Raw genomic sequence first — 57671 nt, forward strand, 5'->3', positions numbered from 1 at the left:
CTGACGGTGAAGCGCTTCAGTTGCGGCACCGCGCCCAGCGGCGTGCTGCGGAAGTCGGACGTCGTCATCACCACGCTGTCGCCGGTGCTGACGCCCAGCCACAGCGCCAGTTCCTTGCCCAGCACGATGTTGAAGCTGCCCGGCGTCAGCGAGTCGAGCCGGCCCTGCACCATCTTGTCGGCCAGCACCGAGACCTTGCCCTCCTCGGCCGGCAACACGCCGCGCACCATCGCCGGCTGGTTGCGTGCGCCCGACAGCAGCGCCTCCTTCTCGATATAAGGTGCGGCGCCCGCGACGCGCGGATCGGCCACGGCCTTGTCGACGGCACGCCGCCAGTCGGCCAACGGTTCGCCGTAGGCGCTGACGGTGGCATGCGCCGCCATCTGCAGCATGCGGTCGCGGATCTCGCGCTGGAAGCCGCTCATCACCGCCAGCGTGGTGATCAGCGCGGTCACGCCCAGGGCGATGCCCGCGATCGAGGCCAGGGAAATGAAGGAAATAAAGCCATTGCGGCGTTTGGCGCGAAGGTAGCGCAGGCCGATGGCGACGGGGATGGGTTTGAACATTAGGGCCTGGTAAGTACTGTGGAGTAGGTCGCGCCGGGCCTGATGGCGTGTGGAGCAAGGAAGAGCGAAGGAGTGTATGTCGATACGCGACTGAGCGATGACGCTGCGCCACGCGCCATCAGGCCCGGCCCTTCGGGTTGGCCTTCAGTCGCCGCCATGCGGCGCCGCGCAGCTTGACCTTGCAAGGAGCAAGGCAACTGCGCCGCGCAACACCACCTGGCGGCGACTGAAGACCAACGCGACCTACTCCACAGCACTTACCAGGCCCTCGGCTATGGTGCCATCGAAGTTGCACGGTGCGCAGTCGCTTGGACAGGAATGGCCAGCCGCAGTTCACGGCGACCGCGGGAATCCAGCGTGTCGGGCCACCATGCCAGCCGCTGCCAGCGCCGGTCGGTGTCGCGAAAACGCATGAAAGCCAGTGAACCGCGCCATTGCACCGTCAGTTCGGAGATCGGCTGACCATCCAGGGTCGGGCCAGAAAGCGTGTCCGTCGTACCCGCCACCAGCCACCGCACCGGCCGTGCCAGTTCCCGCCTCGCCTGCCGGACGCCATCGCCCGCCGCGAGCAACGCCAGCGGGATCGACCAGGCCAGGGGCATCTCGCTGGCGATTACGGACAGCCCGGCCAACAGGCCCATCAGCACCAGCGCGAGGGACAGCAGGCGCGAAGGCCGCCACTGCAGCCGACCCGCGAACGATTCACGCGGAGGGTGGCAAGGAGCGGATGCGATCAACAAGTCGGGCGAGTTCGGCATCGGTCGGCACGTCGTAGCCCATGAACCAGTGCCAGAGCTTATCGTCCTCGGTTTCCAGCAGCCTTAGGAAAACGCCGCGCTCGTCCTCGGAAGCCTGCCTCCAGGCACGATCGAGGTAACGGCCGAACAACTGGTCCAGCTCGCGCATGCCACGCCGGCAACGCCAGCGCAGGCGACGCAGTTCGAGTTCGTCGGCGTCGGTCATGCCCGTATCAACTCCATCCCGATGACGGCCCACAAAGCCCACAGCACCAGCGTGCTCGATGCGTGGACAAAAAGGCGGTGCATGACCCGGTTGTAGCTGCAATGGATCACGCTGTGCACGACACGCAGGACCACGAACAGCCAGGCCAGCGCCAGCGCGGCGGCACCGCCCATCCCGGATATCGCGATCACCCCGACCGCCACATAGAACAACACCGGCAACTCGAACAGATTGCGGAAGTTGTCCGAGGCACGGGTATCGGTAAGCCGCGCCGCGGCCTGGGCGGAAGTTGCCACGGCCTGCGGATCGATTCGCCCACGGTGGATCTGGGCGATGCGCACGACATACAAGCGGCACCACACCAGGAAGGTCAGCGCCACCATCGCGAGCGCGGGAAGGAAGATCGCGCGGGTGTCCATGGGGAACCTCTGAACGTTTTCGAAAGCGTCTTCTGCGATGACCCGGGAAGCGCCCCACAAGAAAGGGCGCACTCGCGTGCGCCCTTCCATGGACGTCGCCTGCTTACGTCGGATCAGACCCGGCGGGCGAGCATCAGCTTCTTGATCTCGCCGATCGCCTGCGCCGGGTTCAAACCCTTCGGGCAGGTGCGGGCGCAGTTCATGATGGTGTGGCAGCGGTACAGCTTGAACGGATCTTCCAGGTCGTCCAGGCGCGCACCGGTGTCCTCATCGCGCGAGTCGATGATCCAGCGGTAGGCCTGCAGCAGGATCGCCGGGCCGAGGTAACGGTCGCCGTTCCACCAGTAGCTTGGGCAACTGGTCGAGCAGCACGCGCACAGGATGCACTCGTACAGGCCGTCGAGCTTCTTGCGGTCGGCCGGCGACTGCAGGCGTTCGCGGTCCGACGGCGCCGGACTCTGCGTGCGCAGCCACGGCTTGATCGATGCGTACTGCGCATAGAAATGCGTCATGTCCGGCACCAGATCCTTCACCACCGACATGTGCGGCAGCGGGTAGATCGGCACTTCGCCCTTCTCGCAATCGCCGATCGCCTTGGTGCAGGCCAGCGTATTGGTGCCATCGATGTTCATCGCGCACGAACCGCAGATGCCTTCGCGGCAGGAACGGCGGAAGGTCAGGGTCGGGTCGATCTCGTTCTTGATCTTGATCAGCGCGTCCAGAACCATCGGGCCGCACGCCGCCAGGTCCACCTCGTAGGTGTCCAGGCGCGGGTTCATGCCGTCGTCGGGGTTCCAGCGGTAGACCTTGAAGGTGCGCGGCTGCTTGGCGCCGGGCGTCGGCCAGTGACGGCCCTTCTGGATCTGCGAGTTCTTCGGGAGGGAAAATTCGGCCACGGTCGTATTCGCTCCGGAATCAGTAAACGCGCTTCTTCGGCGGAACCACGCTCACGTCGTCGCTCAACGTGTACATGTGCACCGGGCGGTAGTCGATCTTGGTTTCACCGCTCTCGCTGACCGAGCACAGCGTGTGCTTCTGCCAGTTGGCGTCGTCGCGTTCCGGGTAGTCCTCGCGGGCATGGGCGCCGCGCGACTCGGTGCGGTTCTCGGCAGAGACGATCGTGACGAGTGCCTGGTCGAGCAGATTGGACAGCTCGTAGGTCTCGATCAGGTCCGAGTTCCAGATCAGCGAACGGTCGCTGACGCGCACGTCGGCGAACGAGGCGTGGATCTCGCGCATCTTCCTGACGCCGTCGGACAGCGTCTCGCCGGTGCGGAACACCGCCGCATCGAGCTGCATGGTGCGCTGCATCTTGTCGCGGATGACCGCGGTCGGCGTACCGCCGGTGGCGTTGCGCAGCTTGTCCAGGCGCGCCAGCGCGGCGTCGCAGGCATCGCCGGCCAGCCTGGCCTGCTTGCCGTCGGCCTTGACCGTCTCGGCGGCGCGATTGGCCACGGCGCGGCCGAACACGACCAGGTCCAGCAGCGAGTTGGAGCCCAGGCGGTTGGCGCCGTGGACCGATACGCAGGCGGCCTCGCCGATCGCGTACAGGCCCGGCACGACCTGGTCCGGGTTGCCGTTCTTCAACTGCACCACTTCGCCGTGGTAGTTGGTCGGGATGCCGCCCATGTTGTAGTGCACGGTCGGAAGCACCGGGATCGGCTGCTTCTCGACGTCGACGTTGGCGAAGATGCGCGCCGATTCGGCGATGCCCGGCAGCTTCTCGTGGATGACTTCCGGACCGAGATGGGTCAGGTCGAGCAGGATGTGGTCCTTGTGCTCGCCGACACCGCGGCCTTCGCGGATTTCCATGGTCATCGCGCGGCTGACCATGTCGCGAGGCGCCAAGTCTTTTACGCTCGGCGCGTAGCGTTCCATGAAGCGCTCGCCGTTGCTGTTGCGCAGGATGCCGCCTTCGCCGCGCACGCCTTCGGTGATCAGGCAGCCGGCGCCGTAGATGCCGGTCGGGTGGAACTGCACGAACTCCATGTCCTGCAGCGCCAGGCCGGCGCGCAGCACCATGCCGCCACCGTCGCCGGTGCAGGTATGGGCCGAAGTCGCGGAGAAGTACGCGCGGCCGTAACCGCCGGTCGCCAGCACCGTGCCTTGGGCACGGAACAGGTGCAGCGTGCCCTCGGCCATGTCCAGCGCCAGCACGCCGCGGCAGGTGCCGTCGGCGTCCATGATCAGGTCGAGCGCGAAGTACTCGATGAAGAACTGCGCGTCATGCGCCAGCGACTGCTGGTACAGCGTGTGCAGGATCGCGTGGCCGGTGCGGTCGGCGGCGGCGCAGGTGCGCTGCGCCGGCGGACCTTCGCCGTAGCGCGTGGTCATGCCGCCGAACGGGCGCTGGTAGATCTTGCCTTCCTCGGTGCGCGAGAACGGAACGCCGTAGTGCTCCAGCTCGATGATCGCCGGGATGGCTTCCTTGCACATGTATTCGATCGCGTCCTGGTCGCCCAGCCAGTCCGAGCCCTTGACGGTATCGAAGAAGTGGTAGCGCCAGTCGTCCTCGCCCATGTTGGCCAGCGCGGCGGCCACGCCGCCCTGCGCCGCGACGGTGTGCGAGCGGGTCGGGAAGACCTTGGTGATGCAGGCGGTCTTGAGGCCCTTCTGGGCCAGGCCGAACGTGGCGCGCAAGCCGGCGCCACCGGCGCCGACCACGACCATGTCGAAGGTGTGTTCCTGGATCTTGTAAGCGGCGGCCATGAATCAGGCTCCCAGCGCGATGCGGATGACGGCGAGCACGCTGGCGATGGCCGCGATTACGCTAACGAAAACAATGGCGAGCTGTGATGCGACTGCCAGCCACGGGGTATGGACGTAGTCCTCGACGATCACCTGCATGCCCAGCTTCATGTGCCAGAACGAGGCGATCAGGAACGCGATCAGCAACGCGGCGTTGCCTGGCTTGGCGACACTGTGGCGCACGTACTCGTAGTCGTGGCCGATCAGCGACACCACCAGTGCGACTGCATACAGCGACAGGAAGATCAGGGCGACCGCGGTGGCGCGCTGGACGACGAAGTGATGGGTACCGTCCTTGGCCGAACCGAGGCCGCGCGCGGTCTTGAGCGGATTGCGCAGCCGCGCCCTGTTCGTGCTCATGCGCCACCTCCCTGCGTCATCGCCGCCATCCAAATCAGCGCGGTCAGCACCAGGCTGCCGATCACGGAGATCCAGCTGCTGCGGACGAACGATTCGATGCGGTAACCCAGGCCCGCGTCCTGCACCAGGTGGCGGATGCCGTTGATCAGGTGGAAGGCAAGCGCCCAGCTCCAGCCGAACATGATCAGGAAGCCGAAGGCGGAACGGGTGAAGGCCGTGAAGTGGGCCCAGGATTCCGGACCGGCGGCCAGCGACAGCAGGCCGCAGACGATCAACAGGTTGCCGAGGGAAAGGACCACACCGGTGCCGCGGTGCAGGATCGAGGTCACCATCTGCACCTGCCAGCTATAAACCTGCAGATGCGGTGACAAAGGACGTTCGCGATTCGCCATGGGGTTGGCGGTCTCTCGGCTGGGCGGCAGCTGCCGCGTGGCGGGAAGGCGTGGAGGCGCCTTTAGAAGTCGATGCAGCGGCCGTTCTTTTCCCAGTCCCCGTAGCGGGTCGGTTCGGGGCCTTCGCGCCCGCCGAACTCCTTCGCCTGTGTTTCGTCCGCGACCGGAGTGCGTTCCGGTGCCTCGGGCGCTTCGGGCGCTGCGGAGGGAGTGGTTTGACCTATCATCACGGCGCTGAATGTTAAATCCCGCCACCATGCATGACAACCCGCAGGCCTCATCCGGTCTGGTTTTCGCCCTGCCCGACCATCGTCTGATTGCGCTCACCGGGCGCGATGCGGCCACGTTTGCGCAGGCACAGTTCATGAACGACGTGGCGCAGCTGGAGCCCGGCCAATGGCACTGGAGCGGCTGGCTGACGCCGAAAGGGCGCGTGATCGCGCTGTTCGCTTTGCTGAAGCTGTCCGATGAGGCGATCTGGCTGCTGCTGCCCGATGCCGATCCGGCGGCCCTGGCGTCCGGCCTGAAGCGCTTCGTGTTCCGCAGCAAGGTCGCCATCGAAGTCCGCGCGGACCTGCATGTGAGCGGCGCCTTCACGGACCCGACGCTGGCGCGGGGGCCGGATCTGGCCGGGAGCGATGCGGAATCCGGGATCGAGTTGGACATGGGAGCAGAAGCGGGCCCGCGGGCGGTGCGCATCTGGAACGGCCCCGTCGCGCCCGAGGATCCCGCCGTCGCACGCTGGCAGGCCTTCGACCTGGAACACGGCCTGCCCCGACTCCCGGCGTCCCAGGCCGAACATTGGACGCCGCAGCAACTGTCCCTGGAGCGACTGGGCGCTTTCAGCGTGAAGAAGGGCTGCTACCCCGGCCAGGAGATCGTGGCGCGCACGCACTTCCTTGGCCAGGCCAAGCGCGGGCTGGCATTGCTGGAGGGTGATGAAATGCTGGTCGCTGGCAGCGACGTGAGTTCGGAATCCGCGTCGCTGGGCAAGGTGATTGCCACGGCTGGAGCGGATGGGCGCCATCTGGCGCTGGCGGTAGTGCCGCTGGGCCACGACAGTCAGCGGCTGTCGGTGGATGGCAACGCGGTTCGCGAATTGCCGGTGCGCGGCGGGCTGGCACGATAGCCGTCGGCTCAATGTCGCCGTTGGACGTCCGATTCCGGCGAGCCGTCCAACTCAGGCGTGTACGCCGTGGACGCCACGGCGCTGCTCGCGCCAGTGCTCCTGCCATGCCTGGAACATCAGCACGTTCCACAGGTGCGTGTGCCATTTGCGCTCGCCGCCGAGGAACTGCTCCCACAGGCCGTGCACGGCGCCGGCATCGAAATAGCCTTCCTGGCGCAGGCGACCTTCGTTGAGCAGCGTCGCGGCCCATTCGCCCAGGTCACCGCGCAGCCACTGGCTGACCGGCGCACCGAAGCCGCGTTTGCCGCGGTCGACCATGCTGTCGGGGAGATAGCGACGCAGCACCTGCTTAAGCAGGTATTTGTTGCCGGACGCATGCCGCTTGAACTCCAGCGGCAGCGACCAGGCGAATTCGGCGACCTGCCAGTCCAGCAGCGGCGCGCGCGCTTCCAGGCTGACCGCCATGCTGGTGCGATCGACCTTGCACAGCAGGTCGTCGGGCAGGTACACGCTGAAATCGGCCAGCATCATCGCGTCGGCCGGCGTGCCACGGCCCTGCAGCGGATCGGGCTGGTCGTAGAACGTGGCAGGCAGTGCCGCGCCGAGCACCGCGCGGACCGGATCGCGCCAGCGGGCGATACGCTGGCGATAGACATCGCCGATGCCGCGCGCGTCCATCTCCGCGGCCAGCGCGGCGAATCCGCCCGTCCGCGACGCTTCACCATGCTGCCGCGCGCTGCGTGCCAGTGCGCGCCGCACAGGTGCCGGCACGCGCCGCTGCCAGCGCCAGTTGCGCAGGGCGCGGTCGTAACGCTTGTAGCCGAAGAACAACTCGTCGCCGCCGTCGCCGGACAGCGCGACCGTGACCTGCGTGCGTGCCAGGCGCGCGACCAGCGCGGTGGGCACCTGCGAGGCATCGGCGAAAGGTTCGTCGAACATCGCCGGCAGGGTCGGCACTACCGCCAGCGCATCGGCGCCGCTGACGTAGAGCTCGGTGTGCGCGGTATGCAGGTGCCCGGCGACCTCGCGCGCGAGGTGCGCTTCGTCATGATGTGAACGCTCGAATCCGATCGTGAACGTGCGCACCGGGTGGCGGCTTTGCGCCTGCATCAACGCGGTGACGATCGACGAATCGGTGCCGCCGGACAGGAACACGCCCACCGGGACGTCGGCGACCATCCGCAACGCGACGGAATGTCGCAGCAGCTCGTCGAGACGGTTCTCCGCCTCGAGCACATCGCCCGTGAACGGCTGCGCGATCGCCGCGGCCATGCGTTCGCGCGCGTCCCAGTAACGACGCTGGTCGCGCTCCGGGGCGTGGGCCTGCGCGCCGCGGGCGACGTCCTGGGCATCCACGCGCAGCAACGAGCCCGGCATCAGCTTGAAGGTATCGACGTGGATCGAGTGAGGCGCGGGGATGTAATCCAGGCGCAGAAGGAGCGCCAGCGCATCCGGATCGACCGCGTTGTCGAAAGCCGGGTGTTGCCACAACGCCTTGAGCTCGGACCCGAACACGAAGGTGTCGCCGGCCCAGCCGTAGTACAGCGGTTTCTTGCCGACGCGGTCGCGGGCCAGCCACAGGCAACGTTCCTGCCGGTCCCACAGCGCGATCGCGAACATGCCGTTGCAACGCGCGATCGCCTCCTCGATACCCCACTCCACCACCGCGGCCAGCAGCACCTCGGTGTCGGAATGGCCGCGGAACGCGTGGCCCCGCGCGACCAGTACCTCCCGCAATTCGGCGAAGTTGTAGATCTCGCCGTTGTAGGCGATGACATGGCGGTGGTCGGCGGAGGCCATCGGCTGATGGCCCAGCGGCGACAGGTCGAGGATGCTCAGGCGCCGGTGAGCAAGCGCGATGCCGGCCTGCTCATCGACCCAGACACCGCTGTCGTCGGGACCGCGATGCAGCATCGCATCGCCCATCGCGCGAGCGAGGCCGGACAGGCGATCGGCGCCGGTGTCGGGGGTCGGGCGAAGCAGTCCGGCCAGGCCGCACATGGGCTGTCCTCAGGCCAATCGATCGGCTGCGGCGACGATATCGTCGTCCGACGGAATCACAAGGAACGCCGCACCGGCCAGCGGCGTGTAGGTGTCCACGCCCACCACGCGCTGGAACGGCCGCGCGCCGTAACCGCCCTCGGCGATCGCGGTCAGAACGCCCTCGCCCACACCGGCGCTGTGGCGGCCTTCGTCGACGATCAGGATGCGCCTGGCGCTGCGCGCCTGTTCGCGGATGTAGTCATCGTTGAGCGGCACCAGCCAGCGCAGATCGACCACACGGGTCTTCCACCCGTGCTTGTTCTCGATGGTGCGGGCCGCGCGCAGGCTCATCGGCACGCCGTTGCCGTAGGTGAAGATCACCAGGTCATCGCTGCCTTCGCCATAGACACGGCCCTCGCCCAGCGGCATCGCCTCGTCGGGCTTGGGATAGCTGGTCAGCCAGCCGCCGTCGCCGTGCTCATGCAGGTCCTTGGTCATGTACAGCGCGATGGGTTCGAGGAATACGCTGACGCGCCCATCGACCTTGGCCAGCGCCGTCAGCGTGCGCAGCATGGTGGCCGCGTCGTCGCCGCGCGACGGACAGCCCACCACCAGGCCTGGGATGTCGCGCAGCGCGGTGATCGAGTTGTCGTTGTGGAAGTGCCCACCGAAGCCGCGCTGGTAACCCAGTCCGGCGATGCGCACGACCATCGGATTGGCGAACTGGTTGTTGCTGAAGAACTGCAGCGATGCCGCCTCACCGCGGATCTGGTCGCAGGCGTTGTGGAAGTACGCCAGGTACTGGATCTCGGGGATCGGCAGCAGGCCGACGTTGGCGAAGCCCTGCGCCATGCCCAGGATCATCGTCTCGTCGAGCAGCGTATTGAACACGCGACGCGGGCCGAAGGCCTTCTGCAGGCCCTTGGTGACGGTGTACACGCCGCCCTTCTGCGCTACGTCCTCACCGAACAGCAGCGTCTCGGGGTACTTGGCGAAGATGTCGTGCAGGGCGTGGTTGATCTGAATGGCCAGATGTTTGGGCGGCTGGTTCTCCGGCAGCTTGGCCTCGCTGCCGAACACTTCCAGGCGGCGCTGTGCGTAGTCGGCGCGTTGCGCCTCCTGCTGCACGGCCTCGGGCGAGTACGGCGCCAGCGGCGCGATCACCTCCTCCAGCTTGTCGAGCTTGGGACGACGGTCGGCTTCCTCGGCGGCCGCGAAGCACTTCTGGCGCGTGGCTTCATACAGCGCCAGCACTTCGTCGCGGGTCATCAGGCCCGACTCCATCGCGATCGCAGCCGAGCGCAACAGCGGATCGGTCGCCTCGACCGCGCACAACTCCTCGACCGAGCGCCACTCGATCTCGAAGTCGGTGCCGGCGTGGCCCATGATGCGGGTGGTCTTCAGGTGCAGGAAGGTCGGCCGGCGCGTGCGACGACAGTGTTCGACCGCCTTCTGGACGTCGCCGTAGCCGTTGGCCAGGTCGAGGCCGTCGGCGAAGAAGTAGTCGAGCCCATCCATGTTCTGGAAGCGGTTGGCGATCCAGCCCGACGGCGTCTTGACCGAGATTCCGATGCCGTTGTCCTCACAGACGAACAGCACCGGTGCCGGCAGCTTCTGGTACGAGGTCCAGGCGGCGGCATTGAACGCGGTCTGCGCGGTGGCGTGGTTGGACGAGGCGTCGCCGAAGGAGCAGATGGCGATGCTGTCGTCGGGAATCGGCATTGCGTGGCCGAGTCGCTTGGCGGCTTCGATGGCGACCGCGGTGCCGAGCGCCTTGGGGAGGTGCGAGGCGATCGTCGAGGTCTGCGGCAGCACCCACAACGGCTTGCTGCCCCATACCTTGTGGCGTCCGCCGCTGGCTGGATCGTCCTTGCTGGCGGCGAAACTCAGCGCCGAATCCATGATCGGGTCGAGCTTCTTGCCACCGGTTTCAGGCATCTTGCGGAAGCGCTCGGCCATGAAACCGCCGGAACGGTAGTGCAGGAACGCCGGATCGGTATGGCGCGTCAGCCGCGCGACCATCGCGTTGCCTTCGTGACCGCTGGAGCCGATCGTGTAGAAGACCTTGTTCTGCACGCGCAGCACGCGCGCCATCAGGTCGAGATGGCGGCTGATCAGCTGCGATTCGAACAGTTCGAGGAAACCACGGGCGTCCAGCGCGCTGCCATCGAGGACGGGCTCGCCCGCCGTCGGACGAGCGTCGGCCCGGCCGTTCCAGTGCTTCACGAACTCGGTGAAATTGACGTCGCAGATCTCGGCGCGGTTGAGGCCTTTCATGCGGGCCGGGATCGGATTGGGTATGGCGAACTGCGATTGCAAGGACATCAGTAACTCCACTTCCCCAGCCGGAGAAGCACAAGAAAGGAAAGAATCAGTCAGGCAGGGCGATGCGCGAAGCCGCTTCCACCGGCGGCGGCGGCATCGCGACAAACCCTGGTGTCTTGTGGACGCGCTGCAGCCAGTCGCGGATCGCGGGGTACGGCGCCAGGTCGAATCCGCCTTCGTCGGCGACATCGGTGTAGGCGAACAGGGCGATATCGGCGATGCCATAGGCTTCGCCGCTGAACCACGGGTGTTGCTTCAGGTGCTGCTCCATCACCGCCAGCGCCTGATGGCCGCGCTCCTGCAGTTTGGGCAGATCGGCACGACGCGGCGAACCCAGCGGCGTCCAGCCGCGTATGAAGCGCGCCACGGCGACGAAGGGCTCGTGGCTGTACTGCTCGAAGAACATCCAACTCAATACCTGCGCGCGCTGCCAGGCATCACCGGCCCAGAACGCGGTGCCTTCGGCCAGCCAGCACAGGATCGCGTTGGACTCGGTCATGATCCGGCCGTCATCGGCCTCGATCATCGGCACCTTGCCGTTGGGATTCTTTGCCAGGTACTCGGCGGTGCGCGTCTGGCCGCCGGTGCTGTCGACCTCGACCCAATTGAACTCGCGACCGAGTTGCGTCAGCAGCAGGCGCAGTTTGTGGCAGTTGCCGGAATTGGAATAACCATAGACGGTGATCACTGGCGTTGCTCCTTGCTTGCGGACCATTCTTCGCGCGATTGTCCCCAGACCTCGACCTCGTTGGCATCGTGCGGCGCCGGCAACCGGTCCATGCGCAGATAGCGTGAGCCCAGCTTCGCGGCCACGCCCTTGGAGGCGGCGTTGGCGGGATCGATGGTGTGGATGACCTCGCTCCAGCCGAGCGCGTCGAACGCCCAGTCGATCGTCGCTGTGGCGCCCTCGGTGGCATACCCCCTGCCACCGGCGTCGGACACGATGGACCAGCCGATCTCGGTGCCGGGCCAGCCTTCCGGCTGCCACGGACCCAGGCGACCGATCCAGCGCCCGCTGGATTTCTCGATCACCGAGAACATGCCGAAGCCCAGCACCGCCCACGATCCGACCATGGTCATCAGGCCGCGCCACGCCAGCGAACGCGGCTGCGCGCCACCGATGTAGCGGGTGCGGTCGACGTCGGCCATGAAGGCCGCCCAGGCTTCGAAATCCTGCCCTTGCGGCACCCGCAGCAGCAGGCGCTCGGTTTCCAGTTGGACATCCGGTATCTGCAATGCCTGCTCCTCGCTGCTGCCACTGACGATGCTGCGGCCAATCTTTGGGAACGCCGGCTTACGCCGACGCTCCACCGGCAAGACCAAGGTCCGGAACCTGCGTTCCGCGACCGGGCCTTGGATCAGAACGCGCTGATACCCGTCAGCTCACGGCCGATCACCAACTGGTGCACGGTTTCGGTGCCCTCGTAGGTGATGACCGATTCGAGGTTGAGGGCGTGGCGGATCGCGGCGTGTTCGGTGGTGATGCCGGCGCCGCCGAGCAGGTCGCGGCATTCGCGCGCGATGTCGATGGCCATGCGGCAGTTGTTCCACTTGGCCAGCGATACCTGCGACGGCTCCATCTTGCCGGCATCCTTCAGGCGCCCCAGCTGCACCACCAGCAACTGCGCCAGCGTGATGCGGCGGGCCATCTCGGCGAGCTTGATCTGCGCACTCTGCGTGGCCGCCACCGGGCGGTCGAACAGGATGCGTTCCTTGGTGTAGTTCAGCGCCTCATCAAGGCAGGCAATGGCCGCGCCGATCGGACCCCAGGTGATGCCGTAGCGCGCCTGGGTCAGGCAGCCCAGCGGTCCCTTGAGGCCCTTCACGTTGGGCAGGCGATTGGCTTCCGGCACGCGCACGTTGTCGAAGAACAGCGAACTGGTCACCGATGCGCGCAGGCTCATCTTGTGCTTGATTTCCTGCGCCGCGAAGCCTGGCATGCCCTTCTCGACGACGAAGCCCTGGATGCCCTCGTCGGTCTGCGCCCAGACGATGGCGATGTCGGCCAGGTTGCCGTTGGTGATCCACATCTTGGAGCCATTGAGGATCCAGTCGCCGCCGTCCTTGCGCGCGTTGGTCTTCATGTTGGCCGGGTCGGAACCGCCATGCGGTTCGGTCAGGCCGAAGCAGCCGATCACCTTGCCAGCGGCCATGTCGGGCAGCCAGCGCTGGCGCTGCTCCTCGTTGCCGTAGGCATAGATCGGGTACATGCACAACGAGGATTGCACGCTGACGAAGCTGCGGATGCCGCTATCGCCGCGCTCCAGTTCCTGGCAGATCAGGCCGTAGCTGACCGCGTTGAGGCCGGCGCAACCGTACTTCTCCGGCAGCGACGAACCCAGCAGGCCGAGTTCGGCGATTTCGCCGACCAGCTCCTTCGGAAACCGGCCTTCGTCGAAGGCGTCGCCGATGATCGGGATCACGCGCTCGTTGGTGAACCGCGCCACCGTATCCTGCACGGCGCGCTCCTCTTCGCTTAGCAGGGAGCGGACGTCGTAGAGGTCATACGGGTGCAGGGCCATGGCGTACTCGGCGTAGGGGAAAGTCAGACATTGTAATGATGGTCCCGAGCCGGAGTAAGGCCGGGAAACCGGTTTCACCTCAGAGCCGGGCTCGCCGCCGGACATGCGCTTGCGTACAGCACACAAAAGCGAAGGGCCGGATCGCTCCGGCCCTTCGCGCATTCCCTGAATCGCTGGACGAATCAGCCCTGGGTGGTGCCGCTGGCAGCCGAGGCCGTCTGGGTCACCACCTGGCCGTCGATCACCGGCAGGCGGTTGGCGGCAGGACGCTCGTCGAGGCGGACCGTCTGTTCCTGGCCCTGGTAGCGGTAGGTCACGTCGTAGCCGACCACCTTGTCGTCGTCGCCGAGCAGGATGCGGTTACCCGGCTTGCTGTCGACGCGCATCGTGCCGGTGGTGCCGTCCGGATTGCGGTAGGTCACGTTGTAGGCCACCACGCGCGAGGACTGCGAGGTCGACGTGGTTGTATGGCACTGGCGCTCGGTGCGGCTGGTGACCTGGCCGCCGACGTGGTTCTTGTCGACGCGGTTGCCGATGTAGCCACCGGCCGCGGCACCGGCCACGGTCGCGGCCTTGCGGCCGTTGCCGCTGCCGACCTGGTTGCCGACCAGGCCGCCAATGAGCGCGCCGGCCACGGTGCCGCCGACGTTGCCGTCGCGTTCCGGGGCGCGTTCCTGCACGACGACGTCCTTGCAGACTTCGCGCGGGGTCGAGGTGGTGCTGGTCTCGCGCACCGGTTCGGTGCCGATGACCTGGGCGTACAGCGGTTCCTTCTCGGTGATCGGCTTCACGTTGACCACGTCCGCGTATTCGACGCGACCCGGCTGGATTGCGCCGTCGGCGGCGACGTCGCCACCTTGGCCCGCCAGCTGGGCATTCGGATCCGTGCCGAGGCCTGCCTGCGGGTTGTCGTTGCTGCGGAAGCTGTTGAAAGCCGCCACCGCCACGCCACCCACAAGTAGCGAAGCCAGCGCAACTGCAAGCAAGTTCTTATTCATTTCAGGCCTCTGCGGGGGGCATCCCGCTGTTGTTGGATGGTGCCATTCGAGCATTGACAAGCTGAACGGCTGCCGATTTTTTAACATCCACCCCACGCAACTGTGAACCTCATTAAGCCTCGTGTTAGCGTCTTTGAGACCGCCGTCAAACTCCGACCGCTAACCATGGCCAATCCACTGACCGCTCCCCTGCTCGGCTTCCTGGCCAAGCTCAGCTATCCGCGCCTGTTCCTGTTGACCGGGGCGTTGTTCGTGATCGACCTGATCGTGCCGGATTTCATTCCGTTGGCAGACGAGTTACTGCTGGGCCTGGGCACCTTGCTGCTGGCTAACTGGAAAAAGCGCAAGGACGTCATTCAGCCGCCATCGCGCTGACGCCGATGCTGATCGACAGCCACTGCCATCTGGACGCGGCCGAGTTCGACGCCGACCGCGCACAGGTCATCGAACGCGCGCGCCAGGTTGGCGTCACGCGCCAGGTAGTGCCGGCCGTGGATGCCGCGGAGTGGCCGAAGCTGCGGGAGGTATGCGCGGCCGATGCGGGACTGCACGCCGCCTACGGCCTTCATCCGATGTACCTGGCCGCGCATCGCGACGAGCACCTGTCGCAACTGCGCGAATGGATCGAGCGCGAGCAGCCAGTAGCGGTGGGCGAATGCGGTCTGGACTATTTCGTCGAAGGCCTCGATCGCGACCTTCAACACCACTACTTCGAAAACCAGTTGCAACTGGCGCGCGAGTACGACCTGCCGGTGATCGTGCACGCTCGCCGCGCCGTGGACGATGTGATCGCCGCCGTGCGCAGGATCGGTGGTTTGCGTGGTGTCGTCCACAGTTACTCGGGCAGCGAGGAGCAGGCGCGGCAACTGTGGAAATCCGGATTCCTGCTCGGCCTGGGCGGCCCGGTCACCTACGACCGCGCCAACCGCCTGCGCCGGCTCGCGGCGACGATGCCGATCGAATACCTGCTGCTCGAAACCGATGCACCTGACCAGCCCGATGCGGGCATACGCGGCCAGCGCAACGAGCCTGCGCGACTGGCCGCGGTATGCGAAGTCATCGCCGGACTTCGCGGGATCGCCGCGGACGAACTCGCTGCGGCGACGAGCGCCAATGCGGAGCGGCTGTTTCGATTGGCCGCGTGACGCGTAGGCCGACCTCGGCCCGCTTTCATGGAACGCAAAGCAGATCGGCGGGCTTGAGCGCGGCCTACAGCCTGCCTACGCGCTGTGGTGCGCAACCGACCGGCGCGGTTTGAGCAGCAACTCCAGTGCCTTCCCCACGGCCGCGAAGGCGAACGTGCCGGTGATGTGGGTCGCAGCGCCCAATCCGGCACCGCAATCGAGTTTCAGCGCGGCCTCGCCATTGACCTGCGGACGCACGCCGCACACCGTGCCGTCGGCTTGCGGATAACGCACGTTCTCCAACGAATAGATCGCGGAAATGCCGAAGTAGCGATCGGCGTTCTTCGGGAAGTTGAACTCGCCGCGCAGCTTCTTGCGCACCAGCGCGAGCATCGCGTCGTGCTCGGTGCGCGAGAGATCGCGCACGCGCACCAGCGTCGGGTCGGTACGCCCACCGGCGGAACCCACCACGATCAGCGGCACCTTGCGGCGCCGGCACCAGGCGGCCATCTCGACCTTGGTGCGGAAGCTGTCGCAGGCGTCCACCACCAGGTCGAAGCCGCGATCGAGCATCTCCGACAGGTTGGACGGGGTAACGAAACTCGCCACCGACTCGGCGGTGACCAGTGGATTGATCGCGCGGCACCGTTCGGCCATCGCCTCGACCTTGGACCGGCCGTACTGGCCCGCCAGCGCGGGCAACTGGCGATTGGTGTTGGACACGCACAGGTCGTCGGCATCGATCAGGGTGAGATGGCCGATGCCGGTGCGTGCCAGCGCCTCCACCACCCACGACCCGACGCCACCCATGCCGATCACGGCCACGCGACAGGCGGCGAACCGGGAGACCGAGCCGGCACCATAAAGACGGTCGATGCCGGAAAACCGCTCCTGCCAGGCAGGATCCAGAGTGATTTTGCTCATCTCGGCATTGTACCGGCGCCCCCCTTGAGTCCGCTTGGCTCGGGGCGAGGACCGCATGCTAAGGTGCCGCCAACATCGTGGCCGGACAAGATCAAGGAGAAGATGTCATGAGCGATCCACAGCCCACCGCGGCCCGCAAGAGCAACGCCACCAGGTACCTGTTCCTGTTCCTGCTCGGCCTGGTGATGGGGATCATCGCCACGGTCATGGCGATGCGCGCGCTCGACGCCCGCAAGGACCACTTTCCCGAGAGCGTCATGCAGGTGCAGCAGTGGCACCTGGGCCAACTCAAGGACCGCGTCACCGAGAACCGCTGCGCCGCCACCGACACGCTGCCTCATATCAAAGCGTTGCGCACGATGACCGATAACCTCGAGCCGGCCTTCCCCGACCTGAAGGACGACGCGCGCTTCCGCGATCATGCGAGCAAGATCCGCGGCGTGCTCGATGCCGCGCTCGCCAACCCGCCGCTGAATTGCGAAGGCGTCGGCGACACCACGAAGAAAATCGGCGAGGCTTGCAAGGCCTGCCATCAGGATTTCCGCAGCTGATGATGCGTTGGCTTGTCGCGCGTCCACGCGGCGCGCGACCATCACATGGCGTTGATGTGCCGACATTCGGCGATTGTCCGAATGTTCACGCTGGTTGATCGACTGTTCACGCAATGGCGACTAGGTTGAGATCACGCAGCGACACAGGTCGCCGCGACCAGTCCCTTCCGCAGGAGCTTTCCATGAACGGTCGCATCCCATTTCGCATGATGGCCGCAGCCGCCACGGCGGTAGTAGTGGCGCTTGCCGGTTGCGCCACAAGTTCCCCGGGTTACAGCACCTACCCGCAATCCTCTTACGGCAGCACCACCGCCAACTGCCACGACTGCGGCACCGTGACCCGGATCGAGCAGGTCACCACCGGCAGCAGCGCGCCGAGCGCGACCGGTGCGGTGCTCGGCGGTATCGTAGGTGCCGTGGCCGGCCACGAGATCTCGCGCCATACCGGTGGCAGTGAAGGCAACCAGAACGTCTCGGCCGCGGTCGGCGCCGTGGGCGGTGCGGTGGCCGGCAACGCCATCCAGAAGAACACCTCGGCGTCGTACAACGTCTACGTCCGCATGAACGACGGCCGCACCACGGTGGTCACCCAGACCGACCTCGATGGCGTCCGCGAAGGCTCGTACGTACGGGTCTACAACGGCCGCGCCTGGTCGCAATGATCCAACGGTTTCGTCAAGACAAAGGCCCGCGCAATGCGGGCCTTTGCTTATGCGGCCACGCTTCCCTTACCAGCACTGGTAGCCGCTGGGCGGGGTACCGGTCTGCGAACGCACGCCGACATGCGTCAGCGTCAGCGTGCCGCACTTGGTATCGCTGGTCGCCTGCCCGCGTTGCGGCACGGCCCGCAAGGTGTAGGAACTGGCCGCGATCGCGCTGGCGCTGACCCGGTACCAGTCGTTCTCCGAGGTCATCTGGTCCACCCCATTGCAGCCTGCGGCGTTGTAGGCATTGAACCGGGTGAAGCAGCGCTCCAGGCGACTGGCGACTTCGTTGAGCGCGACCTTGCCCTCGGCGCGGCGGGTCTTGCGGACCTGCTCCTCGTAGCTGGGATAGGCGATGGTGGCGAGGATCGCCACGATCGCCACTACCACCATCAATTCGATCAGGGTGAAGCCGCCGATGACGGCGGGAGGGCGGGATGTGCTCATGGCCAGAACTGCCTCCAAGACGTGCGCCCGCGCGGCAGGACGTCACGCTCGCCTACTTCCTGGATGTTGCCGGTGGCGCCGGACATGATCTTCTTCTGCAAGCCCTGCCCCGGCACGTTGATGATGCTCGGCGTCTGCAAACCGCCGACAGTCGACTTGATGCCCGACACAGGCACCTGGTTTCCACCGTGCGTGACGGTGTCCCCCGGGGTGCTTGGCGTGGTGGTGGTGAACAGGCCGTCGCCGTTGATGTCCAGGATCGGGCTGTCGAACCGGCCGCCGTCGCGCGCCTGCAACTCCATCAGCCAGCCATCGGAGCCGCCGCTGCACGCATCGCCGGGCATCAGGGTGGTGAAGATGATGCGCCCGCCCTGCAGCACCGGATCGGCCACCACGCGCTCGCCACGGAAGCCGGCGGCGCTGTAGTGCAGGTCGATGAACCAGCCCTTGTGGTTGGTCGTCAAAGCGTTGTTCGACGTGACCCGATACGAGCCCTGCCCGGTCAGCGATACCTCGTTGAGGATCGACTGTTGCAGCAATACGCTGCGCCCGGCGACGACGTCACGATTGTTGGCATTGTCATCCTGCACGGCATAGAAGCTCTGCACCGGTCCCGTCGCCCCGGCGGTGATGGCATTGTCGCCGTCCTCGAAGAACTTGCCGGTGCCGAAATAGATCGTCTGCCCCGTCGAATACGGACCGCGACCGACCACCGGCCGGACCGTGATCGGCTGACGATTGGCGGCGGCGCAACCATAGATGTTGGCGACGTTGCCCGAGGCGCATACGGTGATCAACGGGCGTGGATCGTTGGCCTGACCGTGATGGACCCGCCAACTGTTCGTCGAGGTGGCGTCGACATCGAAACGCCACAGGTTGCCCATCAGGTCACCGGCGTAAATCATGTCGATGACGGCGTCGCCATTGGTATCGACCGGATAAGGCGGCGACAGCCCGTTGGCCGGGTTGGTGGCCGGGTTGTAGTCCGGGTCGGTGTCGATCGGCGCGCGCGCGTTGGCGGGGCCGGTCAGCAGCTGGCCGGTCTCGATGTCGACGATGAAGAGCTTGGCCGACTTGTTCAACCCGTAGCCGCTGCCGAAGATCGCAGCCCAGCGTCCGTTGGCCATGCGCTGGATGCTCGGCTGGCCCATGACATGGCCGAGGTCGGCATGAGTGAACTCCCACAGCACCTGCGGCGCAGTGCTCGCGGTCGGATTGGTCACGTCGATGGCGACGATGCTGCGGCCACCCGCGCCCATCGGCACGATCAGCACGGTATGCCAGGCATTGCCGAAGAAGGCATCGCCGGCGACAGGCTGGCCGTCGACGTAGTAGCGATGTGCGTAATCGCTGCGCGGCAACTGCGCCAGCGCCGGCGACTGCCCGAGCCCGGTCGCGAGGAATTCGGACGGAATGAACGCCCACTGCTCGATGCCGTCGGAGGCGCGGATGGCGTGCAGCATGCCGTCGTTCGCGCCGATATAGACCATCGACGTGCGGCTGGCCTTGCCGAATCGGAACGCCTGGTAGTCGTCGCGCCCCGCTGCACCGGACGGCAGGCGGTCGTATCCGTAGTTCTCGGTGCCGACATAACGCGGGCTCGAGTTGACGATGTCGCCCAGCGACGAGGTGCGCTCGCGCAGGCGTACGGCGCCGGGCGAAGGAACGCCTTGCACGGTCCGATCGCCGCGAAGCCAGGCGACGCGACGCTGGCCGGCGCCGTCGCTGCGCGTGGTATTGGCCGGATCGAGGTTGAACGAGGCTTGCTGGGCCGCGGTCAGCTGGTCCCACTCGAACGAGGTGCGCTGTCCGGACGCATTGCGGAAATAGATGTTGCGCACGCCGTGGGCCGGGATCGAGCCTGCGGCGCTCCAGCGCGGACTCGTCGAAACCGCGCCGCCGGTGAGGATCTCGTGTGCGGCCAGCTCGCCCGTCCATTGCGAAGCATCGAAGTGCGCCTGGAACAGCAGCGATCCGCCGCCGGCGCGCGTGGATGAAGACGCAGTACGCGAGCCGGAACCCTCCGAGTTGGCGATGATCGACTCCAGCGCCTGGCGCAGCCGGTTCGTCAGCTCGGTGCTCGAACGTGCGTTGAGCATCTCGCCGCGTCCGTTGACCGAGGCGTGATACAGGTCGTCCACCTGCACCGGGCTGCGCTGGGCGGCCGGATCCACCCACGTCGGCGCCGTGGTGTAGGCATCGGCGACACGCTGGTGGGTCACGCCGAAAACGTTGCCCTGCGCGCCCAGGGTGATGCCGTAATGGTTGACGTGCGGGTTGGCGTTGCAGTCCAGCGACGGATCGCGGTTCGCGGCGCGACAACCGACCGGAACCGGCACCTGGCCGCCGGCCAGGTCACTGCGGATGCGCGTGTAGTACTTCATCGCGATGTCGGCGATGGTGTTGCTGTAGGCGTCCTGGTACGGCGCGCCCTTTCCGCTATCGGCGTTGCCGACGCCGGACGAGGTGTTGGGACTGGAGAATCCGTCGGTGAACTGCAGCACGAAGTTCTTCTGGCAGGCGTGCTGGACGATGCCGGTGGTGGTGCTGTCGAACTGGTCGTCGGCGAACTTCAACCCCTCGCGGTTGGGCGTGCCCCCGTTGTTGCCGCCGATACCGTAGAACCAGTTGTAGACATCGGAGCGCTGGCTGTCGAAGTCGTACATCGTGACGCTGCCGGGACGGTTGTTGATCGGCGTGCCGCCCAGGCGTATGCCGCTGATGTCGTTGAACGCCTCGCCCATGCCGGCGCGCAGCGCCAGGTGGCGTTTGCGGTGGTACTGGAACCAGTTGGCGAAGTTCTGCATCTCCGCCGAGCCGGCGGAGATCTGGGTGCGTGTCAGGCAGTAGCCGTCCGGCGCCAGCGCCACCACGCCGTCGTTGAACGAGGCAGAACCCGGGTTGGCGAAGAACGCGGCATAGGCAGCCGGATCGGGCGTGGCGCAGTTGTAGCTGCGCGCGTTCACCGTATAGGCCGAGGCTTCCGTACGGCGACGGTAGTACGTCGCAACCGTGTAGGTGAAGTCGTAGTTGCGGCCGACCTCTTCGTCGGCATCGGCGCGCTCGTTGTTCGCCATCGCGTTGCCGTTGGGCTTATGCATCCCCGGATGCAGGCGAAACGACTGGGTCACGTTTCCGGTGACGTTGATGGTGATGGTGCCGAGGGGATCGGTCTTCACCGCGCTGGGAGTCGCGGCGGCGAAGGTGGTTCCGCCCTCGCTCGGCCAAGGCCCATAGCTGACCGATGGATCATAGTACTGGCCGTTGTAGTCCGGGCTGCGGGCGAAGGCGAACTCCAGCGTCGGCGGCACCGCGAAGTGGTCGTGGTCGGCGTCGGCATAGACGCGCGGTTCGGCGGGGAAGAGGTAGACGTATTTCTTCCAGGTACTGTCGGCCGTGCCGGCGTCGTTGAAGTTGAGCCCGGCATTGCCGCCACGCCCGGTGGACGCGCCCCAGAACGTGCGCGTGCGGGTGTTCCACCACAACGCACCGTCGTTGGTCGGATACAGACCCTCGCCGTCCATGCTGCCTGAGTTGTCGATCACCAGCATGAGGTTGGGCTTGACCCGCGTGCCGATGGTCAAGGGCTGCTGCGCGATGCCGGCCTGCACGTCCGTGCCGGGCGTCAGCATGGCCGTACCCAACACCAGCGCTGTCGCCGACAGCGCTCCGCAAATATTCGTTTTCATGTCGTCCCCCTGCCCTTCGGTCAGCGCCGATAGGTGGTTTGCAGAATCACGAAGGTGTCGCCGCGCTGGCCGTAGCCGCGTGCGCTGATCCGGTAGACCGTGGAGTCCTGCGGCTGTTCGGTCGGGTTGAGGCCGCCGCCCGGATCCGGCACCGCGGGCAATTCCTCGATCGCGATCTGCGCGTTGGCGCCGTCGATCGAATAACTGATCTTGCCGTTGCCCGCCGCGTCCCATGCCGTCGGCGTGCTCCAGTCCGGTGACGGCTTGGCGGCGTAGTGATACCAGCCGTTGGCGGTGATCACATCGGGCAGTGCGCCATCCACCAGCGACTCGCCGTGACGCAGCGCCGCCTCGGTGGTCTGGAAGGCCTGGTCGAGCTGGCGCGAATTGCCGACCAGCCGCTCCATCAGCGTCGAGCCGCGCATCGCCGCCAGCACCAGCAGCGTCAGCACGATCATGATCAACAGGCTGACCATCAGCACCGAGCCGCGAGCCTGATGCTTGGCAACGGCGGGCTTGGCAAGGGCGGGCGCGATAAGGGTGGGCGTGCGTCGCGCGGTCATGGCAGACGGTTCCGTAGCGAGATGGTCATGGCGAACACGCGACGCTGGCGGCGATCGTCGACGGGATTGACCGTCGTTCCTGCCAGTGCGTAGGTGGCAGCGTCGTCCTGCGCCAAGCTGTTCTCCGCCGCGCGTGCCAGCAGCGCCAGCTGCACGGTGCGAACCTGTTCCCAGTCGGCGACGCCGGCGGCGGTCTGGTAGCTGTTGATGGCAAAGTCGCCGTCGGTGTCGACGCCGTAGAGCAGTTGCATCGATTCGATGCCGCTGACCAGCTCTTCCGAACGCAGCACGCGGGAATTTGCATTGTTGTCGGGCGCCAGCAAGGTCGCCCGGAACAGCGACGGCGCGCCGCCGGATCCGCGTCCGATGAAATAGGCGATGCTAGTCGCACGCGCGACCATCGCCCCTTGGCGGAAGGCGCCGCCGTTGGGACCCTGTTCGGCGATGTTGCTGCTGTTGCCCGGCGTGACCGTGGCGGCGTTGGATCCGACCACGTTGGTCTTGCCGCCCGCCTGAGTCACGGCGGTGGCCTGGAAGACGATGCCCTGCGCGCAGTCGGTTACGAACAGGACATCGCCCTGGGCAATGTCGTTGCCCGTCTGGACGAACATCTGCGAGCCGCTGGTGAACGGATCGACCAGCGGCCAGGTCTGCGCACCGAGGCCTCCGAGCAGCAGCACGTCCGCCCCCGGAACCGCCAGGCCCATGTCGCGCAGGGCCTGCGGGAGGGTGGCGTCCCAGGTGCCGCCCGCCGCCGGATCGCTGGCGGCCAGCGTCAGCGTATTTCCTGGCGCACTGCTGTTGGCCTCGTAGCCCATGATCGCGACGTTGAACCGCCAAGGGAACGTGCCGGCGCCATTGACATGGTTGGTGACCGGGAACTGCGCGCCCGGCATCGTGCGGCTGCCGCAACCGGTCAGGCCGGCCATGCGCACGTCGCGGGCGATGTATTCGAGCGCATAGCGCCCGGTTTCCTCGACGCCGGACTTCTGGTCCTGGGCGACGAACGTCATCTTGGTCGACAGGTAGACCTGCAGGACCGCGCCGAGCAGCAACAGCCCGAGCACCATCGCCACCATCAGTTCGATCAGCGACAGGCCAAGCGCCTGCCTTCGCGACAGCCAGCCGTCGCGCCCAGGCACCGGGCGCCGGGATGTCCACATCATTGGGTGCATAGACGCGTGCTCTCGCTGAAGGCCAGCAGGGCCGGGTCGCCGGCAACGGCGGCGGCGTTCTCGGCGCCCTGATCGCCGCGCGCGTCGTTCCAGCGCACGGTCACCGTGGCCACGCGCGTGGCCGCATTGACGGCGACCGAGCCGGTGCCTTCCGGCAATGCCTGCGCAATGCGTGCGCGCCACTGGCGCAGGTCGGTGCTGGGCAGGTCGTTACCGGAGCCCGGTGTGCCGGCCAGGGTGAGGTTGTACGAACCGGCCAATGCGGCGGCGCAGTTGCCGCGCATGCGTTCGATCATGTCGTGGTTGATCTGCGTCGCCTGACCGCGCATGAAGGCGTTGTGCTGAGTCTTGATCGACAGCAGTTGCAGCGATGCCAGACCAAGCAGCCCCATCGTGGTCACGACCAGCGCGACCAGCACTTCGATCAGGCTGAAGCCTTGTTGTGTGCGTGGGCTTTTCATTGGGTGCACGACTCCGCGGCGCTGCGTAGGCGGCCGATGCGGTTGACGGTGATCCGGCGTTGCTGGTTGCCGCGACAAAGGCTGTTGCGCAGTACGAAGCTGCGCTCGCCCAGCGTGCCGGCCGTGCTCCAGCTCAAGGTGCCGGTAGGTGAGTAGCGGTACCACTGGTCGGCGCCGGTGAGGGCGAATCCCGCATCGGTGGCGGGCGATACCGACACCATGCGTTGCTCGTAGTCGCTGCCCGAAGCGTTTTGCGGAGCGGCGGGAGCGCCGCTCATGGCGGTGTCCTGGAACACGACCCAGCCGGTGGCCCAGTCGGTGCTGGCACTGCAGCTGCGCTGGTCGGCGCTGGCGCAGACCGTGACGGGCTGGCCACGGCGCAGAGCCTCGGCACGCGCAACGTTGAGTGCTGTCACCAGGGCGTTGTTGGCGGCGGCCAGGCGATTGGCGCGCAGCAGGTCGGCGAACGACGGCGTAGCCAAGGCGAGCAGGATCGCGGCCACCGCAAGGGTGACCAGCAGTTCCACCAGCGTGAAACCGCGCGATTGGGCGCGCATCCTTCCCCTCCCCTGTTCCCTGTCCCCGACATCCATCCCGATGCCTCGACGCCGACGCCGTTATCCCCTAACGGCGACGGCCAATACAGCCGACACACGGCATAAAGTAGCGGATGGAACGGTCAAAGAAACCGACCGGCGGCTTTTTTATCACAAATTCAGAAGCCGGTCGCAGATTTGCGCGCCGTCCGTCGGCCTCCATCACCCGGGCCGAAGGCCGGGTCGGCTAGTGTCGGCCGGTCCGTGTCCGCGGACCTTTCCTACGTTGCTAACCGGGGGTTTCGAATGGAATTTCGCCTCATGCACGTCGTATCGGGCGCCGCTGTCCTGGCCGGCGCAGTCGCTGCTGCCACCGCGGCACCTCCCTTGGCCAAGACCAATCCGCTGCGCGTCAGCGTCGTGGCCGCAGCGGGCGCCGCCGGTGACTTCCTGGGCGCGGTCGAGGTCACCGTGACCAACACCAGCCGTCACACCGTGCGTGTTCCCAGTTGGGAACTGCCGTCGGAATTCATCGAGTCGAAGCTTTTCAGCGTCAGCCGTGATGGCACTGCGGTCCAGTACGAAGGCGCGCTGATCAAGCGCGGCCTGCCGCAGGCAGCGGACTTCACGATCCTGCGTGCCGGTGAAAGCCTGCGCACGGTGGTCGATTTGTCCAGCGCCTACGACCTGTCCACGACCGGCGAATACATCGTCACTTTCCGCTCCCCGCTGCAGCACGCTTCGCTGTCGGACGGCAGCCAGCTCAAGCAGGCCAATGGCCTTCCGATGCTCGCGCAAAGCGCGTCGCTGCGATTGTGGGTGGACGGCACCGACCAGCTCGGTGCGAGCAAGGGCGCCGGCAACACCGCCGGCAAGGGCAAGCCCGGCACCGGCGGCACTCTCGTCAACGGCGTGACCTACAAGGGTTGCAGCACCACCCAGATCAGCGACGCCGGCGATGCCGTCGTCTCGGCACGCGCCTACTCCGAGAACGCCAAGGGCTACCTCAATGCCGGCACGGTGGGTTCGCGCTACACGACCTGGTTCGGTGCCTACACCTCGTCGCGTTACGGTACGGCCAAGCAGCATTTCGTCGATATCGATGCCGCCATCGACCAGAGCGGCGGACAGGTCACGATCAACTGCGGTTGCAACCAGAACTACTACGCCTATGTCTACCCGACCCGCGCTTACGAGATCTTCGTGTGCCGCGCCTTCTGGACCGCACCACGCACGGGCACCGACTCACGGGCCGGCACGCTGATCCATGAGGTGAGCCATTTCAACGTGGTCGCCAGCACCGACGACATCGTCTACGGCCAGACCGGTGCGAAGAACCTGGCGGCCACCGACCCCAACGGTGCACTCAACAACGCCGACAGCCACGAGTATTTCGCCGAGAACCATCCGTCGCTCAACTGACTTTGCTTCGCCCTGCGGCGGCCCGCTCCTGCGGGCCGTCGTCGTTCTGTCCCGCAGAAAAAAGAAACCCGGCCGAAGCCGGGTTTCCAAAGCCTGCGCGCGGCGAACCGTCGCGTGGCCTGGTCGAATTACTGCGGCTCGACGGCGTCGGCCTGCAGACCCTTCTGACCCTGTACGACGGTGAACGTCACCTTCTGGCCTTCCTTCAGGCTCTTGAAGCCCTGGGTCTGGATGGCGCGGAAGTGGACGAACACGTCTTCGCCATTCTCACGGCTGATGAAGCCGAAGCCCTTGGCATCGTTGAACCACTTGACGGTACCGGATTCACGGGACGACATTTTTACTTTCTCCTTGGAACATTGGTTGAAAACGCGCCTTGCGACGCGTGCTGGTTGCAAGGAGGAAGCGAGGTGCAACGATGTAGCGGATCGTCGGATCAACCGCATCGGGCCACGATTCACGGTGACCCTGGCAAACACAGCGACCGCAAAGTACCCCGCACCGCATGAAAATGCAATAAAGGCAAAGTGCCCCACAAACGGACTGTTGGATATGGACCCCACACCTATTTATTACGTACTGGCCGGGCTGTTGATCCTGGTCGGAATCGCCGGCACGGTGCTGCCGGCACTGCCCGGCCTGCCACTGGTTTTCGCCGGCATGCTGTTGGCGGCCTGGGCCGGAAACTTCCAGGAGGTAGGTTGGGTCCCGATGCTGGTCCTGGGGTTGCTGACGCTGCTGTCGCTGGGCATCGACTTCCTGGCCACCTCGCTGGGCGCCAAGCGTGTCGGGGCCAGCAAGCTGGCCGTGGCAGGTGCGGTGTTAGGTACCTTCGCGGGATTGTTCTTCGGCCCGGTGGGACTGTTCGCCGGACCGTTCGTGGGCGCGCTCGGCGGTGAACTCATACACGGCCGCGAAGTGCGCAAGGCAACCAAGGTCGGATTCGGCACGTGGCTGGGCATCGTGTTCGGGATCGTGCTGAAGCTCGGGCTCGCGTTCGCGATGGTGGGGTTGTTTGCGTTCGCCTGGTTCTTTTGACCGTCATTCCCGCGTCCGGCGGGTCGGCCCGCCTGGCGGTTATCCCGAGGCACGCGTGCAACGCTCCATGCTCACCATCGTTCATTATTCCGGCAGCACGGCGATGCCACACTGCCGCCGTTTATCCGACACGCCCATGAGTTACGCATGCCGCCAGTCTCCAAGCGCGACCGTCTGCGCATTTCGATCCCGCTACTGACCGCCCTCCCCCTGTTCGCTCAAGCCCAGGCACCCGCGACTCCTGCTACGCCCGAGGCATGCGTTTCGATCAACATCGACGCCGACCGGCTCGCCTGCTACGACGCGGCGCTGGGCCGCTCCGCCCACGACACGCACCGCGCCGACATCGCCGCGAAGGAAGCACGTGCGATCCAGCAGAACCTGGAACTGGCCGACCAGATACAGCCGGAAATAGAGGCCACCGCGCCGACGCAAGGCGACCTGTACGTGGACGATGCGCTGCGCAGCGCCATCGCCAATGCCGGCAAAGGTTCGCTGCTCGACAGTCGCTGGGAGCTGGCCCGGGACTCCAAGCTGGGCATCTTCAACTTTCGCCCGTACAAGCCGGTCTACCTGCTGCCCGCGTTCTGGAGCAGCGATCCCAACGAGACGCCGCATTCGCCCAACCCCGACAACACCGTGAGCGAGCCCATTCCGGTGGATGCGCTGGAGGCCAAGTTCCAGCTCAGCTTCAAGACCAAGGCTTGGGAAAACATCTTCGGCGACAACGGCGACCTGTGGATGGCGTACACGCAGAGTTCGCGCTGGCAGGTCTACAGCTCCGAAACCTCCCGGCCGTTTCGCGAAACCGACTACGAGCCGGAGGTGATGCTGATATTCCGCAACAACTACCGGCTCGGGGGCTGGAACGGGCGCATGGCCGGCGTCAGCTTCAACCACCAGTCCAACGGCCGCGCCAATCCGCTCTCGCGCAGCTGGAACCGCGTCATTGGCGTGGTCGGCCTGGATCGCGAGAACTGGGCACTGACGGTGCGTCCGTGGTGGCGGGTGCCGGAAAGCGGCGCCGATGACAACAATCCCGATATCCAGGATTACATGGGCCGCGCCGATGCCACGCTGGTCTACCAGCATGACGGCCATGAGTTCTCGATGATGGCGCGCCACTCGTTGCGCGGTGGCGATCGCTCTCATGGCGCGGTGCAGTTCGACTGGGGGTTTCCCATCCACAACAGCCTGCGCGGGCACGTGCAGGTGTTCGACGGCTATGGCGAGAGCCTGATCGATTACAACCACCGCGCGACGTACATCGGCCTGGGTATCTCGTTGCTGGAGTGGTACTGACCGGAGGTTCCAGGTCGCAGGCTGTGCGACCGCCATCGCAGATCATGACGTCCCGTTGCCGGAAGCTGGAGAGCGAGTGCAAGGAGACGTCACGATGAAGATGCGCCGCATCCTGTCCCTCGATGGTGGAGGTATTCGAGGCCTGGTCAGCTGCCTTTGGTTGGCGGGCGTGGACGATGCGCTGACCCGCGCCGGCAAGCCCGGCGTACTGAAGAGCTTCGACCTGCTGGCAGGCAGCTCGACCGGCGCGATCGTGGCCTGTGGCCTGGCCATCGGCCTGCCGCCGCAGCAACTGGCGGAGCTCTATCGCGAGCAGCGCCACGAGATCTTTCCCGGCATGGCCGGTCGTCTGTGGTCGCGTGCCGGGCGACTGTTCACGCAGGGCGTGTCGGCGCCGCGCTACGACGGCAAGGGACTGGAAAGCGTGCTCAGAAAGGTCTTCGGCGCGGCGACGTTGGGCCAGGCCAAGAAGCCGCTGCTGGTCACCAGCTACGACACGATCTCGCGCACGCCCATCGTCTTCAAGAGCTTCAAGGCCGAGCACGCCGACCTGCCGATGTGGGAGGTGTGCCGTGCGTCCTCGGCGGCGCCCACCTACTTCCCGGCCCACCCGATGATGGTGGAAGGCCGCGGGCGTGCATTGATCGACGGCGGCGTCGTGGCCAACAATCCGACCGCGTGCGCGATCGCCGAGGCGCTACGCAAGGACGCGCGCGTGGACAGTGCGCAGGACCTGGTCGTGCTGTCGGTCGGCAGCGGCGAACGCAGCCGCCCGATCGACCTGAAGTCGGCGCAGGAATGGGGCGCACTGGAATGGGCGATCCCGATCATCGACGTGCTGTTCGACGGCAGCACCGACGCCGTCGATTACATCGCCCAGCACCTGGTCGGCGACGGCTACTTCCGCCTCCAGGCGGAACTGCTCACCGGGCTGGACGATCTGGACGACGTCAGCGCGACGAATGTTGCTGCGCTCGAGGCGATGGCCAAGGACTACCTGCTCCACGCCAACACGCAGGCCAAGCTCGGCTCGCTGGCATCGCGGCTGTAGCGATCACCGGATGCTGAAACGCAGAAGTCCGGGACAAGCCCGGGCTTCTGCGTGCGATTCGCCGCGTGGTCGGCGGCGGTATTACTCGACCACGACCGGAATCTTGCCGATCTTCGCCTGCCATTCGCGCGGGCCGGTCTTGTGCACCGACTCGCCGCTGGAATCAACGGCGACCGTGACCGGCATGTCCTGCACTTCGAATTCGTAGATCGCTTCCATGCCCAGGTCGGCGAAGCCAACCACCTTGGCCGCCTTGATCGCCTTCGACACGAGGTAGGCCGCGCCACCGACCGCCATCAAGTAGGCGGACTGATGCTTGCGGATCGCCTCGATCGCCGCCGGGCCGCGCTCGGCCTTGCCGACCATGCCCATCAGGCCGGTCTGCGCCAATACCTGTTCGGTGAACTTGTCCATGCGCGTGGCGGTGGTCGGCCCCGCGGGGCCTACGACCTCGTCGCGCACCGGATCGACCGGACCGACGTAGTAGATGAAGCGACCGCGCAGGTCCACGGGCAATGCCTCGCCCTTGTTGAGCATGTCGACGATGCGCTTGTGCGCGGCGTCGCGTCCGGTCAGCAGCTTGCCGTTGAGCAGCAGCACCTCGCCCGGCTTCCAGCTGGCGACGTCTTCCTTTGTCAGCGTGTCCAGATTGACGCGGCGGCCCTTGGAGGCGTCGTAGGTCAGCTGTGGCCAGTCGGCCAGCGACGGCGGATCCAGCATCACCGGACCGCTGCCGTCGAGCGTGAAATGCGCATGGCGGGTGGCCGCGCAATTCGGGATCAGTGCAACAGGCAGGTTGGCGGCGTGCGTCGGGTAATCCTTGACCTTGATGTCGAGCACCGTAGTCAGGCCGCCCAGGCCCTGCGCGCCGATGCCGAGCGCGTTGACCTTCTCGTACAGCTCCAGGCGCAGTTCCTCGGCGCGGTTGCTCGCGCCGCGAGCCTGCAGCTCGGTGATGTCGATCGGCTCCATCAGCGCTTCCTTGGCCAGCAGCATCGCCTTCTCCGCGGTGCCGCCGATACCGATGCCGAGCATGCCCGGTGGGCACCAGCCGGCGCCCATGGTCGGCACGGTCTTGAGCACCCAGTCGACGATCGAGTCGGACGGGTTGAGCATCGCGAATTTGCTCTTGGCTTCCGAGCCGCCGCCCTTGGCCGCGACGATCACGTCCACCGTGTTGCCCGGCACGACCTTCACGTTGACCACGCCCGGCGTGTTGTCCTTCGTGTTGGTGCGCTTGCCGGCCGGATCGGCCAGCACGCTGGCGCGCAGCTTGTTGTCCGGATGGTTATAGGCGCGGCGCACGCCCTCGTGGACCATGTCCTCCACGCCCATGGTGGCGTCGTCCCAGCGCACATTCATGCCGATTTCCAGGAACACCGTGACGATGCCGGTGTCCTGGCAGATCGGACGATGGCCCTCGGCGCACATGCGCGAGTTGATCAGGATCTGGGCAATCGCATCCTTGGCCGCCGCCGACTGCTCGCGCTCATAAGCGGCGGCGAGACTGCGGATGTAATCGACCGGGTGGTAGTAGGAGATGTACTGCAGCGCGTCGGCGACGGACTGGATCAGGTCTTCCTGGCGGATCGAGACGGGTGCGTTGGAAGCGGACTTGCGGAGGGTCACGGCGGGCATGGGCTGGCGGTGGGGGCGGCCATTCTACCGCCCGCATCCGGCCGATGCCTGCCGCGGTCAGGCTCCTCGCCCGCACCTGCCCGCCTGCTGGTTCAACTCAACTCGTCGTCCTTGTAGTAGCGGCTGCCCATCGTGATCTCGGCAGAAGTGCCCATGGGCGGCCTGCAGGCCGTTGTACCTGCCCGCCTTGGCCGGACGGACACTTGCGCATCGTTCCACCGGATGTGGTTTCCCCCCGGTAATCCGGCAGTTCACCGAACCATCGGGCGTCACGCGTCGCTGAAGGGCTGTTCGCCAGGATCGTCCGTCGACACACCACGAGGGGATCAGGTTGGCACGCCATACCCGCCCGCGTCCTGGCAAATGCCACTGGATCCTCTTTCTCCTGCTCGCCGCCCAGGCCGCCGTAGCGGATGCCGCCCAGAAAAACAGTTGCGGCACGCGCGCGCCGGACGATACGCGCCCGCGGGTGGGCCTCGCACTGGGCGGCGGCGGCGCCCGCGGCATCGCTCATGTGAGCGTCCTCAAGGCGATCGAGCAGGCCGGCGTCAAAGTCGATTGCGTGGCCGGAACCAGCATGGGCTCGCTGGTCGGCGCGCTATACGCGACGGGACAGACGCCCGCCGAGATCGAACAGCAGGTGTTGTCGATCGACTGGGATCGCCTTTTCAACGACTCGCTGGAGCGCCGCGAGCGCTCGTACCGTCGAAAGGCCGACGACCGCCTCGCGGTCAACTCGATCGGCGTAGGCGTTGAAAAGGGCAGGCTCAAGCTGACCACCGGCGTGCTGGCCGGCCAGCGCATCCTGATGCTGTTCGAACGCATGACGCTGCCGGTGAGCGGCATCGACCACTTCGACCGGTTGCCCATTCCCTATCGCGCCGTCGCCACGGACATCAACACCGCCGAGCCCGTGGTGATCGACCACGGCAGCCTGGCGCTGGCCATGCGCGCCAGCATGTCGTTGCCGGGCATCTTCAACCCGGTCGAGATCGACGGCCGGGTGCTGGTCGACGGCGGGCTGGTGAACCAGGTGCCGGTGGACGTGGTGCGCGACATGGGCGCCGATGTCGTCATCGCCGTGGACGTCGGCACGCCGCTGGAGAAGCTGGATGTCGACGCAAGCCTGGTGGCGGTGCTGAACCAGATGACCGGCATGCTCACCACCGGCAATACCCGCGCCCGTCTCGCCACGCTCGGCAACCGCGACATCCTGATCGTGCCGGCACTGGGAAAGGACGTCGGTACCAGCGATTTCACCAAGGGCAAGCAGGCGCTCGAGATCGGCGCCAAGGCGGCAGCGTCGGCCATGCCGCGGTTGGCGTCGCTGGCCCGCGAGCAAGGCAGCGCGGATCCGATGCTGGCTGCCCAGCCGGCGCCCAAGCATGCTCCCACGCCTGCGGCGATCGAGTTCGTGCGCCTGGACAATCGCACCGGCTACGACGATGCATTCTTCCTGGATCGCCTCGATGTGCCGCTGGGGCAGCCGCTCGATGTCGACGACCTCGAGCAGCAGCTGCAACGGATCTACGGGACCGAGACCTTCGCGCTGGTGAGCTACCAGGTGGTGGAGGAAAACGGGCGCCGCGGCATGGTGGTGCAGGCCCAGCCCAAGCCGCAAGGACCGGTGTACCTGCAGGCGGGGCTGTCCGTGGATTCGGATTTCGAGGGCACCTCCAACACCAACCTGCGCGTCGGCCTGCTGTTCGCGCCGGTGTCGAGCTACGGCGCCGAAGCGAGGATCCTGGCGCAGATCGGCAACGAACCGGCGCTCGCGGCCACGTACTTCCATCCGTTCGATCCGCGCAACCGCAACAACCTGTTCGCGGCAGCGGAATTCCTCAATCCGCAGATCAACGTCTTCGACACCGAAGGCAACAACACCGCCACCTACGCCACGCATCTGGGTGCACTCGAAGCGGCGTGGGTGCGCGAGTTCGGCAACTATGGCGCGGCGCAGATCGGAATAAGGCGCGGGGCCGGCGAGGCCGAAGTCCAGACCGGCGATCCCGACCTGCCGGACCTGAACTTCCAGGTCGGCGAGGTCGCCGCGGTGGTCACCGTGGATCGCCTGGACAGCGTCTACTTCCCCCGCGACGGCTATTTCGGCCGCCTGGGCTACAAGCGCTCGGACGAAGCACTGGGCGCCGACACCGACTTCGACCAGCTCGATCTCGACGTCGTCTACGCCCACCGGTTCGGGCTGCATGCCATCGAACTGGGGGCGCGCTATCACTCGACCATTTCCGGCGTTGCCCCCATCCAGAGCATCTACCGCCTGGGCGGACGCGGACGCCTGGTCGGCTTCCGCAGCAACGAACTCACCGGGCAGAACTACGCAATATTGCTGGGCGGCTACGTGTACGAGCTGGCCGACGTCTTCGGCCGCCCCGCGCTGCTGGCGAGCACACTCGAGTACGGCAACGCCTGGCAGCAGCGCGACGACATGAGCCTGACCGACGGCATCTGGAACGGCAGTGTCTACTTCGGTTTCGATTCCTGGCTGGGCCCGGTGATGTTCGGAGTGGGCGCACGGGAGGGCGGAAAGGGAACGGTGTTCCTGCAGATCAGCGATCAGTTCTGAGGGGTTTCCCATTGCCTCCGAACCGGCTTCCGGGAGGCCGCCTGCCTTGTCCGGCCCCGTCTGGCGGCCGGGTCCCGGCGGCTGGCCGGATTCAGGAAGCCGGACCGTTCTGGCCTACGGGAAGCACAGAAATACGCCGCCCCGGACGGACGCGATGTCCGGGGTACTCATCGGGAGATCTTCATGTCGTCCAAGTCCAAGTCCAAGTTCCTGGTCGCATTGGTCCCAGCGTTCGGCATGCTGGCGATGGCGCCGCAGGCGCGGGCGGTGGAACCGCTGGATACATTCAGCGGGCGGATCGGCGGCTATATCACCGACTTCGATACCGAAGTGCGCGCCGACGGTGAAACTGCTGCCGGCACCCCCATCGATCTCCATCGCGACCTCGGTCTCGACAAGAGCAATACGATCGGCTACGTGGGCTTGACCTGGCGCCCGTGGGAGCACCACGAGTTCGGCATCTCCTACTACAAGAATGATTCGGATTCGACGCGGACGCTGCAGCGGGACATCGAGTTCGAGGACAACGTCTATGAGGCGTCGGCCACGGTTCGCACCGACCTCAATGTCGACACCTACGAGGCCTACTACGTCTGGTGGGCGGCTTCCCACGACACGTGGGCGTTGGGCCCGCGAGTCGGGCTCGTCTGGTACAAGCTGGAGTTGAGCCTCTCGCTGGAGATCGATGCCGGTGGCAACCAGGCCGGGGGCAGCGTCAGCAATTCGGCTGATCTCGACCTGCCCGCGCCAACGATCGGCGGCAGCTGGCGCTGGACCCCTGGAGAGGACTGGCGCATCTCGGCCGATGTCGGTTACTTCAGCGCCGACATCAACGACATCGATGCCGACGTTACCTTCGGTCGTATCGGCGTCGAGTGGTTCCCATGGGAGAACACCGGCTTCTCGCTGGACTACACCGCGGACAAGATCGATGCCGACGCGAACAAGTCCAACTTCAACGGCAACGTGGATTTCACCGACAGCGGATTGCGCCTGGGCGTGGTCTACCGCTTCTGACATCCGCTGATGCGGGCATTGGCCCGCGCCCACCGGCCGGCATTCACCGGACCTGAGCATTGAACAGGCAGAATCGGACCTGCCTGTCACTTCATGACCAGCCCGTGGCCGAACCTGTCTCCTCCGGTAAACCGAGCCTGCGCGAACGCTTCGACGCACTGCGCAACCTGCCGCCCTTCCTTCGCCAGATCTGGGCCACCAGCCCGGCACTCACGCTGGCCACGCTCGGCCTGAGGTTGATCCGCGCGTTCCTGCCTGTCGCGACGCTCTACGTCGGCAAGCTGATCATCGATGAGGCGGTCCGGCTGGTGGCGGCCGGCGTGCAGTTCGACTCCATTGGCGCCGCCTGGCGCAGCGGCCAGCTGGAAACGCTGGCATGGCTGCTGATGATCGAGTTTGCGTTTGCGATCGGTTCCGACCTGCTCGGCCGGCTGATCAGCTACGGCGACGCGCTGCTGTCTGAGTTGTTCACCAACGCCACCAGCGTGCGGCTGATGGAGCATGCGGCGACGCTGGACCTCGAGGATTTCGAAGATCCCGACCTGCAGGACAAGCTCGATCGCGCGCGTCGTCAGACGATGGGCCGCATGAACCTGATGAGCCAGCTGTTCGGCCAGGTGCAGGATTCGATCACCGTGATCAGCTTCGCCGCCGGCCTGCTGGTGTATGCGCCCTGGCTGATCGTGCTGCTGGCGGTTGCGCTGGTGCCGGCGTTCATCGGCGAGGCGCATTTCAACGCGCTAGGTTACTCGCTCAACTACGCCTGGACGCCGGAACGGCGCCAGCTCGAATACGTGCGCCAGATGGGCGCCAGCGTGGAGACGGCGAAGGAGGTGAAGATTTTCAACCTCCATCGCTACCTGATCGCCAGGTACCGCGAGCTCGCCGACAAGTTCTACCGCGCCAACCGCGCCCTCGCCCGCCGCCGCGCGGTCTGGGGCGCGCTGCTGGCCGCGCTGGGGACGCTGGGCTACTACTTCGCCTACGCCTACATCGCCTGGCGCACGGTCACGGGCGATTTCAGCATCGGCGACCTGACGTTCCTGGCTGGCAGCTTCCGCCGCCTGCGGCAACTGCTGGAAGGACTGCTGGTCGGTTTTTCGCAGGTGGCCGGACAGGCGCTCTATCTCGACGACCTGTTCTCGTTCTTCGAGATCCGGCCGGAGATCATTTCCCCCGAACATGCACTTCCGGTACCCAAGCCGATCGCACGCGGCTTCGTGTTCGAGGACGTCGGCTTCCGCTATCCCGATGCCGAGCGCTGGGCATTGCGCCATCTCAGCTTCCAGTTGCATGCCGGCGAAGTGCTGGCGCTGGTCGGCGAGAACGGCGCCGGCAAGACGACGTTGGTAAAGCTGCTCGCGCGCCTGTACGACCCCGACGAGGGCCGCATCACGCTCGATGGCCGTGACCTGCGCGAGTACGACCTGGACGAGTTGCGCGCCAACATCGGCGTGATCTTCCAGGACTTCGTGCGCTACCACCTCACGGCCGGCGAGAACATCGGCGTCGGGCAGATCGACGCGATGGACGACGCCGGACGCATCCGCGACGCCGCGCGCCGGGCGATGGCCGACGAGGTGATCGCCGGATTGCCGCAGGGTTACGACCAGGTCATCGGTCGCCGCTTCAAGACCGGTGTCGACCTCTCCGGCGGACAATGGCAGAAGATCGCGATCGCCCGCGCCTACATGCGCGATGCTCAGGTGATGATCCTCGACGAACCCACGGCGGCACTGGATGCGCGCAGCGAGTTCGAAGTGTTCCAGCGCTTCAAGGAACTCTCGCACGGCAAGACCGCGGTGCTGATTTCGCACCGCTTCAGCAGCGTGCGCATGGCAGATCGCATTCTGGTCCTCGCCGAGGGACGGCTGGAGGCGAGCGGCACGCACGAGCAATTGCTGGAACAGGGCGGACGCTATGCCGAACTGTTCGAGCTGCAGGCGTCCGGATACCGTTGATGGCCGATGTGGATGGTGAAATTCATGCCGCCCTCCAGCCAAACCGCCATCTACCCGTCGTTCCGGCGAAAGCCGGGATCCATTTTGACGTTGCCTCGGCTCTTTGCCCGCGGTTTGCCAAGGCGGCAAAGGCAAAAGCAAAATGGATTCCAGCTTTCGCTGGAATGACCGGCCGCTGGAACGACGGCGAGAATGGCGCGGTCAGGGCGGCGAGACTTGCGCCAATCCGCAGCACTTATCGACATCACAAGGACCGCACATGCACGCAGTCGTCCAACGCACCGCACTCGTCGTCGGCCTGTCGCTGGCGCTGTCGGCCGGTCTTTCCGCCTGCCGCGCGCAGCAGCACGACGCCCAGGCGTCCCAGCCAGCCGCCAAGGCCTTGGCCACGCAGCAAGTGACCAGCCAACTCGGCTCCGTCGGCGTGACGACGATTGCCTCTGGCCTGGAGCACCCGTGGTCCGTGGCTCTGCTCCCCGACGGCGGCTTCCTGGTCACGGAGCGGCCGGGCCGGCTGCGGCGCATCTCGGCCGATGGCAAGGTCTCGGCACCGCTGTCCGGTGTACCGGCCGTCTGGGCCGAAGGACAAGGCGGCCTGCTCGACGTGGTGCTGGCTCCGGACTTCGCCAGCAGCCGGCGCATCTACCTGAGCTATGCCGAACCGGGCCCCGAGGGCAGTGCCGGCACCGCGGTTTCGATCGCCACGCTCGGCGACACTTCGCTGACCGACGTACGCCGCGTCTACCAGCAGCAGCCCAAGCTCGTCGGCCCGAACCATTTCGGCTCGCGCATCGTCTTCGACGGCAAGGGCCACATGTTCATCAGCCAGGGCGAGCGCAACGACCGTCCGACCGCGCAGAAGCTCGACATGCTGCAGGGCAAGCTGGTGCGGCTCAACCTCGACGGCAGCGTTCCCGCCGACAATCCATTCGTCGGCCGCAAGGATGCGCGTCCGGAGATCTGGAGCTACGGGCATCGCAACATGCAGTCGCTCGCGCTCGATCCGCGCACCGGCAAGGTCTGGGAGGCCGAACATGGTCCACGCGGCGGCGACGAGATCAACCTGCCGGAGCCGGGCAAGAACTACGGCTGGCCGATCATCACCTACGGCATCAACTATTCCGGCCTGAAGATTCCCGAAGCCGTCGGCACGTCCGCGCCCGGCATGGAGCAGCCCTACCACGTCTGGGAAAAATCGCCCGCCCTTTCCGGCATGGCGTTCTATACCGGGCACGCCCATTCGAAATGGAGCGACAGCCTGTTCCTGGGCGCATTGTCCGACGGCAGCCTGATCCGACTGAGCCTGGACGGCGGCCGCATCACCGGCGAGGAGCGGCTGTTGAAGGAACTGGGCAAGCGCATCCGCGATGTACGCGTCGGCACGGACGGCAAGGTCTACGTGCTGACCGACGAGAGCGACGGCCAGTTGCTGCGCCTGGACGCTCCCGCCAACTGAGGCATGACACCGGGGCGAAGTACTGGGATGCGCGCGCCTAATGGGTAGCGCCGCCCTGCACCGGCATCGCGGCGACATCGGCCGACAACTCCTGCGCCAGCTTCGCTTCGAACTGCTCGAAGCTCAGCCCCTGCGCGGCCGCTTCCTGATGTGCTGCGGAGCGCAGGGTCGTGGAGCAGGTCAGCCGCACCGCGGTGCCTTCGCGTTCGTGCAGCGTGGCGGCACGCTTGAGGATGGCCAGCACGCGCGCGGCGCTTTGCGATTCGCCGACGATGCGACCGCCGAGCCCCAGCGTCCACTCGCCTTCGCGACGAACGATCCCGCCCAGCAACGCGCCCTGCGGATCGCGCAGCTCGGCATGCGGTTCGATCGAAGGACGCTGCGGGCCGGCGGGCTTTTCGTGCTTGAGCTGGCGCTTCTTCGCATCACGGCGCGCCTTGGAATTGATGGACATGGCGCGCCTCCCTGGGAACCGTGAACATCATACCGCCAGCCGACATGCCGATTGGGCGCGTCCGCCTAGAACAGGGCCCCCTGCTTATCCGCATCCGACGCCGGCGAATACACCAGGCGGCCTTCGACGATGCGCGCCGCCGATGTGAACGGATGCTCGTCCTGCCGACCGTGTGCCATCAGGTGGATCACCAGCCAGCCGCTGGCCTTGAAGTCGTCCGCAATCAGCCCACGATGGCATTGCCACCACACCGCCTCGGCGCACATCACCGCCGTGCGCGCCTGCCGCGCCAGCGAGGCCAGACGATCGCGCGCCTGGCGGTACGGCGCGGTGGCCATGTAATCGGCATAGCCACGAAAGGCCGCATTGCGCCACGCGGTGTTGGGCGAATCGGGCGCGGGAGTGCGCCGCCCGCCCAGTTCGGGCATCGGGACGTAGCGCATGCCGGCCTCTGCCAAAGCATCCGCCATGGCCTCGCCGGAGAACTGGGGATGGCGGCGCGAGCCGTCGAAACGGCGCACATCAACGAGGTTGACGATACCCGCCTGCGTCAGCAGGCCCAGGAACGTGGGCCAGTCGCGTGTCGAATGACCGATGGTCCACAGCGTGCCGGGCGCGTCGTCGGGCATGGCACCAGCATACGCCCGCGCGGTGGCGTAAAATTCCCGGCCACGATTCACTCCCCCGCCCCCTCAATGTCCTCTGCTTTCGGCACCGAAATCGTGCTGGACGTCCGTCATTGGACGGACGACTACTTCAGCTTCACCACCACGCGCGACGACGGCTTCCGCTTCGACAACGGCCAGTTCGTGATGATCGGACTGCAGGTGCCGCAGGCGGACGGCTCGCTGCGTCCGCTGCTGCGCGCCTATTCCATCGCCAGCGCCAACTGGGAAGAACAGCTGGAATTCTTCAGCATCAAGGTTCCCAACGGCCCGCTGACCTCGCGCCTGAAATCGATCCAGCCGGGCGACCAGGTGCTCATCGGCCGCAAGCCGACCGGAACGTTGCTGATCCACGACCTGCACGCCGGTCGCAACCTGTACCTGCTGGGCACCGGCACCGGTTTCGCGCCGTGGCTGGCGATCATCAAGGACCCGGAAACCTACGAGCGTTTCGACAAGGTCATCCTGACCCACGGCGTGCGCAGCATCCAGGACTTGGCCTACCGCGACTACATCGTCAACGAGCTGCCGCGGCACGAATTCCTGGGCGAACAGATCGCGGCCAAGCTGAAGTACTACCCGGCGGTGACGCGCGAGGCCTTCGAGTTCGGCGGCCACGACCATTGTGGCCGCCTGACCGAACTGATGGACAGCGGCAGGATGATGGAGCAGCTCGGCATCGAGCCGCTGGACCCTGAGCATGACCGCGCCATGATCTGCGGCAGCCCGCAGATGCTGGCCGATTTCCGCGCCATCCTCGACGGCCGCGGCTTCAGCGCCGCACCGCGTATCGGCACGCCGGGCCAGTACGTGTTCGAGCGGGCGTTCGTCGAGAAGTGATCGGAACGGGTCGTCAGGCCTCGGCCAGCCAGCGCTCAGCGCTTCCCTCATCGACGAACACCCGCGCATCGTAGTCCGCGTCGCGGGCGAACAGCTCGCAGTATTCGACATCGCGAAGCCCGCCCGGCCTGACGTGGGCGATGCGGAAGCGCCGCAGGTGCGAGCCGTCCATCGACACGATCAGGTCCAGCCATTGCGGCTCCGACAGCGGCGTGCCCTGCAACTCATCGATCAGCAACAGGCCACGCCCGGGGATACCGTCGAGCTTGTCGATGATCGTCCGCCAGTAGGCGACGGTGTTCTCGAAGGTTTCCTCGCCGCGCACATGCACGCGCAACCCCAGCCGATGCCGGCTGATCTCGACCTGCAGCGGCGATGCCTCTACTTCCATCAGTACCATCGCATCACCCCAGTGCGGCTTCGATGTCCTTGGCGATCGTTTCGGGCTTTTCGGTGGGCGCGTAGCGCTTGAGCACCCGGCCGTCGCGCCCGACCAGGAACTTGGTGAAATTCCACTTGATCGCATCGATGCCGAGCAGGCCGCCCTTCTCGTCCTTGAGCCACTTCCACAGCGGGTGCGCGGCATCGCCATTGACGTCGATCTTGGAGTACAGCGGGAAGGTGACGTCGTAGTTGAGCGAGCAGAAGCTCTTGATCTCGGCCTCGTCGCCGGGTTCCTGGTGGCCGAACTGGTCGCACGGGAAACCCAGCAGCGCAAAGCCACGGTTGCCGTAATCGCGCCAGAGCCTCTCCAGTCCGGTGTACTGCGGCGTGAAACCGCATTGCGATGCGACATTGACGATCAGCAGCACCTTGCCGCGATGTTCGTCCAGGGAGCTCGGCTGGCCGTCGATGTTGGTGGCGGTGAAATCGTAGGCGGTGGTCATGGGGGAATCCTCCGATGCAGCGTCCTGTCCAGAATAGCGCAGGCCACGGGCTCGGTGGCCGTGGCTGCCAGCGATCTCCATGTCGCCTGAAAAACAACGCCGGGACTAGCCCGGCGTTGTATGGACACGATTGGCAGCAACAATCAGAAGCTGGCCTTGAACTCCGCACCGAACAGGCGCGGCTCGTTGATGAAGCCGGTCAGGTTGTTGAAGTCGATGCCGCCGACCACCTGCACTTCGTCGGTGATGTTGCGGCCGTAGATCGCGACGTCGTACTTGCCGTAATCCCAGGTGTAGCCCAGGCGCAGGCCGCCCTCGGTCAGCGGCTTGCCGGTGAACTCGATCGAGTCGTACAGGAAGAAGCCCACTTCGCTGCGGTAGACCCAGTCGGTGTAGGCGTAGAACTCGCCGCCGTTGTCCATCGGGATGCCCCAACGCAGGGTCAGGTTATGCGTCCATTCCGGGGCCTGCGGCAGGCGATTGCCGTCGATGAAGAAGCGTCCCGTCGGCAGGCCGGTGACCGGATCCACCTCCGGTTGATCCGTGACGGTACACGCTGCGCAACCCGACACCCTCAGGTCGGGGTCCTTGATCTCGGTGTCGTTGTAGCTGCTGCCGAGCGTGAACAACAGGGTGTCGGTGATAAAGGCCTGGAAGTCCAGCTCGAAGCCCTGGCCAACGGTCTTGTCGGCGTTGATCAGGATGTTGGCGTTGCTCATGCCACCCACGGCAGTGAGCTGCTGGTCCTTGACCTCGTAGTAGAAGATGTCGGCATTGATGCGCGCGCGGTTGTCCCACAGGTCGGCCTTCACGCCCATCTCGTACGAAGTCGAGGTTTCCGGCTCGGCGACCGACTTGAAGTTGAACGCGCTCGCGGCCTGGATGCTGCTGCCGCGATAGCCGGTGGCGACGCGGCCGTACACGTTCACGTCGTCGTTGATCTCGTAGGTGGCTGCCAGGTCCCAGCTGAACTTCTGGTCGTCCGTCGAGGCCGACAGGTCGCCGTCGGGCTCGGCGTTGGCCAGATCGGTCAGCGTGCAGCGAACCGGCGGAGGCAGGATACCGATGGCCGGGCCGATACACGGCGCGAAGCCGGTGTTGAAGTATTCCTCGACCTTCAGGTCCTTCTTGTCCCAGGTGTATCGCGCACCGGCGCGCAGCTCGAGCTTCTCGGTGGCCTGCCACGTCGCGGCGCCGAACACGGCCCACGAATCGTTGGTCTGGTTCACGCGCTCGTAGCCGTCCTGCGCCCCGCCGTTGAGCGAGTCGTAGCTGAAACTTTCGACGTCGTAGTCTTCATTGAAATAGAACAGGCCGGCCTGCCAGTTCCAGGCGGTGCCGGTGTTCGATTCGATGCGGAATTCCTGGGTCCACTGCGAGTGGTCCGGAATGCCGTCGGCCGTTTCCGAGGCGAACGGGATGACGCCCGGGCCGGACACCGGCAGGAACACCGCGCCGAAGCCGCCGTCGATGTCGCCGCGGCTGTAGGTATCCAGCGTCTCGTAGCCGGTGATCGAGTACAACGTGTAGCCGTCGCCCAGCTCCCAGCTCAGGCGGGCATTGGCGCCGAAGCTGTCGAGCTCGGAGTGGTTCAGGCCGTCCAGCGATACCTTGTCTTCGTCGAAGCCGTCGACCAGATCGTTGGTGCCCGGCTCGATGATGTTGGCGCGGAACAGGCGCGCGGTGCCGTTGAGGTGGCGCGCATGCGCGTTGAGCAGCGCCTCGAAACCTTCGCCTTCGTACAGCGCCTGCACGCGGGCGGCCGACTCGTCATAACCCTCGAAGCTTTCGTTCGGGCCCGGGAAGGTGTTGTCGACCCAGTCGTCGCGGCGCTGGAACAGCACCGACGCGCGCCCCGACCACTGGTCGGTCAGGCCACCGCCGACGGCGCCTTCCAGATTCCACATGTTGTCGTCGCCGACGCCGACCTTGCCGTAGCCGTCGAACTCCTGCGACGGACGGGTCGATTCGAACTTCACCACGCCGGCCGGGCTGTTGCGGCCGAACAGCGAGCCCTGCGGGCCGCGCAGCACTTCCACGCGATCCAGGTCGAACACCGGGAAGCCCTTCAGGATCGGGTTCTCCTGCACGACGTCGTCGTACACCAGCGACACCGGCTGCGAGGTGTTGAGGCGGAAATCGGTATTGCCGTAGCCGCGGATGTAGAAGCGCGGGAAGGCGCGGCCGAATGAGGATTCGATGTTCAGGCTGGGCACGCGGCCGGACAGGAAACGCACGTCGTTGCCGCCCGATCCGAACACGTCGAGCTGCTCGGCGTTGAGCGTGCTGACCGAGACCGGCACGTCCTGCAGGTTTTCGACCTTGCGCTGCGCGGTGACCTGCACGGCATCGAGGGTCTTGGCCTTCGACTCAGCGGCGGACGCAGCGGGCGCCGGGGTCTGCGCATCCTGCGCGAGGGTGGCCTGCGCCGGGAGCATCAGCGCGATGGCGACGGTCAGGGCGTGGCGGGGAAGCTTGCGGGCAAGCGGCATGGAAGGCATTGGGCGGTCTCGATAGGTGGCGCCAAATGAAGCGCCAAAGGTTCGAAGGCCGACGCACCGGCACACCCTCTCCAGCATGCAGGCACGGCGATGGAACAAGGCTCGACTGCAAGACTCAGGCCGTCCCCTGACGGCCTCGACGCGGACCGATCCCGCGCCTGGCGGCTGACATGATCGGCAAATGTTACCAGACTGTTAAAGCTCCGTACCCCGCCGCATCCTGCGATCACCCCGCGCCCTCGCGGGCGCGGGGCGTGAATTCATTTCGCGGTTCCGACCTTGACCGGCATTGCGAACGGCTTGACGCCGAGCGCCTCGTGGATCTCGCTCGGGTAGTACGCCATATCGCCCTTGATGACCAGGGCCACCTTGCGGATATCGCCGATATTGGCGGTGGGATCACCGTCGATCAGCACCAGATCAGCGCGCTTGCCTGGCGACACCGAACCCCGCTGGTCGAGCGTGCGAGTGTACTTGGCGCCATTCCAGGTGGCGATCTGGAGCACTTGGGCGGGGGTCAGGCCCGCCTTGACGTACAGGTCGAGCTCGTGCTGCAGCGTGAAGCCAACCATTTCGTCGGTACCGGCCACGACCGGCACGCCAGCCCGGTAGGCCCGACCCACGAACTCCACCATCTTGCTGTAGGAGCGGTTGTACCGGGACGCGGTGGCGTCGTCGGGGATGTTCATCTCGGCGGTGCGGCGCCCGCGCTGGATGTCCGGCGGCAGATGGTCGGCGACATCGGCCACGATCGGCGACATCTCGCCGGCACGCTGGTGCAGGAACTCGAAGGTCGCCAGCGTCGGATCGATCACGATCTGCTTCTTCGCCAGCCCGGCGATGAAGTCCTGCACCGGCTGGCTGTCGAGGTCGAGGGCGTCGGTCTTTTCCGCCGGCAGGTAGAAACGGGCCAGCGTGCGCGTGTCGGTCTTGTCGTCGACGAAGAAGTTCAGCATCAGCTGGTTGATGTGCTGGATCTCATCGAAACCGCTATCCACCACGTCCTGCGCACGCAGGAATGCCGGTACGTGGCCGCTCACGCGCAGGCCCTTGGAATGCGCGTAGGCGACGGTGTCCTTCAGCACGTCCTTGGGGAACGAGTTGTAGATCTTGATCTGCGGGTAGCCGTGCTCGGCGTACCAGTCCACCGCTTTCTTGGCCTCATCCAGGTTCTTGATGACGAAGCCGTTGCGCGCGGAGAACTTGCTTTCGCCCTCGATGAAGCCGGCCGGGACGATATCCGGCGACATCAGCGTGCCGGCCTTGATCTCCTGGATCATCTGCTGGAGCGTGGCGTTGTCGTTGCCCATGTCGCGCACGGTGGTGACGCCCGCCGCCAGGTCGAGCCCGCCATCCCAACGCCCCATGTGGCCGTGCATGTCGAACAGGCCCGGCAGCAGCACCTTGCCCCCGGCATCGACGACGTTGTCGGCCTGGGTCTTGTCCTTGCCCGCCGGCGAAACCGACACGATCTTGCCGCCGCGCACCAGCACGTCGCTGGCCGGGCCGAGCGTGGCTTTCTCGCTGTCGAACACGCGCGCATTGCGGATCAGCGTGGCGCCGGCCAGCGGATGACCCAGGCGCTTGGCCAGGTCCACCAGCGCTTCGCCTTCGGCCACTTTCTGCCTGGCCTCAAGCGCATTCGCATCGGCCTGGCAGCCGTCTTCGATCAACTGCAGGTAGCCCGGATAGATGTAGGCGAACAGGCGCGGATTGGCACCGGTCGTCGCCCAGGCGAAGGTCGGGGTGAGGCCGACACCGGTGACGGCGACCAGTTGCACCTGGCGCTTGGCGCCACTGCACTGGACCTCCATGTCGGTGACCTTGCGCGAGGTCAGCGTGCCGCTCGGAATCAGCGGCAGTTTGCCGTCGCTGCGCTTGGACAGCGCATTGAAGGCCACTGAAAATCCTGCCGGCGTGCCGCCCAGCGGCGAGTACAGCGCGGTGCCGTCGACGGCCTGCCGGCCATCGTCGGATGTCGACTTCCACTGCGCCTGATTACCGCTGCGGGTGAAGCTCTCGTCGATCTTCGCCCCGAACGTCGAGGTGCCCTGCACGCGGTAGGACTGGTATGTGCCGTCGGCGGCCAGGCGGTACTCTTCCTTCAGCTCCGGCCCGCGGCCGTTGTCCTTGAAGATGAAATCGACCGCGGTCGTGCCGTCGTCCCGCACCGTCACCACCTGCTGCCCGGCCTGCTTGCCTCCGTCGACCAGCGCCACGTAGCGCAGGGTCTCTGCCGCCAGGGCATTGGCGCCGAATCCCAGCGCCAGACAGCCCACCAGCACCGCGCCCGCCTTCGAGCCCATTTCCCTCGACGTGTCTTTCGACTTCATGTCTTTCGACTGCATGCGAATCCCCAGGTGTGCGTATTCAGGTATGTGAGCCGCCACATCGAGCCAAACGTTACGCCCGTCGCAGACGACAGCCTCGTGCGCCGCAGTGTAGCCGCCCCGAACCGTGCGAAACCCGGGTCTCCCCCCATGCCTTTCGTCAGGGGTCCGGCAGGCCCCCTTCGGGTAGGCTTCGGGCTCCCTTTGACGAGGCTCACCGTCCCATGAAGCACCCTCTCGCGCTGGCGCTGGCCGTGGCAATTGCCGCGACCGCCCCCACCTATGCCAAATCGCCCAAGGCAGACACAACCGTGAGTGCGCAAGCCATCAACAGCGCGAACCCGTTCTTCGCCGACAGCCCGCTGTCGCTGCATTACCCGCAGTTCGACAGGATCAAGGACGCCGACTTCGCTCCCGCCTTCGACGCCGGCATGGCCGAGCAACTGAAGGAAATCGACGCGATCGCCAACAATCCGGCGAAGCCGACCTTCGACAACACCATCATCGCGATGGAGAAGTCGGGCCGCACGCTGACCCGTGCCCTGACCGTCTTCTTCAACCTCGTCGGCACCGACACCAACCCGGTCCGCGAGAAGCTGCAGGGCGACTATGCGCCCAAGTTCTCCGCGCATCGTGACGCGATCAACCTCAACGCCAAGCTGTTCGCCCGCGTCAAGACGTTGTACGACACCCGCACCTCGCTGGGCCTGGACGCCCAGGGCGTGCGCCTGGTCGAGCGCTACTACACCGACTTCGTCCGCTCCGGCGCCAACCTGTCGGACGCCGACAAGGCCCGCCTGAGGCAGATCAACTCCGAACTGGCCGCGCTGGGCACGAAGTTCAGCCAGAACGTGCTGGCGGAAGTGAACGCTGCGGCGATCACCGTCGATACCAAGGAAGAACTCGACGGCCTGTCCGACGAGCAGATCGCCTCCGCTGCCGAAGCCGCCAAGGCGCGCAAGCTGGAAGGCAAGTACGTCATCGCCCTGCTCAACACCACCGGCCAGCCGCCGGAAGCGCAGCTGACCAACCGCGCCCTGCGTGAGCGCCTGCACAAGGCCTCGGTCGCGCGCGGCAGCCACGGTGGCGAGTTCGACAACACCGCCATCGTCTCCCAGGTCACCAAGCTGCGCGCCGAGCGCGCGAAGATGATGGGCTACCCGAACTACGCGGCCTACGTGCTCGAGGACGAGACCGCCAAGACTCCGGATGCCGTCAACAAGATGCTCGGCCAGCTCGCCCCGGCCGCGGTCGCCAACGCCGAGCTCGAGGCCGCCGACCTGCAGGCGATGATCGACAAGGAGCAGAAGGCCAAGGGCCAGCCGACCTTCAAGCTCGAGCCGTGGGACTGGGCCTTCTACACCGAGAAAGTGCGCCAGGCGAAGTACAGCTTCGACGAGTCGCAGCTCAAGCCGTACTTCGAGATGAAGAACGTGCTGGAGAACGGCGTGTTCTACGCCGCCGGCCAGCTCTACGGCCTGAAGTTCAAGCAGCGCACCGACCTGCCCAAGTACCACGCCGACACCTGGGTGTACGACGTGTTCAACGAGGACGGCTCGCAGCTGGCGATCTTCATCTTCGACCCGTATGCGCGCTCCTCCAAGCGCGGCGGCGCATGGATGAACTCCTACGTCGACCAGTCGGACCTGACCGGCTTCAAGCCCGTCGTCGCCAACCACCTCAACATCCCCAAGCCGTCGGAAGGCAAGCCGACCCTGATGACCTGGGATGAAGTGACCACGGCGTTCCACGAGTTCGGTCACGCCCTGCACGGCATGTTCTCGAACGTGAAGTACCCGTACTTCAGCGGCACCAGCGTTCCGCGCGACTTCGTCGAGTACCCGTCGCAGGTCAACGAGATGTGGGCCGACTGGCCGTCGATCCTGTCCAACTATGCCAAGCACTACCAGACCGGCGCGGCTATGCCGAAGGAACTGCTCGACAAGGTGCTGGCCACGTCCAAGTTCAACCAGGGCTTCGCCACCACCGAATACCTCGGTGCGGCGATGCTCGACCAGAACTGGCACCAGGCCACCGCGGACCAGCTGCCGGCCGCCAATGGCGTGATCGGTTTCGAGGCCGATGCGCTGAAGAAGGACGGCGTCAACTTCTACGCCGTGCCGCCGCGTTACCGCACCACGTACTTCAGCCACATCATGGGTGGTTACGCCGCGGGCTACTACGCCTACATCTGGTCTGAAGTGCTGGACGCCAACAGCGTGCAGTGGTTCAAGCAGAACGGCGGCCTGAGCCGCGCCAACGGCGACCACTTCCGCCAGACGCTGCTGTCGCAGGGCGGCAGCGAGGACGCGCTGCAGCTGTTCCGCAACTTCGCCGGCCACGATCCGAAGATCGAGCCGCTGCTGGAGAAGCGTGGCCTGACCGGCGGCAAGGGCGCTGCGGCGACCGACAAGGCTGCGAAGAAGTAAGCAACCGCATCGGTTTGATGCATCGAGCCGCCCGGAGCAATCCGGGCGGCTTTTTTTGTGCCGGCCGATTGCGATCAGATCTCGACCGGCGCGCCCAGCTCGACCAGGCGTGATGTCGGGATCCTGAAGAAATCCGTCGCCGGCGCGGCATTGCGATGCATCAGGCTGAACAGCTTGTCGCGCCAGATCGGCATGCCGCGGCGACGGTGCGCGATGATGGTCTCGCGGCTTGCGAAATACGTCGTTTCCATCGGATCGAAGCACAGCGTGCTGCAGTCCACCGATCGCATCAGCGCGAGTGGAACATCCGGCGATTCCATGAACCCGTATCGCACGATCGCCTTGTAGAAATCGTCCCCGATCGTTTCCAGCGACAGCCGGGAATCGGCGGCCACGAACGGAACCGTCTGGGTTTCGACCGTCAGCAGCACGTTGCGTTCATGCAGCACCTTGTTGTGCTTGAGGTTGTGCAGAAGCGCCTTGGGCACGATGTCCTGCTGCGCGGTCAGGAAGACCGCCGTGCCGGGCACGCGTGCCGGCGGCGCCAGCATCAGGCCCGGCAGGAAGGCATCCAGTCGGATGCCGTCCTTGCGGATCTCGTGCTGGAGCAGCGCACGTCCTCGGCTCCATGTGCGAAGCAGCGCGAACACCACCACGCCAAGTGCGATCGGGAACCACGCTCCGTCCAGGAACTTGACCAGATTGGCGAACAGGAACGCCACGTCCACCAGCACGAACAGCGCCGCCAACGGCCAGAAGACGTAGCCGGGGAGCGTGGCGCGCGAACGCATCGCCACCACCAGCATGATGCTGGTGATCAGCATCGTCCCGGTCACCGATACACCGTAGGCGGTCGCCAGCGCGGTGGAGCTGCGGAAAGCCAGGACCGTGGCGATGACGGCGACCATCAGCAACCAGTTGATCGAGGGCACGTAGATCTGCCCGATGGTTTCGTGCGAGGTGTGCCGGATTCCCATGCGCGGCAGGTAGCCCAGCTGGATGGCCTGGCGCGTGGCCGAATAGGCGCCGCTGATCACGGCCTGGGAGGCGATGACGGTGGCCGCGGTCGCCAGGCCGACCATCGGATACAACGCCCACTCCGGAACCCCCAGGTAGAAGGGATTATCGACGGCCTGCGGATTGGCCAGCAGCAGCGCGCCCTGACCCAGGTAATTGAGCGTCAGCGCGGGCAGCACGAGGAAATTCCACGCGTACTGGATGGGCCGCCGGCCGAAGTGCCCCATGTCCGCATACAACGCCTCGCCGCCGGTCACCGCCAGCACCACGGCGCCGAGGATGAAGATGCCGTGCCATCCGTGCGAGATGAAGAACTTCGCTCCCCACCAGGGGTTGAGCGCGCCCAGCACTTCCGGATTGCCGGCGATGTTGTGCACGCCAATGGCCGCCAAGGCGAGAAACCAGAAGACGATGACCGGCCCGAATGCCTTGCCGACCGTATCGGAGCCAAAGCGCTGCGTAGCGAACAGCACGAACAGCACGCCGATGGTGATCGGCAGGACCCACTCACGCAGCGTGGGTGTGGCGACTTCCAGTCCTTCCACCGCGGACAACACCGAGATCGCCGGCGTCAGCACGCCGTCGCCAAAAAAAAGCGCGGCGCCGAATACACCGAGGATGCCCACGACGTAGCAGGCGCGGGAACCGGCCGGAAGCGTACGCTGCGCGAGCGCGGTCAGCGCCATGACCCCGCCCTCGCCGTGATTGTCGGCCCGCATGATGACGGCGACATACTTGATGGTGATGACGACCATCAGCGCCCAGAAGACCAGCGACAGGATGCCCAGCACCGTGGCGTGATCGGGCGTCAGGCCGTAGTGCGGCGAGAACGCCTCCTTGATGGTGTACAGCGGGCTCGTGCCGATATCGCCGAAGACGACGCCGATGGCGCCGAGCATCAAGGCGCCGAACCCGGCGCTGCGCTGGCCATCTGGCAGAGATGTGGAACTTGCAATGGTGCTGCTCATGGGTACGTGGGCCGTGGCGAAGGGGAGCAAACGCCGAGGCCTGACGCTTGCCAGCCCCGACAGGCGCAGTGTTCATCCGCAGCCCATAAACGCAGAAGACGCGGCTCAGCCCCTGCGCGTAAATTTCCCGTAAATTGTTCGCGGCAGGCGTGCGCGCAGCGGCAAGGCGCGACACACTGGACACGCCCTCACGGCACAATGATGGCTGCCGCACGCACCCTCCTCTCATGACCGACGACTCACAGGCCACCAATCCGGCCGCCGGCTACGTGCTCGCCGTGATCGGCGCCTTGCTGGCCGTTGGCGTGGCGGCGGCCGCACAGCGCTGGGTCGGGCTGGACGACCTGTCGCTGGTGTTCATGCTCGCGGTCCTGATCGTGGCGTCGCGCACCCGCACCGGCCCGGCGGTGCTGACCGCGCTGCTGTGCTTTCTCGCCTACAACTTCTTCTTCATCGAACCCCGTTACACGCTGTACATCAGCGCGCATCACGGCGTGGCGACCGTCGCGCTGTTCCTGGCGGCCGCCCTTCTGGCCGGGCGACTCGCCTCACGACTGGCCATGCAGGTCCAGGCGCTGCGCACGACCAACCGCGACGTCCTGACGCGACAGGAACTGGGACAGCGCCTGGCTGTCGCTGCGAACGAGGACGATGTCGTGGCGGCGGCGAATGCGGTGCTGAGCAAGCGCTTCGATGCTCATGTCTGGATCCAACTAAGTGAGGGCCGCCTGGGCGAGCGCGACCTGCATGTCGCCGGCGTGGCGCCGCCAGCGCCGCCCGTCCTGCGCCAGGTCCAGGGGCCGCCCCATGCACGCCACGCCGAAACGGCCGAGGAACATGGCTGGTGGTTCCTGCCGTTGCAGGCGCCGCGCGGCACGCTGGGCGTGATCGGCCTGAAGATGCCGCCGCATGCACTCAAGCTGGACGAACGCCAGCGTCAGCAGGCGCGATCGATGGCCGACGATATCGCCCAGGCCCTGCTGCGCGTCCGACTGGTGGCCGAACTCCAATCAGAGCGCGTCGCCAACGAAACCGAGCGACTGCGCAGCGCCCTGCTCTCCTCGGTATCCCATGATCTGCGCACGCCGCTGGCCGCGATCATCGGAGCGGCGGGCAGCCTGGACAGCTATGGCCACGCCATGAACGAAGACGATCGCCATGCGTTGCTCGACACCGTGCGCAGCGAAGGCGAGCGCCTGGACCGCTACATCCAGAACCTGCTCGACATGACCCGTCTCGGCCACGGTGGCCTGACCCTGCAGCGCGACTGGATCGGCGTCGACGAACTGATCGGCTCCGCGGTCGGCCGCCTGCGCCGCTATCAGGCGGCTCCGCGATTCGCCATCCACGTGGATCCGGCACTGGGACCGATCTGGGTGCATCCGGCCCTGGTGGAACAAGCGTTGTTCAATGTGATCGAGAACGCGGCGCGGTTCTCGCCCCCGGAGGAAGCCATCGCCATAGACGCCAGGCTCGACGACGGCGGGTTGCGCATCGATGTGCGCGACCTCGGCCCCGGAATCCCCGACGACGAGCGCCGCCGCATTTTCGAGATGTTCTACAGCGTGAGCCGCGGAGATGGCGGCAACGGCGGCCGTCCGCGTCACGGCACCGGCCTCGGACTGGCCATATGCCGCGGCATGATCGGCGCCCACGGTGGCGAAGTCGAAGCGCTGCCCGGGCCGGACGGCCGCGGCACGATCATTCGCATCACGTTGCCGCTCAACGAACCGCCTCCCGGTACCCGGCCATGAGCGGCACAGGGAAACCCTCGCCGGGCACGCCACCTGCGCGTGTGCTGGTCATCGACGACGAACCCCAGATCCGCCGGTTCCTGGAGATCAGCCTGCGTTCGCAGGGCTATGCGGTCGACCTGGCGGAGAACGGGCAGAAGGGACTGGATGCGCTGGCCCTGCACGGCGCCGATGTGGTCATCCTCGACATGGGATTGCCCGACCGCGACGGCCTGGACGTGCTGTCGGACATCCGGCAGTGGTCGCGGGTGCCGGTCATCGTGCTGACCGTTCGTTCCGGCGAATCGGAAAAAGTGGCCGCGCTCGACGCAGGGGCCAACGACTACGTCACCAAGCCATTTGGCGTGCAGGAACTGATGGCGCGTATTCGCGCACTGCTTCGCTCCCAGGTGGCGGTGGACGATGCGCTGCCGGTATTCGAAGACGACCACCTGCGGGTGGACCTTTCTCGCCGTGAAGTCAGCATCGACGGCGAGCCCGTCGTGCTGTCGCGCAAGGAATACGCGCTGCTCGCGTTGCTGGTCCAGCACGCCGGCCGCGTGGTCACCCAGCCGCAACTGTTGCGCGAAGTATGGGGGCCCACGCACCAGGAAGACACACACTACCTGCGCATCCTGGTCGGCAAGCTGCGGCAGAAACTGGGCGATGACGCCTCGGCCCCCCGCTGGATCGCGACGGAGCCGGGCGTGGGATTGCGCTTGCTGCTGCCCGGCAATGAGCCCGGTAACCCCGTCACTTCCCGCGACTCGCAATGACCGCCGCGCTACTTGCCTGAATTCAGCGGACGGCTCAGGTCAAGGAACATCTCGCGCGCTGCCACGCCCTGGTCTGGCTGGTCGATGAAAAAGCCCTGCACGCCCAGACTGTACAACTGCACCGCTTCGGCGATGACAGACTGGGTGATGCCGTCGGGCGTGCGCGCAAGATAGGTCTCCTCCGCGCGCAACGTATAGGGATGGACCTGCAAGCCGGCTTTGAGCGCCCAGCCCAGCATCGGATGCACCAGCCCGGTGCCGTGCCCCGCCAGCTCGGCCTTTCCGTCGCCGTTGGCATCGACCTTGGGCGATAGCGGCCTGCGCGGCAGCAGGTTGCCCTTCCACGGACCCACGCCGCTGGCGTAATGGGCCTTCATCCAGCCGAGCACGGCCTCGGTGGCGAAGGCGCCGTAGCGTGTGTTCGCGGTGAGGCCACCTTCGACGCGATCGGCCAACCCACCGTACAGCGCGCTCATGTCGGCGCCGTGTGTGGCGTTGTAGACGACGTCGTAAGGCCGCGCATCGTGGAAGTCGTCGTACAGCTGCACCAGCGGCAGGCGCACGCCCGCCTGCGGCATGACGTTCTTGTGCAACTCGATCAGGTTGGCGACCTCGAAGCTCTGGATGTAGACGCGATCCGGATCGGTGAAGCCTTCGGCGACCAGCGTCTCTACAAGCTTCGCGCCCAGCGAAACACCGATCGGCGTGCCGTCGAGCCTGCGCCCTTCCATGGCGAAGTACGTCGGATGCTTGGTTTCCGGATAGACACCGATGCGGCGCCCGCCGCGGCTCTCATGCTTGGCCAGTTGCACGACCTCGGCGAAGGTCGGGATCGTGTAGAGGCCGTCGAAGCGCGTGTTGTCGGGGCGTATCGCCGGGATGCGCTCCTTCGCGCGCAGCGTCCGGATCTCGGCGAGCGTGAAGTCCTCGGCGAACCATCCGGTCATCGCCACGCCATCGACGACCTTGGTGGTCCGGCGGCCGGCGAACTCGGGATGCGCGGCGACGTCGGTCGTGCCGGAGATCTCGTTCTCGTGGCGGGCGATCAATACGCCGTCGCGGGTGGCTACCAGGTCCGGCTCGATGAAGTCGGCGCCCTGGCGGATCGCCAGGCGGTAGGCCTCCAGCGTGTGCTCAGGGCGATAGCCGCTGGCACCGCGGTGGGCGATGACGATCAGTCCCTGACGGTCGCGCTGATTCGGTTCGGTCATCGCATGAGAAGCCTGGGCGAAGGCGGTGAAGGCCGTGGCGATCAGCGCAACGGCGCCGGATATGCGGGCCAGCTTAAGACAAGGCAACGTAATGTTGTGAACCTCGCGGAAGTCGGTGGGACCGACTCCCCCGTGCAGCCCGCAAGCGTAAGCGTGGCCGGAGCAGGTTGCGGGACGTTGACGGCTGCGAGTCAGTATTGGACGCGCTTCACATTCCGGCCATCGCGGCGCGTGATGAGTCAAACGCGATGGAGACAGCGGAACGTCAGTGAACCTGTCGCGGCGCCGGCACCTCGGCTGCGGCCAATTCGGTCCACATCACCGATTCTGGCTCGCGCAGAAGCAACCGCCTGGCAGTACGTTCCTCGTCCGCATCCAGCTGGCACAGCAGCTCAACCTGGCCTGCCACCAGCGTCGCCATCGGCAGGCCGTCGCGATAAAGCACTCGCGCGCCACTCAGCCTTGCGACCTTGTCGCCCGGCAGCACGGTACCGACCAGATTGAGCGGATCGGTGGCGGACAGGCAGATCCAGGCACCGTCATGCTCGCGCTGGCGCACCTGCCGCAGCAGTCCGATCGCTTCGGGTAATGCGAACTGCTCGCCCGACAGGCTGGCAATGAAACGTCCGCCGCGGATCTCGCCGCGCGCTTCCAGGCGATGGTAGACACGCAACAGTTCACGCCACGGCGGCAGCCAGCCTGCTTCACGTTCGAGCAGGCGCCAGCACACGACGCCGTAGCGGCGCAGCAGTACGCGGGCGATGTGCTCGATCACATCCGGGTCGGGTTTGGCCGGCGCCGGCGATGCCGGCGTGGACGTCGCCTGCGCAGGACGTCGGATCAATGCCCACCGCCCTGCATCTTCGATGCCGAACATTGCGACGCGTCGACGCCGATGCGGCTGCGCGCTTGGCCGCTTCGCTGCCGGCACCAGCAGCGCGCGCAGGCCGGCATAACTGTCGCAGTGGACGCGGCCGTGCGCGACCAACTCGGCCAGAGCATCTTCAAGCTCGGTGCGCAAAAGATGCGCGCCCGTCACCAACTCGTCGAAGAATGACGCGCCATGCTCGCCGAGGTAATCGACCGCGCGTTGCGCCCGCGAGGAGAGCGTCTCATCGGCCGCCGTTGGCGGCGCCAGCTTCGTCCACATCGGCGCGTTGCGTCGAGGCAGCAGCACGACCGGCGTGGCGCGCACCGAAGTCGCGCTGCGTCCACTGCCTTCGTTGCTATTGGCGCGAAGGCGCGTCCACAACGTGCGGCCCGCCGTGCACAGGTCGTCAAGCCAAGTGATCGAGTAATCGACCATGCGCGCCGGCAACAGTTCGGTCTCCCATGCAGCGGCCGGCGCCTCGAAGCCTTCGAGTTGCGCCAGCACGCTTTCCAATGCCTCCGGGCCGCTGACGCGCGTGGCCGGACTGACGCGCTGCCAGTCGAACAGGAAGCGCATGAAATCGCGTGGCTCGACCGGCTCGATCTCGCGGCGCAGGCGCTTGAGCGTGTAGCGGTGGATGCGCGCCAGCAGGTGCCGCTCGCACCACTCGTCCTCCGCCACGCCCGGCGAGAACCGGCCCTGCATGGCGTAGCCCTCGCCCTGCAGTTGCAGCAGCGCCATGTCGATGTCGCCACGCGGCAACGACAGGTCGCTGGCCAACACGCGCGCCGGCACCGGCCCCAGTCCGGTCAGGCGCGAGCGCAGCACCTCCACGAGCGCGTCCTCACGGCTCCATGGCTGTTGTGCGTACTCGGCGGGCGCCTCGATCGCCGGTTTCAGCGGCGCTTCGGGGAACACCGCCCGCAATTGCGGCAGGCGCTCGGCGGCCACCCAAAGACCGTGTCCGTCGGTACTTCCGAGCGCGACCACGCTACCCGCCACCGGCGGTTCCAGGCGCGTGGTCCGATGTGTCTTCACCAGCCTTTGCAGCCAATCCGCCCAGCCGTTCTCGCGGACTTCGCGCGCGGTGACGATGCCCAGCCCCATCAGCGCCTCGTGCATCTCGTCGGCATTGCGCACCTGCGGCCAGGCTTCCTCGCGCACGGCCTCGATTGCGTCGCTGTCGAGGCGTCCCAGGTCGTCCGGGCTTTGCGGGTCGGCATAGCGGCGCGTCTGCACAGCCTGGGTGCGTCGCTCCTCCAGCGGTGCGTCATCGAGGAACGAATACGGACGCGCGTTGAGCGCCTCGGCGGCGAACGGCGACGGCGCCATCAGGTCGCGGGCCACGATCTTCACCTCGCCCGACTCCAGTCCGCGCAGCAGTTGCAGCCAGCCATCGACGTCCATCGCCTCGTGCAGGCAGTCCTGCAACGTCTGCGCCACCAGCGGGTGATCGGGCACTTCGCGCTCGCCCACCAGGTTCTCGGCGCACGCCACCTGATCGGGAAACACGGTCGCCAGCAGGTCCTCGGATTTCATCCGCTGAAGTTGCGGCGGCACCTTCTTGCCGCCGACGAAGCGCGGCAGCGCCAACGCCGTGGTCGCGTTCCAGCGCCAGCGCACGCCAAACAGCGGCGCGTCCAGCAAGGCCTGGATCAGCACGTCGCAGGCGGAGCTGGAATGCAGGTAGCGCGACACCTCGTCCAGCGGGAAGCTGTGGCTGGTCGACAGCGACAGCACGATGGCGTCCTCGGTCGCCGCGGCCTGCAGCTCGAAGTTGAACTTGCGGCAGAAGCGCTTGCGCAGCGCCAGGCCCCAGGCGCGATTGACCCGGCTGCCGTAGGGCGTGTGGATGACCAGTTGCGTGCCGCCGGAATCGTCGAAGAAGCGCTCCAGCACGATGGTGTCCTGGCTCGGCATTTCGCCCAGCGCGGACAGGGTTCGAGCGAGGTAGTCGATGATCTGTTCGGCGGCCGCGGTCGGCAGGTTCAGCTCGTCGGTGAGCCACTGGAATGGGTGCCCAGCGCTCCCCTCTCCCACCGTTGAGCCAAGGCGCTCTGCCACATCCACCCGCAAGCGCGACACCGCGAACGACAACTCATCCGTACGCCCCGGCGCTTCGCCGAGCCAGAACGGAATGCTCGGTGGCGCCCCTTCGGCGTCCTCCACGCGCACCTTGCCCGGTTCCACGCGCAGGATGCGATAGCTGGTATTGCCCAACTGGAAGATGTCGCCGGCCATGCTCTCGATGGCGAAATCCTCGTTGACCGTGCCGATGTTGTGGGCCTGCGGCTCCAGGATCACCGTGTAGTCGGCCATGTCCGGGATCGTGCCGCCCGACATCAGCGCGGTCATGCGGCCGCCCTGGCGACCGCGCAACTTGCGGTTGACCGCATCGCGATGCAGGTAGCCGGCGCGGATGCCGCGCCGCGTGGTGAAGCCGTCTGCGAGCATCCGCACCACGGCGTCGAAATCCTTGCGCTCCATCCGCGCATACGGCCAGGCCCGACGCACCCAGTCGTAGAGCGCGCCCTCTTCCCATTCGCGACACGACACTTCGGCGACGATCTGCTGCGCCAGCACGTCCAGCGGCGCGACCGGCATCACCAGCGCGTCCAGTTCGCCGCGACGCACGCTGTCGAGCAGCGCCGCGCACTCGACCAGCTCGTCGCGCGTCTGCGGAAACAGCCGCCCCTTGGGCACACCGCCGACCTGGTGTCCGGAGCGGCCGACACGTTGCAGGAAAGCGGCGATCGAGCGCGGCGAGCCGAGTTGGCAGACCAGGTCAACATCGCCGATGTCGATGCCCAGCTCCAGCGATGCGGTCGCCACCAGCACGCTCAGTTCGCCGCGCTTGAGGCGTTGCTCCGCATCCAGGCGCAACTCCTTGGCCATGCTGCCGTGGTGCGCGGCGACGTGTTCCTTGCCGAGCAGGTCGCCC

At 66.2% G+C, this 57671-nt stretch carries 49 protein-coding genes and 1 pseudogene (2 of these 50 running past the window's edge); 17 read left to right on the forward strand and 33 right to left on the reverse strand.

Going from position 1 to position 57671, the window contains the following annotated elements; all coding sequences use genetic code 11:
• From J2X06_RS15385 to J2X06_RS15425, 9 genes are all read right to left on the reverse strand, one after another.
• Nucleotides 1–566, reverse strand: the beginning of a protein-coding gene (locus J2X06_RS15385) for a lipoprotein-releasing ABC transporter permease subunit (protein WP_310063917.1). 679 nt of this gene lie to the left of the window's left edge; 566 of the gene's 1245 nt are visible here — the first part of the coding sequence; it begins with the start codon at nt 564–566; its stop codon lies beyond the left edge, outside the window.
• 272 nt (nt 567–838) lie between these two features.
• Nucleotides 839–1324 carry a hypothetical protein gene (locus tag J2X06_RS15390; protein WP_310063919.1) on the reverse strand — a complete coding sequence of 162 codons (486 nt, stop codon included), beginning with the start codon at nt 1322–1324 and terminating at the stop codon, nt 839–841.
• Complete coding sequence (locus J2X06_RS15395) at nt 1269–1529, reverse strand: succinate dehydrogenase assembly factor 2 (protein WP_310063920.1); 261 nt, start codon at nt 1527–1529, stop codon at nt 1269–1271. The genes J2X06_RS15390 and J2X06_RS15395 overlap by 56 nt, the downstream gene beginning before the upstream one ends.
• On the reverse strand, nt 1526–1948 hold the full coding sequence (locus tag J2X06_RS15400) for an MAPEG family protein (RefSeq protein WP_310063922.1): 423 nt from the start codon (nt 1946–1948) through the stop codon (nt 1526–1528). Before J2X06_RS15400 ends, J2X06_RS15395 begins: the two co-directional genes overlap by 4 nt.
• A 113-nt stretch (nt 1949–2061) precedes the next feature.
• Nucleotides 2062–2844 carry a succinate dehydrogenase iron-sulfur subunit gene (locus J2X06_RS15405; protein ID WP_310063924.1) on the reverse strand — a complete coding sequence of 261 codons (783 nt, stop codon included), beginning with the start codon at nt 2842–2844 and terminating at the stop codon, nt 2062–2064.
• A gap of 19 nt (nt 2845–2863) precedes the next feature.
• On the reverse strand, nt 2864–4657 hold the full coding sequence (sdhA, locus tag J2X06_RS15410; protein ID WP_310063926.1) for a succinate dehydrogenase flavoprotein subunit: 1794 nt from the start codon (nt 4655–4657) through the stop codon (nt 2864–2866).
• 3 nt (nt 4658–4660) lie between these two features.
• Complete coding sequence (sdhD, locus tag J2X06_RS15415; RefSeq protein ID WP_310063928.1) at nt 4661–5056, reverse strand: succinate dehydrogenase, hydrophobic membrane anchor protein; 396 nt, start codon at nt 5054–5056, stop codon at nt 4661–4663.
• Entirely contained in the window at nt 5053–5448 is a 396-nt protein-coding gene (gene sdhC / locus J2X06_RS15420; RefSeq protein ID WP_310063930.1) for a succinate dehydrogenase, cytochrome b556 subunit, read from the reverse strand. Before sdhC ends, sdhD begins: the two co-directional genes overlap by 4 nt.
• 62 nt (nt 5449–5510) lie before the next feature.
• The gene (locus J2X06_RS15425; protein ID WP_310063932.1) at nt 5511–5729 is read right to left on the reverse strand and encodes a DUF1674 domain-containing protein; all 219 of its coding nucleotides are present in this window, start codon (nt 5727–5729) and stop codon (nt 5511–5513) included.
• On the opposite strand from J2X06_RS15425, the gene J2X06_RS15430 reads away from it, so the two are divergent.
• The gene (locus tag J2X06_RS15430) at nt 5705–6577 is read left to right on the forward strand and encodes a YgfZ/GcvT domain-containing protein (protein ID WP_310063934.1); all 873 of its coding nucleotides are present in this window, start codon (nt 5705–5707) and stop codon (nt 6575–6577) included. The two genes, J2X06_RS15425 and J2X06_RS15430, sit on opposite strands and share 25 nt — an antisense overlap.
• A gap of 51 nt (nt 6578–6628) precedes the next feature.
• On the opposite strand, the gene asnB is transcribed toward J2X06_RS15430, so the two are convergent.
• From asnB to J2X06_RS15460, 6 genes are all read right to left on the reverse strand, one after another.
• Nucleotides 6629–8578, reverse strand: a complete 1950-nt coding sequence (gene asnB, locus J2X06_RS15435) for an asparagine synthase (glutamine-hydrolyzing) (RefSeq protein WP_310063937.1) — start codon at nt 8576–8578, stop codon at nt 6629–6631.
• A 9-nt stretch (nt 8579–8587) separates the two neighbouring features.
• Nucleotides 8588–10885 (reverse strand): thiamine pyrophosphate-dependent enzyme, encoded by a 2298-nt coding sequence (locus J2X06_RS15440; protein WP_310063939.1) that lies wholly within the window; start codon nt 10883–10885, stop codon nt 8588–8590.
• A 46-nt stretch (nt 10886–10931) separates the two neighbouring features.
• Nucleotides 10932–11600 carry a glutathione S-transferase family protein gene (locus J2X06_RS15445; RefSeq protein ID WP_310063941.1) on the reverse strand — a complete coding sequence of 223 codons (669 nt, stop codon included), beginning with the start codon at nt 11598–11600 and terminating at the stop codon, nt 10932–10934.
• Nucleotides 11570–12121 (reverse strand): GNAT family N-acetyltransferase, encoded by a 552-nt coding sequence (locus tag J2X06_RS15450; protein WP_310064472.1) that lies wholly within the window; start codon nt 12119–12121, stop codon nt 11570–11572. The genes J2X06_RS15445 and J2X06_RS15450 overlap by 31 nt, the downstream gene beginning before the upstream one ends.
• Nucleotides 12122–12243: 122 nt before the next feature.
• On the reverse strand, nt 12244–13407 hold the full coding sequence (locus J2X06_RS15455) for an acyl-CoA dehydrogenase family protein (protein ID WP_310063943.1): 1164 nt from the start codon (nt 13405–13407) through the stop codon (nt 12244–12246).
• 182 nt (nt 13408–13589) lie between these two features.
• A complete protein-coding gene (locus J2X06_RS15460) occupies nt 13590–14405 on the reverse strand; it encodes a glycine zipper 2TM domain-containing protein (RefSeq protein WP_310063945.1) in 816 nt (271 codons plus the stop codon).
• Nucleotides 14406–14570: 165 nt separating this feature from the next.
• Between J2X06_RS15460 and J2X06_RS15465 the strand changes: the two genes are divergently transcribed.
• Both J2X06_RS15465 and J2X06_RS15470 read left to right on the forward strand, forming a co-directional pair.
• Nucleotides 14571–14780 carry a DUF6116 family protein gene (locus J2X06_RS15465; protein ID WP_310063947.1) on the forward strand — a complete coding sequence of 70 codons (210 nt, stop codon included), beginning with the start codon at nt 14571–14573 and terminating at the stop codon, nt 14778–14780.
• Between the two features lie 5 nt (nt 14781–14785).
• Entirely contained in the window at nt 14786–15550 is a 765-nt protein-coding gene (locus J2X06_RS15470) for a TatD family hydrolase (protein WP_310063949.1), read from the forward strand.
• A gap of 75 nt (nt 15551–15625) precedes the next feature.
• Here J2X06_RS15470 and J2X06_RS15475 read toward each other — a convergent pair whose 3' ends face one another.
• Nucleotides 15626–16438 (reverse strand): tRNA threonylcarbamoyladenosine dehydratase, encoded by an 813-nt coding sequence (locus tag J2X06_RS15475; RefSeq protein ID WP_310064473.1) that lies wholly within the window; start codon nt 16436–16438, stop codon nt 15626–15628.
• 122 nt (nt 16439–16560) lie between these two features.
• On the opposite strand from J2X06_RS15475, the gene J2X06_RS15480 reads away from it, so the two are divergent.
• Together J2X06_RS15480 and J2X06_RS15485 are read left to right on the forward strand one after the other, a co-directional pair.
• Nucleotides 16561–17004 carry a hypothetical protein gene (locus J2X06_RS15480; RefSeq protein ID WP_310063951.1) on the forward strand — a complete coding sequence of 148 codons (444 nt, stop codon included), beginning with the start codon at nt 16561–16563 and terminating at the stop codon, nt 17002–17004.
• A gap of 182 nt (nt 17005–17186) precedes the next feature.
• Nucleotides 17187–17666 (forward strand): glycine zipper 2TM domain-containing protein, encoded by a 480-nt coding sequence (locus J2X06_RS15485; protein ID WP_430539610.1) that lies wholly within the window; start codon nt 17187–17189, stop codon nt 17664–17666.
• Nucleotides 17667–17732: 66 nt separating this feature from the next.
• Here the strand turns inward: J2X06_RS15485 and J2X06_RS15490 are convergent, their stop codons facing one another.
• The 6 genes from J2X06_RS15490 to J2X06_RS15515 are packed head-to-tail and all read right to left on the reverse strand — an operon-like array spanning nt 17733 to nt 24600.
• Nucleotides 17733–18155 (reverse strand): type IV pilin protein, encoded by a 423-nt coding sequence (locus J2X06_RS15490; RefSeq protein ID WP_310063953.1) that lies wholly within the window; start codon nt 18153–18155, stop codon nt 17733–17735.
• Complete coding sequence (locus J2X06_RS15495; RefSeq protein WP_310063955.1) at nt 18152–21844, reverse strand: pilus assembly protein; 3693 nt, start codon at nt 21842–21844, stop codon at nt 18152–18154. The genes J2X06_RS15490 and J2X06_RS15495 overlap by 4 nt, the downstream gene beginning before the upstream one ends.
• Before the next feature lie 20 nt (nt 21845–21864).
• Nucleotides 21865–22407: a pilus assembly PilX family protein gene (locus tag J2X06_RS15500; RefSeq protein WP_310063957.1), complete on the reverse strand. Its 543-nt coding sequence runs from the start codon at nt 22405–22407 to the stop codon at nt 21865–21867.
• Nucleotides 22404–23570 (reverse strand): PilW family protein, encoded by a 1167-nt coding sequence (locus J2X06_RS15505; protein ID WP_310063958.1) that lies wholly within the window; start codon nt 23568–23570, stop codon nt 22404–22406. Before J2X06_RS15505 ends, J2X06_RS15500 begins: the two co-directional genes overlap by 4 nt.
• The gene (gene pilV, locus J2X06_RS15510) at nt 23570–24043 is read right to left on the reverse strand and encodes a type IV pilus modification protein PilV (protein ID WP_310063960.1); all 474 of its coding nucleotides are present in this window, start codon (nt 24041–24043) and stop codon (nt 23570–23572) included. The genes J2X06_RS15505 and pilV overlap by 1 nt, the downstream gene beginning before the upstream one ends.
• Nucleotides 24040–24600 carry a GspH/FimT family pseudopilin gene (locus tag J2X06_RS15515; protein WP_310063963.1) on the reverse strand — a complete coding sequence of 187 codons (561 nt, stop codon included), beginning with the start codon at nt 24598–24600 and terminating at the stop codon, nt 24040–24042. The genes pilV and J2X06_RS15515 overlap by 4 nt, the downstream gene beginning before the upstream one ends.
• A gap of 285 nt (nt 24601–24885) precedes the next feature.
• On the opposite strand from J2X06_RS15515, the gene J2X06_RS15520 reads away from it, so the two are divergent.
• Nucleotides 24886–26001, forward strand: coding sequence for a M35 family metallo-endopeptidase (locus J2X06_RS15520; protein ID WP_310063965.1), 1116 nt, complete (start codon nt 24886–24888; stop codon nt 25999–26001).
• A 128-nt stretch (nt 26002–26129) separates the two neighbouring features.
• On the opposite strand, the gene J2X06_RS15525 is transcribed toward J2X06_RS15520, so the two are convergent.
• Nucleotides 26130–26339, reverse strand: coding sequence for a cold-shock protein (locus J2X06_RS15525; RefSeq protein WP_310063967.1), 210 nt, complete (start codon nt 26337–26339; stop codon nt 26130–26132).
• Nucleotides 26340–26553: 214 nt separating this feature from the next.
• On the opposite strand from J2X06_RS15525, the gene J2X06_RS15530 reads away from it, so the two are divergent.
• The 3 genes from J2X06_RS15530 to J2X06_RS15540 all read left to right on the forward strand — a co-directional run bounded on the left by J2X06_RS15530 (nt 26554) and on the right by J2X06_RS15540 (nt 29392).
• Complete coding sequence (locus J2X06_RS15530; protein WP_310063969.1) at nt 26554–27039, forward strand: DUF456 domain-containing protein; 486 nt, start codon at nt 26554–26556, stop codon at nt 27037–27039.
• Between the two features lie 147 nt (nt 27040–27186).
• Nucleotides 27187–28341: a phospholipase A gene (locus J2X06_RS15535; RefSeq protein ID WP_310063971.1), complete on the forward strand. Its 1155-nt coding sequence runs from the start codon at nt 27187–27189 to the stop codon at nt 28339–28341.
• Nucleotides 28342–28435: 94 nt separating this feature from the next.
• Nucleotides 28436–29392 (forward strand): patatin-like phospholipase family protein, encoded by a 957-nt coding sequence (locus J2X06_RS15540; RefSeq protein ID WP_310063972.1) that lies wholly within the window; start codon nt 28436–28438, stop codon nt 29390–29392.
• Nucleotides 29393–29473: 81 nt separating this feature from the next.
• Here J2X06_RS15540 and J2X06_RS15545 read toward each other — a convergent pair whose 3' ends face one another.
• Nucleotides 29474–31021, reverse strand: a complete 1548-nt coding sequence (locus J2X06_RS15545) for a fumarate hydratase (RefSeq protein ID WP_310063974.1) — start codon at nt 31019–31021, stop codon at nt 29474–29476.
• A gap of 340 nt (nt 31022–31361) precedes the next feature.
• On the opposite strand from J2X06_RS15545, the gene J2X06_RS15550 reads away from it, so the two are divergent.
• The 4 genes from J2X06_RS15550 (at nt 31362) to J2X06_RS15565 (ending at nt 38048) form a co-directional block, all read left to right on the forward strand.
• Entirely contained in the window at nt 31362–33614 is a 2253-nt protein-coding gene (locus J2X06_RS15550) for a patatin-like phospholipase family protein (protein WP_310063977.1), read from the forward strand.
• A 183-nt stretch (nt 33615–33797) separates the two neighbouring features.
• Entirely contained in the window at nt 33798–34631 is an 834-nt protein-coding gene (locus J2X06_RS15555; RefSeq protein WP_310063979.1) for a hypothetical protein, read from the forward strand.
• Between the two features lie 104 nt (nt 34632–34735).
• Nucleotides 34736–36592: an ABC transporter ATP-binding protein gene (locus J2X06_RS15560; protein WP_310063981.1), complete on the forward strand. Its 1857-nt coding sequence runs from the start codon at nt 34736–34738 to the stop codon at nt 36590–36592.
• A 259-nt stretch (nt 36593–36851) separates the two neighbouring features.
• Nucleotides 36852–38048 (forward strand): PQQ-dependent sugar dehydrogenase, encoded by a 1197-nt coding sequence (locus J2X06_RS15565; RefSeq protein ID WP_310063983.1) that lies wholly within the window; start codon nt 36852–36854, stop codon nt 38046–38048.
• Nucleotides 38049–38085: 37 nt separating this feature from the next.
• Here the strand turns inward: J2X06_RS15565 and J2X06_RS15570 are convergent, their stop codons facing one another.
• Both J2X06_RS15570 and J2X06_RS15575 read right to left on the reverse strand, forming a co-directional pair.
• Nucleotides 38086–38502, reverse strand: a complete 417-nt coding sequence (locus J2X06_RS15570; RefSeq protein ID WP_310063986.1) for a hypothetical protein — start codon at nt 38500–38502, stop codon at nt 38086–38088.
• A gap of 65 nt (nt 38503–38567) precedes the next feature.
• Nucleotides 38568–39131 (reverse strand): DUF488 family protein, encoded by a 564-nt coding sequence (locus tag J2X06_RS15575; RefSeq protein WP_310063988.1) that lies wholly within the window; start codon nt 39129–39131, stop codon nt 38568–38570.
• A 66-nt stretch (nt 39132–39197) separates the two neighbouring features.
• Here J2X06_RS15575 and J2X06_RS15580 point away from each other — a divergent pair, with 66 nt between their 5' ends.
• Nucleotides 39198–40007 carry a ferredoxin--NADP reductase gene (locus J2X06_RS15580; protein ID WP_310063990.1) on the forward strand — a complete coding sequence of 270 codons (810 nt, stop codon included), beginning with the start codon at nt 39198–39200 and terminating at the stop codon, nt 40005–40007.
• Between the two features lie 13 nt (nt 40008–40020).
• On the opposite strand, the gene J2X06_RS15585 is transcribed toward J2X06_RS15580, so the two are convergent.
• The 4 genes from J2X06_RS15585 to J2X06_RS15600 form a co-directional block, all read right to left on the reverse strand.
• Nucleotides 40021–40398 (reverse strand): hypothetical protein, encoded by a 378-nt coding sequence (locus J2X06_RS15585; RefSeq protein ID WP_310063992.1) that lies wholly within the window; start codon nt 40396–40398, stop codon nt 40021–40023.
• A 13-nt stretch (nt 40399–40411) separates the two neighbouring features.
• On the reverse strand, nt 40412–40894 hold the full coding sequence (locus J2X06_RS15590; RefSeq protein WP_310063994.1) for a glutathione peroxidase: 483 nt from the start codon (nt 40892–40894) through the stop codon (nt 40412–40414).
• A gap of 143 nt (nt 40895–41037) precedes the next feature.
• Nucleotides 41038–43386, reverse strand: coding sequence for a TonB-dependent receptor (locus J2X06_RS15595; protein ID WP_310064476.1), 2349 nt, complete (start codon nt 43384–43386; stop codon nt 41038–41040).
• 269 nt (nt 43387–43655) lie between these two features.
• Nucleotides 43656–45743, reverse strand: a complete 2088-nt coding sequence (locus J2X06_RS15600; RefSeq protein WP_310063996.1) for an amidohydrolase family protein — start codon at nt 45741–45743, stop codon at nt 43656–43658.
• Between the two features lie 206 nt (nt 45744–45949).
• Between J2X06_RS15600 and J2X06_RS15605 the strand changes: the two genes are divergently transcribed.
• Nucleotides 45950–48154, forward strand: coding sequence for a M3 family metallopeptidase (locus J2X06_RS15605; RefSeq protein ID WP_310063998.1), 2205 nt, complete (start codon nt 45950–45952; stop codon nt 48152–48154).
• Nucleotides 48155–48228: 74 nt separating this feature from the next.
• Here the strand turns inward: J2X06_RS15605 and J2X06_RS15610 are convergent, their stop codons facing one another.
• Complete coding sequence (locus J2X06_RS15610) at nt 48229–50070, reverse strand: potassium transporter Kup (RefSeq protein WP_430539618.1); 1842 nt, start codon at nt 50068–50070, stop codon at nt 48229–48231.
• A gap of 338 nt (nt 50071–50408) precedes the next feature.
• On the opposite strand from J2X06_RS15610, the pseudogene J2X06_RS15615 reads away from it, so the two are divergent.
• Together J2X06_RS15615 and J2X06_RS15620 are read left to right on the forward strand one after the other, a co-directional pair.
• A pseudogene (locus J2X06_RS15615) lies at nt 50409–51893 on the forward strand (sensor histidine kinase); the annotation flags it as partial.
• Nucleotides 51890–52648 (forward strand): response regulator transcription factor, encoded by a 759-nt coding sequence (locus J2X06_RS15620; RefSeq protein WP_310064002.1) that lies wholly within the window; start codon nt 51890–51892, stop codon nt 52646–52648. The pseudogene J2X06_RS15615 and the gene J2X06_RS15620, both read left to right, overlap by 4 nt.
• A gap of 8 nt (nt 52649–52656) precedes the next feature.
• On the opposite strand, the gene J2X06_RS15625 is transcribed toward J2X06_RS15620, so the two are convergent.
• Nucleotides 52657–53859, reverse strand: a complete 1203-nt coding sequence (locus tag J2X06_RS15625) for a glycerophosphodiester phosphodiesterase family protein (protein ID WP_310064004.1) — start codon at nt 53857–53859, stop codon at nt 52657–52659.
• A 265-nt stretch (nt 53860–54124) separates the two neighbouring features.
• Nucleotides 54125–57671: the 3' portion of a DEAD/DEAH box helicase gene (locus J2X06_RS15630; RefSeq protein ID WP_310064006.1), read on the reverse strand. The gene runs 920 nt beyond the window's last position; 3547 of the gene's 4467 nt are visible here — the last part of the coding sequence; the start codon falls outside the window, past its right edge; its stop codon occupies nt 54125–54127.

Origin of the sequence: Lysobacter niastensis (genome assembly GCF_031457115.1) — a bacterium.
Taxonomy (GTDB): Bacteria; Pseudomonadota; Gammaproteobacteria; order Xanthomonadales; family Xanthomonadaceae; genus Lysobacter_J; species Lysobacter_J niastensis_A.

Coding starts and splice junctions, on each gene's coding strand:
- J2X06_RS15390 (WP_310063919.1), bottom strand. CDS start 1,324: ATGCCGAACTCGCCCGACTTGTTGATCGCATCCGCTCCTTGCCACCCT.
- J2X06_RS15395 (WP_310063920.1), bottom strand. CDS start 1,529: ATGACCGACGCCGACGAACTCGAACTGCGTCGCCTGCGCTGGCGTTGC.
- J2X06_RS15400 (WP_310063922.1), bottom strand. CDS start 1,948: ATGGACACCCGCGCGATCTTCCTTCCCGCGCTCGCGATGGTGGCGCTG.
- sdhA (WP_310063926.1), bottom strand. CDS start 4,657: ATGGCCGCCGCTTACAAGATCCAGGAACACACCTTCGACATGGTCGTG.
- sdhD (WP_310063928.1), bottom strand. CDS start 5,056: ATGAGCACGAACAGGGCGCGGCTGCGCAATCCGCTCAAGACCGCGCGC.
- sdhC (WP_310063930.1), bottom strand. CDS start 5,448: ATGGCGAATCGCGAACGTCCTTTGTCACCGCATCTGCAGGTTTATAGC.
- J2X06_RS15430 (WP_310063934.1), top strand. CDS start 5,705: ATGCATGACAACCCGCAGGCCTCATCCGGTCTGGTTTTCGCCCTGCCC.
- J2X06_RS15425 (WP_310063932.1), bottom strand. CDS start 5,729: ATGAGGCCTGCGGGTTGTCATGCATGGTGGCGGGATTTAACATTCAGC.
- asnB (WP_310063937.1), bottom strand. CDS start 8,578: ATGTGCGGCCTGGCCGGACTGCTTCGCCCGACCCCCGACACCGGCGCC.
- J2X06_RS15440 (WP_310063939.1), bottom strand. CDS start 10,885: ATGTCCTTGCAATCGCAGTTCGCCATACCCAATCCGATCCCGGCCCGC.
- J2X06_RS15445 (WP_310063941.1), bottom strand. CDS start 11,600: ATGGTCCGCAAGCAAGGAGCAACGCCAGTGATCACCGTCTATGGTTAT.
- J2X06_RS15455 (WP_310063943.1), bottom strand. CDS start 13,407: ATGGCCCTGCACCCGTATGACCTCTACGACGTCCGCTCCCTGCTAAGC.
- J2X06_RS15460 (WP_310063945.1), bottom strand. CDS start 14,405: ATGAATAAGAACTTGCTTGCAGTTGCGCTGGCTTCGCTACTTGTGGGT.
- J2X06_RS15465 (WP_310063947.1), top strand. CDS start 14,571: ATGGCCAATCCACTGACCGCTCCCCTGCTCGGCTTCCTGGCCAAGCTC.
- J2X06_RS15470 (WP_310063949.1), top strand. CDS start 14,786: ATGCTGATCGACAGCCACTGCCATCTGGACGCGGCCGAGTTCGACGCC.
- J2X06_RS15480 (WP_310063951.1), top strand. CDS start 16,561: ATGAGCGATCCACAGCCCACCGCGGCCCGCAAGAGCAACGCCACCAGG.
- J2X06_RS15485 (WP_430539610.1), top strand. CDS start 17,187: ATGAACGGTCGCATCCCATTTCGCATGATGGCCGCAGCCGCCACGGCG.
- J2X06_RS15490 (WP_310063953.1), bottom strand. CDS start 18,155: ATGAGCACATCCCGCCCTCCCGCCGTCATCGGCGGCTTCACCCTGATC.
- J2X06_RS15495 (WP_310063955.1), bottom strand. CDS start 21,844: ATGAAAACGAATATTTGCGGAGCGCTGTCGGCGACAGCGCTGGTGTTG.
- J2X06_RS15500 (WP_310063957.1), bottom strand. CDS start 22,407: ATGACCGCGCGACGCACGCCCACCCTTATCGCGCCCGCCCTTGCCAAG.
- J2X06_RS15505 (WP_310063958.1), bottom strand. CDS start 23,570: ATGTGGACATCCCGGCGCCCGGTGCCTGGGCGCGACGGCTGGCTGTCG.
- pilV (WP_310063960.1), bottom strand. CDS start 24,043: ATGAAAAGCCCACGCACACAACAAGGCTTCAGCCTGATCGAAGTGCTG.
- J2X06_RS15515 (WP_310063963.1), bottom strand. CDS start 24,600: ATGCGCGCCCAATCGCGCGGTTTCACGCTGGTGGAACTGCTGGTCACC.
- J2X06_RS15520 (WP_310063965.1), top strand. CDS start 24,886: ATGGAATTTCGCCTCATGCACGTCGTATCGGGCGCCGCTGTCCTGGCC.
- J2X06_RS15525 (WP_310063967.1), bottom strand. CDS start 26,339: ATGTCGTCCCGTGAATCCGGTACCGTCAAGTGGTTCAACGATGCCAAG.
- J2X06_RS15530 (WP_310063969.1), top strand. CDS start 26,554: ATGGACCCCACACCTATTTATTACGTACTGGCCGGGCTGTTGATCCTG.
- J2X06_RS15535 (WP_310063971.1), top strand. CDS start 27,187: ATGCCGCCAGTCTCCAAGCGCGACCGTCTGCGCATTTCGATCCCGCTA.
- J2X06_RS15540 (WP_310063972.1), top strand. CDS start 28,436: ATGAAGATGCGCCGCATCCTGTCCCTCGATGGTGGAGGTATTCGAGGC.
- J2X06_RS15555 (WP_310063979.1), top strand. CDS start 33,798: ATGTCGTCCAAGTCCAAGTCCAAGTTCCTGGTCGCATTGGTCCCAGCG.
- J2X06_RS15565 (WP_310063983.1), top strand. CDS start 36,852: ATGCACGCAGTCGTCCAACGCACCGCACTCGTCGTCGGCCTGTCGCTG.
- J2X06_RS15570 (WP_310063986.1), bottom strand. CDS start 38,502: ATGTCCATCAATTCCAAGGCGCGCCGTGATGCGAAGAAGCGCCAGCTC.
- J2X06_RS15575 (WP_310063988.1), bottom strand. CDS start 39,131: ATGCCCGACGACGCGCCCGGCACGCTGTGGACCATCGGTCATTCGACA.
- J2X06_RS15580 (WP_310063990.1), top strand. CDS start 39,198: ATGTCCTCTGCTTTCGGCACCGAAATCGTGCTGGACGTCCGTCATTGG.
- J2X06_RS15585 (WP_310063992.1), bottom strand. CDS start 40,398: ATGGAAGTAGAGGCATCGCCGCTGCAGGTCGAGATCAGCCGGCATCGG.
- J2X06_RS15590 (WP_310063994.1), bottom strand. CDS start 40,894: ATGACCACCGCCTACGATTTCACCGCCACCAACATCGACGGCCAGCCG.
- J2X06_RS15595 (WP_310064476.1), bottom strand. CDS start 43,386: ATGCCGCTTGCCCGCAAGCTTCCCCGCCACGCCCTGACCGTCGCCATC.
- J2X06_RS15600 (WP_310063996.1), bottom strand. CDS start 45,743: ATGCAGTCGAAAGACATGAAGTCGAAAGACACGTCGAGGGAAATGGGC.
- J2X06_RS15605 (WP_310063998.1), top strand. CDS start 45,950: ATGAAGCACCCTCTCGCGCTGGCGCTGGCCGTGGCAATTGCCGCGACC.
- J2X06_RS15610 (WP_430539618.1), bottom strand. CDS start 50,070: ATGCTCGGCGCCATCGGCGTCGTCTTCGGCGATATCGGCACGAGCCCG.
- J2X06_RS15620 (WP_310064002.1), top strand. CDS start 51,890: ATGAGCGGCACAGGGAAACCCTCGCCGGGCACGCCACCTGCGCGTGTG.
- J2X06_RS15625 (WP_310064004.1), bottom strand. CDS start 53,859: ATGACCGAACCGAATCAGCGCGACCGTCAGGGACTGATCGTCATCGCC.